This window comes from Rufibacter sp. JT3400010 (genome assembly GCF_054956755.1).
The window spans coordinates 1-55377 of record NZ_JBUDXA010000032.1; the positions used below are offsets into that span (position 1 = coordinate 1).

The following is a 55377-nucleotide window of genomic DNA, read 5'->3' on the forward strand; positions in this document are numbered from 1 at the left end:
AATGCTACACGTGCACGTGGCGTTCAGCATGGTAGGAAGATCTTACTAGAGGGCCAGATTCTACGTACTTCAGGCCTCGACGCAAGCCTTCTTCTCTGTAGTGCGCAAACAAATCTGGATGGATAAACTCGGCTACTTCCAGGTGCATTTTGGTAGGCTGCAGGTACTGGCCCAGGGTAAGAATATCTAACCCGTTCGCGGCTAGATCATCCATAGCTTCATAGACTTGCTCCTGCGTTTCACCTAAACCTAGCATAATGCCGGTTTTGGTACGCTTGCCGTATTCTTTAATGCGTCTGATCTGCTCTAAGCTACGGTCATATTTGGCCTGCGGACGCACCTGACGGTACAGGCTTTTCACGGTTTCCACGTTGTGGGAAACTACTTCCTGTCCGGCAGAGATCATCACTTCCAAGGCTTCCCAGTTGGCTTTCACGTCTGGGATAAGCGTTTCTATGGTCGTTTCCGGAGAAAGCTTCTTAATCTGCACAATGGTTTCATGCCATACACTGGCGCCACGGTCTTTCAGTTCGTCGCGGTTCACCGAGGTGATCACGGCATGCTTCACGCCCATGAGTTGAATGGCTTCCGCTACGCGGCGAGGTTCATCCAAATCATATTCGTTGGGCCGGCCGGTGGCAACGGCGCAGAAAGAGCAAGAGCGGGTACATACGTTGCCCAGAATCATGAACGTGGCCGTGCCAGCACCCCAGCACTCACCCATGTTAGGGCAGTTTCCGCTTTCGCAGATAGTATGTAGTTTATAAGTGTCTACCAGTTGTCTGACTTTGGCGTATTCTTTGCCTACCGGCAGTTTCACGCGCAGCCAGTCTGGCTTACGGGGTTTAGTTTGAGCTTCTGCTGGTTGGATAACCGGCAACGCAATCAATTGATCCATGGGACAAAGGTACTAAGTGAGGAGCGGATAGGCAAAAAACAGCCCAGGGGAAAGGATCGTTCAACGGCGACGCCCGTAATATAACGTTAGGTAAACGGACGTGAACACGTTGCGGGTTGGCGCATCCGGAATCAGGGTGATGTCTCCGGCAAGGGCTTCCACCAATACCCCTACTTCTATTCCCGTCACGCTCTCCATGTAACGGCCGTACTCAAAGGAAACGCCCGCTTTCACGTTGGCACCTACCCTAAAACTAGGTTCGCTCAAGCCTTTGAATACGCCTGGGGCTCCCACTATCAGTCCTTCATTAGTATGGATATTGGGGTCAAATTGTTCTGTGCTGATGAGCACCGGCCCCGACAGATAATATTGCTGTGTTCTGGGGTCTAATACATAGTTGCTACGGTCGTACTCAATAAAATAAGGTGCCATAATGCCCAAAGACGGGCCAGCAGCCAGTATTCCGTTTACCTGCACACCAGACTCAGCAGCCTTCTTGAAGAAAGTGTATTCCCGGCCGTACTGCGGCCTGAGCACAAACAGGTAATTGCTTTTCCCGTTGATAAAGGAGGCTCCGTTCTGCAGGTTTTGCAGACGGGATTCTTTAGGGTGTTTCACCTCTACGCCTTCCAGAGCCCAGAAATGATACCAGTTGCCGCCCAGATGATACACCTGTTTGATCATGGCTCCGCCCAGAAGCCCACCATTGGAATTAAAGTTGAGTCCGTAGGTGAACTCCCTGGAATAGTTTTCCTCTTCTTCTGCGGTCTGGGCAAACGCCATACCAACAGGAAGAAAGCATATGGTCACAAGCACCAATAGAAATCTGCGCACAGAGCAAAAGGCTAAGTTTTGTTTAAAAGTAAGTAACTTTACAAGCACCTGCAAATCTTAAATAGTAAGACAATGAGTTCAATGACACTAACATACTCTGGCCAACTTCGCACCCAGGGAACCCATCTCGCCTCTGGCAACACTCTGGTCACAGATGCTCCCGTTGACAACAACGGCCGCGGCGAGGCGTACTCGCCCACAGACTTGGTTTGCAGCGCTTTGGGCAGCTGCATGATGACCATTATGGGCATAGTGGCCGAACGCAACGCCATTGACTTAACCGGCATGACCATGGCCATCACTAAAAAGATGGCGGCAGACCCACGCCGTATCTCTGAGATTGTGCTGGAGGTACAAATGCCCGCCAGAACGTTTACAGACAAAGAAAAGGCGATGCTCCAAAACGCTGCCCACACCTGCCCGGTCGCCCTTAGCCTGCACCCAGACATTGCCCAATCGGTTTCGTTCCACTATGCTTAGCGCTGATATAGAACGAAATACCTCACCTGTTTAATATAAGAGTCCATTTAAACTTTGCTTTCTGTAAGCGAAAATCCAAACAAGCTCTAAAAAGAATCCCGCAGGAAGTAGTTTATAGATAACTACCTCCTGCGGGATTTGTTCTTCTGGCTAGGAAGCTAATTTCTTTACTTCCTGCAGACTGATGCCCAAATGAGAACCATGGTACTGACACTGCCCGTCTTTGATAAGCAAAAGTTGCGGCGACTCATGCTTTACTGCAAAAGACTGCGCAATCTCCGCTGACACCGGCCGGTAGTTTAACAAATCCAGATAATAGGGTTTCACATTCTCCAGACCGGCATCTGCCCACTGCCGCTCCAGCCTGCTTTTGGCAGTAGCACTGATGGAACAGGTGGTGCTGTGCTTGAAGATGACCACCGGTTGTTCTCTGGACTCCTCTTTTATCTGCTCTATTTGCTCAACACTGTTAATGGAATTCCACTGCATGGTTTTATTCTGTAAATAACTTTAAAATAGAACGCTTACTTTTTCCGGGCTTTTACCTGGGCGCTCTTTTTAGAAAATAATTTAGGCTTGGTGACCGCTGTGCCGTCTTCCTGGATAGGCATCAGGTCTTTCTTTTTGCTCTTCTTCAGTTTACGGCCATTCTCACCTCTTCGGTGGTTGTACGCGTCCACGTTCAGATGTGATTCATTATAATCTGTTTCTATGCGTTTTGCTTCTTTGAGACTGTTGCGGAGCTCCCGCTTTTGCTTGCCAGTAGTGGTGTAGGCGGTCTGCGCGGCGGCTGGCTGTAAAATTCCCAACCCTAGCAACATCATGCCGCAGACAAGTACAGAGAGTAGCGCGTGTTTCATTTCAATCCTACTTTTTGTAAAAGACTTTGCTTGCGTTTAGGAGTAGGTATTCTGGTTTTCTTCTTTTTCAGCAACCCCTCTTTGTCATAGTCCATATCTCGCCCACCGTAATCACGGCCTTCATTGGCCTGGTCTGCCTGGGTAAGTTCTTTCTTCTTGAACAAGGAGAATTTTTTCTTGCCAGAGACATCTGGGCAGGCAATTCTGTTGGAGTTGCAACCTCCCAAAGCCAGACCCATGGATAATACCACCAGACCTACTGCAAAGCGCGTCTTTTTCATACCTTGTTCAATATAAAGTATACGTATACCAGCCTGCGTTGGCTGTATTCCCTTCTGTTTTAAGGCAGTTTCAAAGAAATCTGCCCTAAAACAGAAGGGCTTGTTTTTTAGAAACTTAATAGCGCCTCCACTTTCTCTCTAAGCCGTTTAATAGGCAAGAACTCCTGTTCCAGTGGCGGGGCGAACGGGATAGCGGTATCCAACCCGCCCACGCGCACCACCGGCCCATCTAACTGAGTAAAGCAGTTCTCAGAAATCCAGGCGGCAATCTCGGCACCAATTCCTCCGGTGAGGGTGTCTTCGTGCAGCACAATTACGCGGCCGGTTTTGGTCACGGTTTGCCGAACGGCTTCTTTGTCCCAAGGCAGCAGCGAACGCAGATCCAGAATATCAGCCGATACGCCTGGCATGGTGTTCAGGAGCTGCTTGGCCCAGTGCACGCCCATGCCGTAGGTGATGATGGAAAAGTCGTTTCCTTCTTGGGCAAGTCTAGCTCTGCCGATTTCCACGGTGTAATAATCATCTGGAATGGCTTCTGACAAGGCCCGGTACAGCAGCTTGTGCTCAAAGAACATCACCGGGTTAGGGTCTTCAATGGCGGCGTTCAGCAGACCTTTAGCGTCATAGGGGGTAGATGGGTACACAATCTTGAGACCCGGTGTGTGGAAAAACCAGGACTCATTGCTCTGTGAGTGAAACGGGCCGGCTGCCGCGCCCGCGCCCGTAGGCATGCGCACCACCACATCGGCGTTCTGGCCCCAACGATAGTGGCTTTTGGCCAGATTATTCACAATCTGGTTAAAACCGGCGGTCACGAAATCGGCGAACTGCATTTCTACCACCGACTTTTTCTTTCGGATGGACATGCCCAACCCAATTCCCAGAATGGCTGATTCACACAAAGGCGTGTTGCGGATGCGCTCTTTCCCGAACTTGTCCACGAAGCCTTCGGTCACTTTGAACACGCCGCCGTACTCCGCTATGTCCTGGCCCATAATCACCAGATCTGGGTATCGCTCCAGGCTTTGGCGCAGGGAATCTGAAATGGCATCTACGAAACGGCGCTCTGAGCGGGCGCTGTCTTTGGGCGTAATCACGTTCTGGATGAAAGGCGCGTACATATCCGCTAACTCTTCCTTCACATCGGGCGTAGGCATTGGCGTGTTGTGCGCTACGTCTAAACCACGCTCAATTTCTTCGCGGAATTCTTCTCTGATGGCGGCTAGCAACTTCGGCGTTAGCACCTTTTCATCCAGCAGGTACTTCTCAAAGTTCTCTACCGGGTCTTTCTTGCTCCAGCGCTCAAACAATTCCTGCGGCACGTACTTGGTACCCGAGGCTTCCTCGTGGCCGCGCATTCTGAACGTCATCGCCTCAATCAACATCGGGCGTGGGTTTTTCCGGATACTGTAAGCGGCTTGGCGTACGGTGTCATACACTTCCAGCACGTTGTTGCCGTCTATCTGCAGCGCGTCTATGCCGTAGGCCGGACCTTTGTCAATGAAGTACTGGCATTTGAACTGCTCATTGCTGGGGGTAGACAAGCCGTAGCCATTGTTCTCTATGATAAAGATGACCGGTAGTCCCCACACGGCGGCCACATTCAGGGCCTCGTGGAAATCACCTTCGCTGGCCCCACCGTCACCGCTGTACACCAAGGTCACTTTCTCGCGTTTGTCCAGCATCTCGGCCAGGGCAATACCATCAGCCACAGCCAACTGTGGGCCCAGGTGCGAAATCATGCCTACTATGTGGTGCTCGTTGCTCCCGAAGTGGAAAGACCTGTCACGGCCTTTGGTGAAGCCGGTTTTCTTCCCCTGGAACTGGGCAAACAGGCGGTCCAACGGAATGTCGCGGCAGGTGAAAACGCCCAGGTTGCGGTGCAGGGGTAAAATATATTCGTCCGGGTCTAAGGCCAGGGTAGAACCCACGGAGATAGCCTCTTGCCCAATGCCCGAGAACCATTTGCTTACTTTGCCTTGGCGCAGCAAAATCAGCATTTTCTCCTCAATCATGCGGGGTTTGAGAATGCCCCGGTATAAGTGCAGCAGATCGTCGTCTGTATAGTCTTTTCTGTTGAATTTCATGGTTTTCGCGGTTTCTGCGAGGCGTAAATTTACGGAGTTCAATCAAGGGGCGAAATTCTAGCCTAGTTATTTTTACTTTTGTGGCTTAGGGGCCGTTTTTGAGAAATTGGCCCCTAAACGCAAACACCGGATGGGCGTTGCAACACCGCCAGGCTCTCCGCGTTAGTAGTATATCCTTTCATAAGGAGCATCTTTAGCCCTTTGCATATGATTCAATTCAAAGAATTTACCTTAGATAACGGCCTGCGCTGCATTGTACACGAAGACACCACCACGCCCTTGGCGCTCCTGAACGTGCTCTACAACGTAGGCTCCCGCGATGAAGACGAACAGCACACCGGCTTCGCTCACCTGTTTGAGCACCTCATGTTCAGTGGCTCGGTGAACGTGCCCAGCTACGACGAACCCTTACAACAGGCTGGCGGGGAGAATAACGCCTTCACCTCGGCAGATATTACCAATTATTACCTCACCGTACCGGCCCAGAACATTGAGACGGGTTTCTGGCTGGAATCTGACCGCATGCTGGACCTGGCCTTTAACGAGAATGGCCTGGAAGTGCAGCGCAAAGTAGTGGTGGAGGAATTCAAGCAGAACTACCTGAACAAGCCGTACGGCGATGTCTGGCTCAAGCTTCGGCCGTTGGCCTACCAGAAACACCCGTACCAGTGGGCCACCATTGGCAAGGAGGTAAGCCACATTGAGAATGCCGTGATGGATGACGTGCGGGCTTTTTTCAAAAAGCATTACTCGCCCGCCAACGCTATTCTGGTCATTGCCGGGAACATTACCTTTGAGCGCGCAAAGGAACTGACCAAAAAATGGTTCGGGCCTATCCCAAGTGGCGAAAAGTACGTGCGCAATTTACCCGTGGAGCCCCGCCAGACCGAGGCCCGCTACCTGGAAGTAGAAGCCGACGTGCCGTTAACCGCGCTTTACAAAGCCTACCACATGCCCGCCCGCACCAGCCCAGACTACTACGCCGCCGATTTGCTGGGCGATGTGTTGGGCCGCGGCGACTCCTCCCGGCTGTACAACGAGTTGGTGAAAGAGCAGAAACTGTTCAACTCCATCTCGGCGTCTCCTACCGGCTCCATGGATCCCGGCCTGCTCATCATTCAAGGCAAGTTGAACGTGGGCGTAGACCCGCAGGAAGCCAATGCCGCCGTGGAAGCCATTCTGGAAAAGATCAAGACGGAGCACATCAGTGAGGAAGAACTACAGAAGGTGAAAAATCAGGCCGAGACGTCCATTGTCTTCTCAGAGATTGAACTCCTAAACCGCGCCCTGAACCTGGCCGTGGGCAAACTGATGGACAACCCCAATCTGGTAAACGAAGAGGGCGCTTTAATTCAAGCGGTCACCTCAGAAGACATCTTCCGGCAAGCGCAGGAAATCCTCCGCCCAGAAAATTGCTCCACGCTTCTCTACAAAGCCGCCCCCGGCAGCGAGGCCCAGGAAGAACTGGAGGAAATGTTAGAGGAGGATTAGGTTATTTCGGGGCTGTTTTCTGCAAAACAGCCCCGAAATAACTCCGATTAAGGCTTCTTCATTTCCAGCATAACTTCCCTCTTCTATTTTGTCCTCCTGAAAGGATCTTGGTGGCGAACAGCAACAGCGTTTGTTTATCGCTTTTCTAGTTCACCCACAAGATCTTTCCAAGATGACAAGAGGGGTAGCTGTCAACTACATTATTTTATATTAATCTAACGTCTAGTCTCCAGATTCTAGCATCCTTATAAACTATGAGCTTTAACATAAGAACCGGCTTCGGCTATGATGTGCATCAATTGCAGGAAGGCCTGGATTTCTGGCTGGGAGGCATTCAAATTCCGCATACGCACGGCGCGTTGGGTCATTCCGACGCTGATGTACTGATCCACGTGATCTGCGATGCCCTGCTGGGAGCCGCCAACCTGAGAGACATCGGCTTTCATTTCTCAGACAAAGACCCGCAGTACAAAGGCATTGACAGCAAGATTCTGCTGCGCGAAGTCCTTAAGCTGATCCGAGAGAAAGGCTACGAGGTAGGCAACATTGATTCTACCGTTTGCTTGCAAGAGCCCAAAGTAAACCCGCATATTCCAGCCATGAAAACCTGCTTGGCCCAAGTAATGGAGATTAAGGAGGAAGACATTTCCATCAAGGCCACTACTACTGAACAGTTAGGCTTTGTAGGCAAAAAAGAAGGCGTAGCTGCTTATGCTACTGTGCTCATTCAACGGGCTACCGCGTAAGCAGCCCTGCTCATTCTTGCCTTAAATTTGCGAAAATGGCCATAATACGACTATCGTTTGTTCGTTAGGCAAAAATTGAGTAGCATTAACGTCTTATACCGAACAACAAACAATTTCATGAAAAAGCATTTGTACACGTTGGGCATGGCCGCCGCTTTCCTGTCGGCTTGCTCCACGTCCCAAACTCCTTCCGCTTCTATGGCGGGCGGAACCGCCACCGGCGCCAACGCAACGGCAGCCACCGGGACTTCCGCCGCGGCAAACCCCACCCAATACGCCAACACCATTACGGCCGCAGACATGGAGAAATACCTGCGCGTATTGGCTTCTGACTCTTTGGAAGGCCGTGAGACCGGAAGACGCGGGCAGAAAATGGCTGCTGAATACATTTCCAATCACTTCAAGTCTATTGGCGTTCTAGGCCCGGTAAAAACAGGCTCAAACCCATATTACCAGACGTTTGATCTGGAGGAAAGCACTTGGGGCGAAGGTTACGTGACGGTGGGCAGCAAGCGTTTCACCATGGGCAAAGACTTCTTCGTGTTGGGCGCTTCGCCGTACCAGACCGAAGAGGCTACGCAGGTAGTGTTTGCCGGTTATGGCATTGACGACCCCGCCTATTCAGACTACACCAACCTGGACGTAACCGGCAAAGCCGTGGTAGTGCTGGCCGGTGAGCCTAAGAAAGCCGATGGCAATTACCTCATCAGTGGAACTGATAAAATGAGTACCTGGTCACAGGATGCCCGCACCAAAGCGACCGCTGCTACTGCAAAAGGCGCCAAAAGCGTGCTGGTAGTGATGGGTACAACAGATGCTGAGTTTCAGCAGATGACCGCCCGCTACGCTGGGATGTTAACGCGTTCATCCATCGGGTTTGGAACATCTAACGCGCAACCGCGTGCCGCTAACATCTACGTGTCTCCTTCCATGGCTGCCGCGCTGTTGAACACCAAGCCAGAGCAATTTGCTTCTTACGGAGCCACTGTAGGCAAAGCCGGAAAAGCCGTGGCCTCGCCGTACAAAGCCGCTACTAACGTAAAGATCAAAACGGCCCGTAACAAGCAGCCACTGCCCACTGAGAACGTGTTGGGTTACATTGAGGGTTCTGACCTGAAAGACCAACTGATTGTCATCAGCTCGCACTATGACCACGAAGGCATCAAGAACGGCGTGGTATATAACGGCGCCAATGACGATGGTTCTGGCACCATGGCCGTGATGGAATTGGCCCAAGCATTCGCGCAAGCGAAGAAAAACGGCCACGGCCCGCGCCGCAGCATCCTGTTCCTGACGGTAACCGCCGAGGAGAAAGGCCTGTTGGGTTCTGAGTACTACACCGAAAACCCAGTTTTCCCGCTGGAGAACACCGTAGCCGACCTGAACATTGACATGATTGGCCGTAATGACAAAGAGCACGAAGGCAAGCCAGATTACATCTACGTGATTGGTTCTGACAAGCTTTCCTCTGAACTACACGCCATCTCTGAGAACGCGAACAAAACGTACGCCAACATTGATCTGGACTACCGCTTCAACGACCCCAATGATCCCAACCAGTTCTACTACCGTTCAGACCACTACAACTTCGCGAAGCACAAAATTCCTGTTGCCTTCTACTTCAACGGCGTGCACGAAGACTACCACCAACCCACCGATGACGTGGAGAAAATCAACTTCCAATCAGCTGAGAAAGTAGCCCGCCTGGTGTTCTACACCGCCTGGGACTTGGCTAACCGCACGGAGCGCATCAAGGTGGACAGCAATAAGAAATAAGCAAAGCTTATTTCCAGTTCTGAGTTCTGAGTCTGGAGTGCTGAGTTAAGAAAGTCTCTGGACTCCAGACTCAGAACTTATAAGATGTATGTAAACAGAAAAAGGAGAGGGTAATGCCTCTCCTTTTTCTGTTTACATACATCTTATTGGCGGGTTCAACGTTATTTTTGTAGTTTGACCACTTCTCACAGAAAAGAGGACAGAAAACCGTTCGGGTGCTTTTCGCCTGTTTTCTGAAAAACTGCTTAAAAGAGAGAAGCAAGTGTGTAACGGCTAAAGCCGATGCCTGAAAGATTAACTGAACTAAGAACTTGAGCATAAAATTAAAGCAATTTCTGCTGGACGCGGAGGACAAGTCCTTTGACCTGGAGCACCGCCGGAAAATCCGCTTCAACATTGGCAAGTACAACGCCGCTGTGCAGAACGGCATGGCCGCCTATGAGCACCATGAACTGGCGCGGGAGCGGGCGTCTTTCCTCAAAACCCAGACCATCAACAACCTGGACAAGTACCTGGTGGAGTTTGAGAACAATTTCACCAAAAGAGGCGGGAAAGTAATTTGGGCACAGAACGCTGAAGAAGCCCTGCGGGAGATTGGCACCATCATGAAGCGCAAACGCGCCAAATCGGTGGTGAAGTCCAAGTCCATGAGTACCGAGGAAATCCACCTGAACGACTTTTTGGAGAAAAACGGCGTGGAAACCGTGGAAACCGATCTGGGCGAATACATTGTCCAGTTGGCCGGGCAGCGCCCGTACCACATTGTCACGCCGGCCATGCACATGTCTAAAAAAGACATTTCAGAGCTGTTTACCAAAAAACTAGGCATTCCGCGCACCGATGACGCCCAGCAACTGGTGCTTACCGCCCGCAAACTCCTTCGGGAGAAATACACCCAGGCCGAGGTAGGCATCAGCGGCGCCAACTTCCTCATTGCGGATATTGGCGGCATTGCCGTGACGGAGAACGAAGGGAACGCCCGTTTGTCCACTACTTTCCCTAAAACGCACATCGCCATAGTGGGTATTGAGAAACTGATTCCGTCTATGCTGGATTTGGATCTGTTCTGGCCTTTGCTCAGCACCAGCGGTACCGGCCAGAATGTGACCATTTACAACACCATTCTCACCGGTCCGCGCCAACCCACCGAGAAGGACGGCCCCGAGGAGATGTACGTGGTGCTACTGGACAATGGCCGCACCAACCTGCTGGCCCAGCCCGAACAGCGCGAAGCCTTGAACTGTATTAGGTGTGGCGCTTGCCTTAACGTGTGCCCCGTGTACAAGAACATTGGCGGCCATACCTATGAAACCACTTATAGCGGCCCTATTGGCTCTGTGATTACGCCGCACTTGGCGGGCATGGAAGAACACAAGCATTTGAGCTACGCCAGTTCCCTCTGTGGAGCCTGCACCAGCGTGTGCCCAGTGAAGATAAACCTGCACAACCTGCTCCTGTTAAACCGTAAGCAAAGCGTAGAAGAAGGACTGGTTGATAAAAATGAGAAACTCGCTTTCAAGTTCTGGGCGAAAGGCATGCAACACCGCAGACTGTTAAACTTGGCACCGGCGTCGGTTAAAAACTTCGTGCTGGGGCACGTGCAGAAAGAAACCTGGAGCAAACGCCGCGAACCCCTCAAAGCCGCGCCGCTGTCCTTTAATGAGATGTGGCGAAAACAGCGTAAAAACCGCTAACGCACAAAAAAGCCTTCTGCATACAGAAGGCTTTTTTCATTCTATAAGAAAGGCAAGTAGAGTGGCTCTACTGAGAATAGTCCTTAGTAAACAGATTTTCTTTTTTTGCGGGTAACACTCTTTTTCACATGAGTTTCGTTCCGCTTGTTGTGCTTGTACTTAGCCTTAGAACCTTTTTTCTTTTTAAGCAGGAACGGTGATTCTTTCTTTGCCAGGTTAGTACTAGAAGCAGCCATGCTTACTGGCGAAAAAGAAACCGCAAACGCGCAGAGCAATACAGTGAGTACAAACTTTTTCATAAGAAGCAATATTAGTTAAATTATATATAACTACTACATACTTCTAAGATATACGGTTAAATTTAATTTTACAAATTAATTTTTGCACTAAGCTACTATCCTGCTCTATACTCCTTACAACTGACGCAAGGCTTTCACCAGCATTTCGACCTCTTTTTCAGAAACAGCCGGGAAATTGGCGATTCTGATTTGTTTGTCTTTGAATGCTCCGTAGCCGCTTCCTACCACCAATCCCTGGCTTTTCAATTGGGAAATAACCTCGGCGGCGGGCTTATCCAACACATTTGCTACAATGACCGTGGGCGAACGATGGGCTTTCTCCTGTACAAACGGCGCAAACAAAGCACTCTCTTCCAGAAAGGCATATACCTGTTGGGCCTTCGCGTCAGTTTCCTGCCTGATTGCCTCTACGCCTTTGGCCAGCATGTCTTCCACTACGTGGGTGAGCAGGTAAATGTCCAGCACATTGGGCGTACTAGGCGTCTGAAACTGCTGGTACTGCTCTTGCAAAGACGCAATGCTGTGGTGCCCGCCGGTGTACTGCTGTCCTTCAAGGGTAGCAGCTTTCGCGCGGCAGCGTTCATTCACGAGCCATACGCCCAACCCTGCGGGCAAGCCGAATCCTTTCTGCACCGATAGAAAGGCCGTATCAATTTTAGAGAAGTCCAGTGCGGCATACGGTGCCCCCGAGACAATGTCTACGGAGATAAGCGGTTCTGGAAACCTCTGGCGTAACTCATGAATGTCTGCCACCGGTACCCGTACGCCGGAACTGGTTTCATTCTGGGTAATAGCCAGCAACTCAGTTCCAGCGGGCACCTGCACTTCCTCTAAGCTGAAGCCTTGACCAAACGGCACTTGCAATAGTTGCGCATTTCGGCCCTGCCCCTTGGCGTGTTCATAGTATTTTTTGGAAAAGGAGCCATTTACCAAGTGGTAGCTGCTCTGCGCCGTCAGGCTCTGGAGGCTCCGTTCCCAGATCTCGGTGGCCGAGCCGGTAAAGTAAATGGCATAATCATGGGACAACTGAAACAACGCCCGTAAACCCGCATCTGCCCGCCGGTACAAGTCTTTGAACGCCTGGCTCCGGTGCGACTGCGAAAATACCTGTTTGTCTAAGCCAGTTTGCAGATGCCCTGCCACCGTAGGATACAGTTGCGCCGGACCGGGAGTGAAATATACAGAAGCCATCTTTTGATTGTATGAAGGATTGGTTGATTGATTGAGAGAATAAAAGAAGCTGTTTTTAGCCTATTCTGGAAGAAACAGGCCAAAAACAGCTCTCAAGAACGTGCTCTTGCTACGCGATATTAATACAGCGTGCGGGATTTGATAGTATCTGGAATCTGCTTCAGGTGCTTGATCACAGAGCGGTCATACTTGGTGTCTACGTCTGTAATTACGTACCCAATGGTCTCATTCGTTTTCAGGTACTGGCCCAGAATATTGATCTGGTTATCTGCCAGTGTGTTGTTGATTTTAGCCAGAATACCCGGTACGTTGCGGTGAATGTGAATAAGCCGGTGCGCGTTGCGAAGCGCCGGTAATTGAAGATTCGGGAAGTTCACGCTGTTGTAAGAACCGCCGGTATTGATGTAGTCAATCATCTTGGACGGTACGTACTGCGCAATGTTTTCCTGGGCTTCCTCGGTGCTGCCGCCCACGTGCGGAGAAAGCAGCGTATTGGGCAATCCGCGGAGCGCCGACTCAAAGGTTTCCTGGTTATTTTTGGGCTCATACGGAAACACGTCTACCGCGCACCCTCTTATTTTGCCGCTTTTGATGTTCTGGGCCAAGGCTTCAATGTCCACCACGTGGCCGCGGGCCAGGTTCAAGAATAAAACGCCGGGCTTCATCAGCTCAAATTCTTTCGGGCCGATAATGTTTTTGTTGCTGGCGCGGCCGTCTACGTGCAGGGTCACAATATCTGCTAAGGCGAGCAGCTCAGCCAAGGAATTGCAGACTTTGGCGTTGCCGAGGGCCAGTTTGTCTACCACGTCATAGAAGTAGACTTCCATGCCTAAGCTTTCCGCTAAAACAGAAAGCTGTGACCCGATGTTGCCGTACCCAATGATGCCCAGTTTCTTGCCCCGTATCTCATTGGAACCCTTCGCCGATTTATCCCACTCGCCCTGGTGCAGGCGGTTACTTTTCTCCACTAGTCCACGGGAAAGCATGATGATCTCGCCAATAGCCATTTCCACCACGCTGCGGGTGTTGCTGTACGGAGCATTGAACACCACAATACCACGCTCGGTGCAGGTCTGTAAATCTATCTGGTTGGTGCCTATGCAGAAAGCGCCTACCGCCATCAACCTCGGCGCGTGCGCCAAAGCCTTGGCCGTAACCTGCGTTTTAGACCGAATACAAAGGATAGCCACGTCATGCAGTTGGGCGCACAGTTCCTCTTCTTCCAGGGCCCCGGCAATGACCTCCACCTGGTAACCTTCCTGCCGGAACATGTTAATAGCCCGCTCATGAATCCCCTCCAGCACCAGCACTTTGATGCGATTTTTAGGATAGGAGAGCGCGCTGGGCAATTTGTTCACATACAGGAACTCGTCTAAGGTAGGGGTGACGTGGTCTGCTCTATTCACCACGCTGTCGCGGCTCACGTTCTCGGTGAAGGCGTAGAATTTATCGGCAATGCCTGCCTCCTTTATTTCCCAGTCGGTGTAGCCGTCACCTATGACGAACACCTCCCCGGCTAGTTCCAAACTTTTGATCTGTTTGGCTTTGCCCTGGTTTTGGGTGAGTACGTTGGCGCGGTCAAAACCCGTGATGTTGCCGGCCTCGTCATACGTGAAACTGTTGGCGAATACGTTTTCGGGTTTTACGCCTAGTTCCTGTACAATGGGCACAATGAACTCCTTGAACCCGTTGGAGATGATGTAAATATCGTCTTTGAAGGCCTCAAAGAAGGTTCTGTTATGTTTGAACGACTCAGAGATCTGACCGCGCAGGTGCTCAATAAGGGTGGTGATATGGTCTTTGTTGGCGTGTAGCAAAGCCAACCGCTGCTCCAGGGAATCTACCAGCGGAATTTCGCCCTCCATGCCCAGATCTGTGATGCGCTGAATCTCGGTGAGTACTTTTTGGCGCTTGGCCGGGTCAGGGATGCAGATAGCGCAAAGTTCGTCTAAGGCCTCTACCTTGGTGAAGGTACTGTCAAAATCAATAATAAAGTGCTTGTGCATACGCTTGAGAATGATGTGGCGAGGCCCTGGAAGATGTATCTGCCGCTACCTCTGGTGACTATTGTGCCGCCCCTACCGGAATGGTGCCTTAATATTGGGGAGGATATAGGTAAATGAAAAGCGTTTTCGGGTTGTTTTTCGCAAAACCGCCCGAAAATGCGCTATTTGCCAGTTGCTTTTGCTAAAAAAGAGCCGGTACGCCCGGCCGACGGGAAAACGGCGTGACGTCATTAATGTCTTTGATGCGGCAGATAAACCGCGCCATGCGCTCCACTCCAAAACCTGCCCCTGCGGTATACGGCAACCCTTGCTGTTTGACTACTTCCAAGTAATTTTTGAAAGCTTCTTTGTCGGCGCCGGTTTCTCCCATGCGTTTCAGAATCTGGTGGTACTCGTTCTCGCGTTCCGCGCCAGACAAGCCTTCACCATAGCCCTCGGGCCAGATGAGGTCATAGTTGAGGTACGTACCCGGTTGGGCGGGGTCTTCCTTGTCATAAAACTCGCGGCGGTGATTTAGGAGCCAGAAAGGGGCGGTGGCCTCCATTGATTTGAGGTGTTCATAGTCTGGCCCGTACTGCGCCTCCAGTTCTTCGGTACGGTACACGTCCAGTTTGCCAATTTCCGGCAGAGACTCGGGGCGGTACTTGGCTACTACCTCGGGCACGTCTCTTTTCACGGCAGAAAAGACGTACTTGATCAGGTCTTCCATGAAGGAGCGCACAAAGGCACCATTTTTGTTACGGAACTCAAAGTCTATCTGCGTGAACTCAAACAGGTGCCGTCCCGTAAATGCACGGTCGGCAAACTCTAAACGAACGTTAGGTGACACAATATACAGAGCTTCTAACGCAGGGTTCAGCAAGGCTAGCTGTTTGTGGAAGATCATGGATTTGGTAAGGCTCCAGCGGCTACCGGCATAGGAGATGACCGCATCTACTACGCCATGGTTCAAGGGGTCTGTAATGGGCGATAGCATAAGGGGCATAAGTTGCACCAAACCGCGCTCAAACATGAACTGATGGGCCGCTCTTATAATGGCTTGCTGCACTTTAAGTACATCTATAGTAGCCGAAGCCTGTACTTGCGCCAATGTAGCCTCTAAACTTACTGGCATCTCTTCAACTAAATCAGCTTGCATAGTAAATTTTGTAAATGTGTTAAACTTTACCTCATTTCGTTAATACAAACATAACACTTTAGCCAATAATTTGAGTATTTCGTAATCATATTTTTCGTATCTTAGCACTTCTTTAAAAAGAGAATATATTCCTTGTTGAATTGCTAAAAATAGACCTATAAAATGGCCCAAGTTTCAGAAATTGATAATCTTGACAGAAGAATTCTTTCCATGTTAATGCTGGATGCCACCAGAGCTTATACAGACATAGCCAAAGAATTACAGGTTTCTGGGGGTACCGTACACGTGCGCATGAAGAAGTTGGAGGACCTGGGCGTGATCAAAGGATCACACCTGTTTATCAACCCCAACGCGGTAGGATATGACATTTGCGCTTTCATTGGTATTTACCTGGAGAAAGGCTCTGCGTACCAGACGGCGGTAACCGCCATGCGCCAAGTGCCCGAGATTGTGGAAATGCACTACACTACCGGCCAGTGGAGCATGTTTGCCAAAATCATTTGTCGTGACACCCTGCACCTGCGCGAAGTCCTGAATGAGAAAATACAGGCTATTGAAGGCGTAGAGCGCACCGAAACCTTTATTTCATTAGAAGAAAGCATTACCCGTCAGGTAAATATCCTGTAAATCCTATTAATGCACACATTGGCCGAAAACGAAAACTGTAGTATCTTTCAACGCTAAAGTCTATAGATAGGCCAGCGCGTTTATGAACGAAAGATCTGGTACCCGTACGATTCAAAGATGGACAAGGCAGGCATTCCTGCCTTTCCTGTTTCTTTTTATATGGGCCTGCGGCGATTCTGAAACTCCCGAGAAGGGAATCACCCTCAAGAGAACCGCCCGCAAAGTAAGTGTCATTGCCCACCGGGGCGCTTCTGGCCTGGCACCAGAGAACACCTTGCCCGCGGTAAAGAAAGCGCTGGAAACCTCCGCAGATTTCATTGAGATAGACGTTCACCAGTCTAAAGACGGCGAGGTGGTGGTGATCCATGACCCTACCGTTGACCGCACCACCAACGGCACCGGCCGCGTAGCCGATCTCACCCTGGCCCAACTGAAGGAACTAGATGCAGGTATTAAACATGACTCTTCCTTTGCCGGTACCCGCATTCCTACCTTAGCGCAGGTCTTACGCGCCGTGAAAGGCAAAAAGAAACTGCTCATTGAACTGAAAAAAGGCGAAGAAGACTATTATGAGGATTTTGAGGAAAACACTCTCCGGATCATACGGGAGCACCGCGCCGAGGAATGGTGTGTGCTTCAGTCTTTCCATGATCCCATTTTGGAACGCATCTGGAAAGCCGACTTTGTGATTCAGACCCATAAACTGATGGTGGGCAAGATTCCTTTTCTGCCCATTTTCATTGACCATGAACTGAAATTCGGCAATTTTGACCGTTACTCAGAAGCCACTGCCATTAACATCCATCGGTATTTCGCCTCCAAGGCGTTTATCAAACTTCTGCACAGCCAAGGCTTCAAAACCTTTATTTGGACGGAGGATGAACCTAGGAATATTCAACGGCTTTATGAGCTTGGCGCTGATGGGGTGATGACCAATCATCCGGAGTTGGTGAATTGGCAGTAAGCTTTTTTTGGAGTTGTTTAAGGAAAATAAGCGAAAATAGTGGGTAGCTACTGATAGGTGCATGCAGCTTGCTATTCCCTTGGCTTGGCCGGTTATCTCGTGGGTGCAAGTGCGGCTCTTTGCATGGTTTCTGATAAGCGCTCGGGGAAGACTGGAACTGGGGAAAGTAGAAATAATGGTGATGATTGTACCCGTAGAGACCAGGCACTGCCTTGTCTCTGTTACGCATTGCTTTCTCCGGCAAAGACGTATTCGCATTCCCATCTCGGATTCCTACGCTCTGCCGTACCTTCTAAGGATATTCGTTCTAGTGCCGTCTTTGGCAAATTACCCCTAAAACGCTGGGGCCACTTCCATAGAAGAAGCTTCTCCCACTAATGACTTTCTCCCAGTTGGTTGTATAGAAGCAGGGAGCCGCAGGCGCTGGCTAGTACCATCTGGAGGTCTGGGCTTACTGTATTCTTCAGCCAGACTTTTCCGGTGTTAATGGTCTGCACACTGGCTAGTACGTGGCCGTCGCGGGAGAACTCATACCCGATGGCCGTAGAGGACGGAATGGATTTCCCTACCCATTTATATAGTGGAAAAACCTCAATTTCATAGGTGCCGTTGCTGAGTTTACCGGCAAAATTCACCCGCTCTAGGTAGGTGCCTGGGTCGGCTAAGGTCATCCGCCACTCGCCGCTTTCCGGTGAACGGAACGCTACTTGCAGGAACTCCCGCTGTTTGTTCAGGTTCGCAGACAGACCGCCTACCTCGGCGGTGGTCGCGTTGAGCATGGCGGCAGCCTGCACCGGCCAGGTTTTCTGTTGCACCGTGTCTCTTACCCCGAAGCTGTATTTCTGGTATGCTTCTGACACCTGAATCAGGTTTCCGTACTCTGTGCTTTGTGTCCAACCCCGCCTAATTCCTTCCAATTGGTAAGCTCCAAACCCGAAGCCTTTTTCTTTGCCCAGTGACAACCTGAACGCCGAACGGCCTACCACCGGCAGCACCGTGGCTTCTTGCTGCAGTCCTTCGCTTACTTTCATGTCTGGCACAGCGCAACCAGAAACACTTAGAAAAACAACGGCAGAAAAGAAAAGAATTTTGAACCGGGTCATACAGGGAAAGTCAGGTAACAGGAAAGTCTACAGACGCACTCATGCGTGCTTTAAAAGGGAGACAAGCAGAAAAGCAGACACCCCTATGTGATTACTTTCTTATATTTAGGGAGAACAGCCCGATACCTTGCTTTCCAATCATTACCCCCACACTTACGTATGTCTATACATCTTACCCTTACCGCATGATTTTAGATGCCTATACTTTCCTGATCATCCTTAGCAGCCTTGTAGTTCTCTCCTACATGTTTGACATTGTGGCCAGGAAATCGAAAATACCTTCTGTCATCCTACTGCTCTGTACCGGAATTCTTCTGCAGATAGGAGCTAACTACTTTGATGTGCGATTGCCGGGTTTGCGCAGTATTCTGGAACTGTTCGGGATTATTGGGTTGATTTTAATAGTACTGGAGGGTGCGTTAGACCTGAAACTAAGCCGCGACAAACTCCCACTCATCAGAAAAACGTTGCTCACGGCTACGCTCACCTTGCTTATCACAGCGGCACTTATTGCCTGGTTTGTGCATTTCTGGCTGCAGGTGCCGTACCAGGTAGCTATTGTGAATGCGATTCCGCTGGCGGTGATCAGTAGTGCCATTGCCATTCCCAGCGTGAGCAACCTTACTCCGCAGAAGCGGGAGTTCATTGTCTACGAGGCTACCTTTTCAGATATTATAGGAATAGTGGCTTTCAATTTCGCGGTGCAAAATGAACAGATTAGCGTTGGCTCTTTTGTCACCCTGGTTGTTGACCTCACTAGCATTCTTCTTATTTCTGTTGTGTGCTGCCTTATTCTGCTGTTTTTTGTAGACAAGATCAAAAGCCATATCAAGTTCTTCCTGATTATTGCGCTGCTGATTCTATTGTATTCGGTGGGCAAAAAGCTGCATCTGTCTTCGCTGCTGATGGTGCTGTGCTTTGGCCTCATGCTCAATAATGCCGCATTGTTTATCAAAGACCGGCTGGGCAAATACATCAACCTGAAATCTCTGCAGTCTGAGATAGTACAGCTGAAGCAAATAAACGGGGAAAGTGCCTTCGTGATCAGAACCTTCTTTTTCCTGCTGTTCGGGTTTTCCATCAATCTGCAGGACTTGTTTCAGCTAGACGTATGGGTGCTGGGTTTCACCATCTTCAGCATTATCCTGCTGGTGCGGTTTGCGTACCTGCAATACATTGCGCGCGTGCCGCTTATTCCAGAACTTTTCATCGCCCCCAGAGGGCTTATCACCATTCTACTGTTCTACAGCATTCCGGCCCAGTATGACATTGTAGGCATGAATGAAAGTGTGCTTTTCTTTGTGGTCTTGCTTTCCAGCCTGCTCATGATGCTGGGGCTCCTGCTCACCAGAAACAGCGTGAACGACATTCCTAATTATTAAGGACGAAGAAAATTTGCGTTCTCCAGATGAAACAGGTGCCGGGTAGCGTTATTTCCTAAAATTCTCTAGCTTAGCCTTATGAGAAAAGCACTGACGGTCATGGCAATATGTATTCTCTGCTCGGTACCGGGCTGGGGCCAATTACTGTCAGATCCGTTACTGCCCTCCTCGGGAGAAGGCCCCAAGCCGATGCCCAGGTTAGCCATTATACGTATTAATGGCCCTATATTGCTTCTGGGCTCCCAAGTAACAGATTACGCTTCTTTAGTGGTAGATCCTAAAGAAATCACCGTGGTGAAAACCTATCAGGACTCAACCATGCTGGCCACCATGGGCAACGAAGCCAAACATGGAGTTTCGGTTATTGAGCTCAAAAACCCGAAAACGCTCCTGAACCTGGAGCATGTGCTGGATTACTTTGAAGTCCCGCCTGCCCAACGGCAACTACGCATTCTGCTGAACAAACAGCCCATCAATGAAAGCCGCTTTCTAGCCGATCTCAGAAGGATTGAAAAAATAGAAGTGATTACGCTGGATAAATTAAGCCCTTACCGAATCAGTTGGGATGAAAACGAGCAGTTCCTGAACATTGTCACTGTAAAGGCATCTTCACCCAAGCTCTAAAATCCCTTTGCACGATAACAAAATACGTACAAAGGGCAACCACAAGGGATTGCCCCTACATTTTAAAATACAAATCCCCTGTTTAGAGGCTGTTTTCAGAAAACAGCCTCTAAACAGGGGATTTGTCACTCACTCACTCACTCACTCACTCACTCACTCACTGTCTTCGTCCGGGAGAATCTCTACATCCTGCACCAGCACCAGGTTCTCTATTTCGCGGCCTCTGGGTGTGTTGGCGAGACCACCTAAGGCAGTTTCTTTGTACTTGGTTTCCATGCTTTGTCCTACCTCGCCCAAGGCCATGACGCATTGGTCCACCGGAATGACCGGGTTCACGCCTGCAATGGCGATCTGAGCGCTGGAAAAGGCAATGGCGGCGGCGCTGGCGTTGCGCACAATGCAGGGCACCTCTACCAAACCCGCCACGGGATCACAGATCAAACCCAACATGCACTGGATGGTAATGGCCACCGCGGCAAACGCCTGCTCTACCGTGCCGCCCAGGCAGTACACAATGGCACCAGACCCCATGGCGGCGGCGCTTCCGGTTTCGGCTTGGCAACCACCCACGGCTCCGGCCAGCGACGCGTTGGTTTCAATGATAAGCGCAATACCGGCGGCTACCAGCAAGCCTTCCAGAATTTTTCGGTCTTCTAACTGGTGCAGGTCTTGGATGGTAGTTAAGATACCAGGCAGAATTCCCGAGGCTCCGGCGGTGGGGGCGGCTACTACCCGGCCCATACACGAGTTAACCTCCTTGGCGCCCAAAGCTCTGCTGATGAGCTGCTGGAATTCGGGTGACAGCACCGTTACCGGCGCAGCCGCTACTTTCTTAGCCCCGTTGTTCACCATGCCAGAGCGGGAAGTCATGTCTTGGGTAAGGCCGGTTTTCACGGCATCGCGCATGACGTCATACGCCCGCTGCAGGCCGTCCCAGATTTCTTCTTCTGAGCGGCCTTTCTGTTCTATCTCATAGGCCAGCACTGCTTTGTACAACGGTTCTCCCGTAGCCCGGCAATGCTGCTCCCAACTCGCGAAATCATTAAAAAGTAGTGCCATTTTTCGTTTATATCTACACGTTCAGAAACCATTTCCCTTGCCTGTCAAACTTCTCGCTCTCCTCTGCCTTACGACTTTTTGAAAAGGGTTCAGTCTTTAAAATTACGAGAAAGAAAAGAGAAAGCAGCATCTCTTTCTATACGGCAGGCGAAAAAAACCTAACGGTAGTTCTCCTTCTCTTTTTTGCCTATTTTTAAGGAAACAGCCCCAAAACAAACTGCTTATGCTGGCCGCCTTACTGCAGCAAGTTCCGCTTTTCACGCCAGAGGACGTAGAGGTTTTTCTGCCTCTATGGAAGAAACGCTTTACGGTGAACCGAGGTGATTTTCTCATACGCGAAGGCCAGGTGGAACAGCACCTGTACTTTGTGGAAAGCGGCGCCCTGCGCCTGTATTTACCTACCGCGGAGGAAGATATTTGCGTGGGTTTCGCCTACCCTAATACGCTAATCACTTCCTTTCCTTCGCTGGTCACGCAAACACCCTCACAGTACTGCATTCAGGCCCTGCGGAGAACCGAATTGGTAGCCATCAGTAAAACTGATTTTGACCTGATCCAAGAAAAACGGCCGGTATTCGGGAAGTTCTGGCGACTGGAGTTGGAGAAGGCTTTAGTAGGGAAGATTGAACGCGAAGTAGACCTCCAACTCCCCGACCCAGCCCAGCGCCTGGAACGACTACTGCGCCGAAGTCCGCACATTTTCCAGTTGGTGCCCAAGAAGTACATTGCCTCTTATCTGCGCATGACCCCTGAAACCCTGAGCCGCATCATGTAATTCTTGATTTAAATCAAGGATTCAGGCGAAAAGGGCTTCTACCTTTGGCAAAAAGATAACCGTCATGGATACAGCCACTTTCCTTTCCCAACTTCGGCAACAAGCCCAAAATCAGCAGGAGATCATCTGCTCTGAGTTTTTGCCGCAATCGCCTGCCACGCTCAATGTGAAACCGCACGCCACCGGCTGGAGTATTCTGGAATGTGTGGAGCACTTAAACCGCTACAGCCGCTTCTATCTGCCCCACTTTGAACGCGCCCTAGCCGCTGCCTCCGCTCCCGTTTCTCCGCAGCCGGTGCGCTATTCCTGGATAGGCAAAAAGTCATTGGACCTGGTAAACCCCAGCAACTCTAAGAAACACAAAACGCTGAAGCACATGAACCCGCACAACAGCCAGCTCACCCCAGCCGTGTTGGACGAGTTCCTGCAGCACCAGGAAGTGCTGCTTCGGCTTTTGCATACCGCCAGCAACGCAGACCTCAACCAGAAAACTATTCCGGTGGAGTTCTTTCAGTTGCTCAAGATGCGGTTGGGTGAAGCCTTGGAGTTTATAGTCTTGCACCAACAGCGTCACCTGCAGCAAGCCCTACGGGTGAAGGAGCAGGTTCATCAGCCCATAAGTTTGGTTATTTGAGGGATAGCCTGCTAACTGGCACGAGTCTGGAGACTCGTGCCTTGAGATAAGAGGGAGTCTCCAGACTACCTCGCTGCGCAGCAGTGACATTGCGCATTGCTGGTTATCCATGTACGTAATACCCTGCTCAAATGACCTCGCAGTGGCTGAAAGACCTGCGAGCGTCTGTGCCGACTGCTTTCTCATTTTGCCAATCAGGAGATTGGCTGTCCCAAAGTGCGTAGAGCGCTGACGCTAACTCTACGCACAGCATTAGACACTGCGATATTTCCTTTTAGGTTTTAGTAAAGCAAGTACAATGAATCGACATTAACCAGAAGCATACCGGCGCATTATTCACCCGCAGCAATCTCCTTAATGACCACTATTCCCCGCTCACCGGTTTGCAGGTTCACTTTCCAGAGTTCGTGCGCATTGGTGTTGGTGATCCAGAGGAAATCTTGGTGGAAGAGAACATCGTTTGGTTCCTCTAGCCCTGCTACTACGGTACGGATGCGTTCTTTCTGGAGGTTCATTTCTTTGACTTTCCCGTTGTAGGTATCGGCTAGGTAAAGGACGTTGCCGTGTGCGGTGATGCCCATGCAGTGTTGCAGGTAGGCTTCGTCAAAATCGCCGTCTTCATCGCCAAACTCAAAGAGGCCCCGGCCAATGAGGGTGGTCACGGTGCCTTTGTCCAGGTGCAGGGCCCGTACAGCGCTGGCTTCGGGGTCTGCGATGAAGAGCGTGCGATCTAATAGGGTGAGGCCGCTGGGTTGGTTGAAAGCTGCTTCAGGCAAGGTGTCATCAGCCAACGCCTCGCGCCCGGTACCCGCAAATCGGTACACTTTCTCTGTCTCAAGATTCATGCGCAGGATCTGGTGGTTTCCGGCACTGGCTAGGTAGAGTTGGTTTCCGTCTATGGCAAGGTCCCAAGGGCTGTTGGGGTTCACGGGAACGCCCACTTCCTCATGGAAAAAGTAGTAACTCAACTCTCCCGTTCCGGCAATGGTTGTCACGCGCTGCTTCTGGAGGTCCACTTTCCGGAGGGCATTGTTCTTCGCATCTGCTACGTACAGGTACGTTCCATGCAGGGCCAGGCCGTGCGGCTCGTGGAAACTGGCAGTTTCAAAGGAACCATCTAAAAAACCTTCCTGGCCGTTGCCTATGCTTTCCAGTATCTGCCCTGTGGTAGTAAGCTTTAAGATTCTGTTGTGCCCGCTGTCTGAAAGGTAGAGATGGCCTTCGGGGTCTGAGATCAGTTTGGAAGGAAACTTCAAGGCCGAGGTAGGCGCTGGTTCAGGTGTAAAGCGGAATGGCTCCCGGTTTAACTTCTCCCCGAAGGCTTCTATGAGGTTATCCAGATGAGGTTTGATAATATCATAGATGCCTTCGCCGGGCTTCTGGCCTACTACTTTGCCGTCGGGGTCAATGAGGGTAACGGTGGGCCAGGCATTGATGGCGTATTGTTTCCAGACCTCAAAATCAGCATCATTCACTACCGGGTGTTCAATCCCGAACTTGAGAATGGCCTGTCTGATGGCGTTCTGCCGTTTTTCGGCATCAAATTTTGCTGAATGCACGCCAATAACGACCAGTTCACGGGCGTATTCTTTTTCCAGACGCTTTAAATCTGGCAGTATGTGCTGGCAGTTGATGCACCCAAAAGTCCAAAAGTCCAGCAAGACAATTTTCCCCCTGAAATCCTTCAGGGAATAGGAACGGTCTGTGTTAAGCCAACCGTGGCGGGTATTTATTTCGGGGGCATTGACACGTCCGGTAAGCATAAGCAGTGTTTCGGGTTGTAAAGGGACTTCTGAAAAGTACCGCACGGTTCAGCATCTATTTCCAAGCTGAAATCTAGATTCTAAGCCGAAAACAGAAGTAGAGGAACCAAACAAAGCTCAGGTCTCCTTTTTCTCTGTGCTAACTCAAGAAACCTTCTACGCTTTCTGATGGGAGTGGTTAGCCCTTGGTACTTTCTATGCAGGCCTGAGGCTAGGAACGCGAAAACTTCTCTTTATAAGTTGCGTTTTTATGTTTGTTTCTAAAAAGTAGGTTCATAGCACCTTCAGGCTTGGTTTGCGTGGCTGGGTGGTGTATCTACGCATGTGTCACCTTTACTTGGTTTCTTATAACATAACTCTACCCACCTTGAACATCAAACTTTTCCTGACCACCAACCTGCTGTGGTTTTTCCTGTCTACGGGAGTTGTCGCCCAGGTTCCTGTCGCTAAAGCGGTCTTAGATTCTGTACAGACAGCTCCTCCTGCGGAAGAAAAACCTAGAACGAGCAAGTACCTGAAACGGGCAGTGCTGCCTTCGGCTCTCTTAATTGCGGCAGGCATCTCCACCATCAAAGACAACGGGTTTTACAGCAGCTATGACGCCAGCCGAGACGCCCGCAAGGCTTTCCCTAATTTCAGCAACAACCTGGATGATTACCTTTTCTTCGTGCCCATTGTGGGGCTTTACGGCTTCGACCTGTTCTCCTCTCAGAACAAGCATGACATAAGAAGACAAACCGGCTTGCTGCTAGCTTCTGGAGCGCTTACCACTCTGGTCATTTACCCTACCAAAATCTGGACGGCCCAGGAACGGCCCAATGGCAAGCCACGGTCCTTCCCTTCAGGCCATACCGCCTACGCGTTTACCATTGCCACCTTGGTAGACAAGGAATTTAGGGGCAAAAGCAAATGGATCAGCGTGGGCAGTTACACCATTGCCACTGCCACGGGTATAAGCCGAATCCTGAACAATGAACACTGGATGGCCGATGTGCTGGCTGGGGCCGGAATCGGGATTTTGTCAGTGAACTCGGTTTATTTTGTGCATGACCGCCTTTTACGTAACAAAGGCCTAAATGCCTCGCTTGTCCCAACGGTTCTGCCTAACGGCGAACTGGGATTGGGCTTCGGACTGCAGTTCTGAGTTTAGTTGTTAGATTTCAGTTGTTAGCAGAATAGTGCTCGTTTTTAGAAAACCGAACCCTAAACAGCGTACAAGCCAAGACAAGCACTTTGCGACCAAATGAGTCTTCTACCATAACCCTGAAAACTAACAACTAAACACAGCCAATGAAAATCCTGACTGCCGCCCAGACCCGCGCTGGCGATGTCTATACCATTGCGCATGAGCCCATTTCCTCGCTGGACTTAATGGAGCGCGCCGCCGGGGCGATGGTGCAGTGGTTAGAGCAAAAGTATTCTCCAGAAACCCCTTTCTACATCTTCTGTGGCCCCGGTAACAACGGCGGAGATGGATTGGCGGCAGCCCGTTTACTGCACCATGACGGGTATGACGTACAGGTATTTCTGGCTGAAGCGGGACAAAACCGCTCCGCAGATTTCAGCCAAAATCTGGAACGTTTACCACAGGCCATTCAAGTTACCAGAGTACAGAACCAGGCAGACCTTGCTTTTCAGGTACCAGAGCAGGCAGTAGTTTTGGATGGCTTATTGGGTTCGGGGCTTTCAAGACCGCTGGAGGGGCTATATGCTCAACTCGTCACATATCTGAACCAACAACCAGCTACCATCATCTCCATTGACATTCCCTCAGGCTTGTTCGCAGATGCGCCTACTCCGTCAGAAAGCTCCGTTATACAGGCAGACGTCACCCTTACGTTTGAACGACCTAAACTTGCGTTTCTGCTGCCTGCTTCGGGAACTTACGCCGGAGAATGGCACGTGCTTCCCATTGGCTTGCACCAAGACTTTTTAGCGCAGGCAGCCTCTCCGTATCAACTTTTAACGCCAGACATCCTCAAAGGTATTCTGCGCCCCAGAACCAAGTTCTCCCACAAAGGCACCTTCGGGCATGCCTTGCTGGTAGGCGGAAGCTACGGAAAGATAGGCGCCATTACCATGAGTGCCCACGCAACGCTACGGTCGGGAGTGGGGTTATTGACGGTGCAGGTGCCCAAGATTGGCTACAGCATTCTCCAGACGGCCGTGCCCGAAGCAATGGTACTCACCGACGAACATGAACTGCACCTGACGCAATTCCCCGATGATCTCTCCAAGTACCAGTGCATTGGGATTGGTCCGGGGTTAGGGCAAGCCGAAGACTCCCGCTTAGCTCTGGAAACCCTGTTCCGGCAGAAACTTCCGCCGTTGGTGTTGGATGCCGATGCGCTTAACCTACTAGCGGCAGACCGACTGCTACGCCAGCAATTACCGCCAGACAGCATCCTTACGCCGCACCCCAAAGAATTTGAACGCCTCACGGGTCCTGCTACAGATGATTTTCACCGCCTGCACCTGCTGCAAAGTTTCTGTGCCGAGCATACCTGTTACGTGATTCTGAAAGGTGCCCACACCTGCATTGGAACCCCTACCGGCGAGTTTTACTTTAATACCACCGGCAACGCGGGAATGGCTACCGGCGGCTCCGGCGATGTGCTTACCGGCATCCTGACCGGCTTGCGGGCCCAGGGCTATTCTGCTTTGGAGACGTGCCAATTGGGCGTTTACCTGCATGGCTTGGCCGGAGATCTGGCCGCAGAAGTAGAAGGCGAAACCTCGCTCATTGCCTCTGACCTGTACAAATACTTAGGTGCCGCTTTCCAGAAAATAAGGCTGTAACCAAACATTCCTCCTCTAAGAGACCCAAGCTGTTTTTGACCTACGTTCAGGAAATCAGCCTTAAAACGGTTAATTATGGGTTAGTACTTTTGGCTTCCTTTCAGAAAACAGATCTAAAGCTGGCAATTCGGCTTTGCCGAAGGTTTAGATCAGGAGCCATACCAAGAGGAACTGCACCAGCATCATTCCATCGGCTAGCACCATGAAGTAGTACTGCGAGCGGTATTCATGGGCGTACCAAACCACCAGGGCCGCGCCTATGCCAGCGGTTCCCAAAGCAATGCGCATGTGGGTGGCAGTATCGGCAGGGACTAGGATCGCATATAGCAGTAAAATGACCAAGGCGAGTTTCTTGGTGTTGGGCACGCCCCACTTGGTAGGGAAAGTGACAGTCTGGGTGAGTTTGTCTTTGTGCACATCGCGTATGTCAAAGACCAGCGTGAGCGAGAAAAGGAATAGAAAGCGCCTAAAGAACAGAATGAGGCTGTCAGAGGAGAACAGGTCATGGTCTACTTCCATGAGGGGCAACTGCACGGTAATCGCTGACCAAACGTAGGCAATCAGGAAGACTTTGAGCAAAGGAATATCGCGCAACGGAATATAATGCTCACCTTCGGGCACCACAGGCACGGAGTACAGGCCGGCCACTACCATGAGGTGCAGCAAAAACCAGAAATTCAATTCAAAAATAGCGCCCCAGTAAAGGTAAACGGTGCATAAGGCACTGGCCACCGCAATGAAAGTCAGTTCTAATTTGTTTGCCTTCACCCATTTCATGCGAGGACTTAACGGCACGTCCTGGTTGAATTTGTAGGGCACCAAGCTGTCTGCGTTATAAACAAAGAGGGTGGCGAAGAAAACAATTCCGCTCAGGCGCACCGAAATCGGGATTCCGCTCAGCATATAGGTCTCCAGCACCAGCACTGCGGCACACAGTGAGATGAACATATTGCTGTACAGAATAAAGTCCAGAATTTTCCGGGGGACGTTCATGCTTCTTTAAGGTCAATGGCTTTCCGCTTCCTCTTTGGCAAAGTACGTCTGCGGGAAACATAGGTGCAACTCTATTCTTCTGTTTCTGACCCTATGTTTGTCAAAAGAGTCTAAACTGAAAAGCGCCGCTTTCCTATACGGGAAGCGGCGCTTTTCAATAGTCTCTTTTTACTTCTTACTCTTTATCTCTGAAGGTAGTGTTATACAGCTCAATGCTCTGTTCAATGATTTTGTAAGCATCTTCGCGGCCAAGGAAGTTCTCTACCACCACTTCTTTGTTTTCCAGCTTCTTATAGTCTTCAAAAAAGCGTTGGATTTCCAGCAACGTGTGCGGCGGCAACTCAGAAATATCATTGATGTGCTTCACAGACATGTCATTGGCAGCTACGGCTATGATCTTGTCATCTTCCTCGTTGTTGTCAATCATCTGCATTACACCAATCACTTTGGCGTCAATGAGGCACATAGGCGCTACGTCAATAGAGCAAAGCACCAGAATATCTAACGGGTCTTTGTCATCACAGTACGTCTGCGGAATGAAGCCGTAGTTGGCCGGGTAATGCACTGCTGAAAACAACACACGGTCCAGCTTCAGTAAGCCACTGTCTTTGTCTAATTCGTATTTCGCTTTTGATCCTTTCGGAATCTCAATAATACCGGTTACAATTTTAGGAGCCTCTTCACCGAAGCTTACGTCATGCCAAGGGTTGCTGGCGTTTTTGGTAGTTTCTAACATGTTAATTCTGTATCTAATTTATCTTTTGGCAGATTGTCTACCGCACATATTCCAATAAAGCCCGCCCTGTGGTTCCGTTTGGTTCCTGAATGCGCAGCCATGCCGCTAAACTTGGCGCAATATCTGTAATTTCTGTATGAACGGTAGACTCTCCGGCGGGTATTTGCCACCCGTACCACAACAACGGAATGTGGGTGTCATACGCCCAGGGGCTGCCGTGGGTAGTACCTTTGGGCAATTCCCGTCCATAATTCTCATACCAGCCTGGCTGTAACATGACCACCACATCTCCTGACCGGTAAGGCATATATCCTTTCTCTACCAGCATACCTAGTCCACTTTCCCAATGTGATTTCATTAACGCATCGGCACTGAAAGAGCGCAACACGCCCGGGAAACGCTGCATGAACCGGGCCGTCTCTTCCTGCAAATCGGCTAGGTTGGCTTTCTTGCTTTCCACCACCGCATGATTAAAATAAACCTGCTGATTCATGAAAGTACTCACCCAATCTGCATTCCCAAACTTAGTGTTCAGGTGCTTTTTGAGCGAATCAGTCATCATACGGCTGTTGGTGTTCCCGGCCGGAATACGCAACTGTGTCAGATAAGTTGGGTTGTGGGCAGCGCCATGGTCGGCGGTAAGGAAGATAAGTACGTTTTCTTTCCCTAATTGTTTATCAACAAATTTTAAAAAATCAGCTAAATCCTGGTCCAGGCGCAAATAGGTATCTTCTACCTCAATGGAATTTGGCCCGAACTGGTGCCCCACATAATCTGTAGCCGAAAAGCTCATGGCCAGAAAATCTGTGACGGTGTTTTTGCCCAGGTTTTCTGCTCTGATGGCTTCTATCGCAAAATCTTTGGTGTACGTATTGCCAGCGGGAATGGAGCGCAACAGGTCAAAAGTCTTGCCTCTGTATGCCGGAATGTTGTGTGGAAACACTGGTTTTGCCTCTCCCGTAAAAGCCCCTTCAAAGGACTGATCATCTGAAGTACTTTCTGTGTATTGCTCTATGGGTAACAACGTAGTCCAGGGTTGGCTCAGGTACTGGTCTGCCAGTTTTCGGTTATTGAAAGCCTGCACCCACGTCGGCAACTCCTTCATATAGTACGTACTGGAAATCATGTTTCCGTTACTGCCGTCATACCAATAAGCCGCATCTGCGGCGTGGCCCGCCGGAAGAATGGAACCTCTGTCTTTCAGGCTCAAGCCAATTACTTTGCTTTTCTGATTAGTGGCCAGTTTCAGTTCATCGGTAATGGTAGAAGCAAGCATGTTCACCGGCGACATCTGCCCGGCGGTAGAGGTACTGCCCACTGAAGTGACCGTTTTGTCCTCAGCACAATAGATATTACGGCCGGTAGTGCGGTTATACCAGTCATTGCCTACAATGCCGTGCATAGCGGGTGTGGTACCCGTATAGATGGAAGCGTGCCCCGGGCCAGTATAAGTGGGAACGTAATTGTAATGGTTGTTCCGGAAGTTGAAGCCTTCGCCCATCAAGCGTTTAAAGCCATCACTGGAATACTTGTCCCAAAACCGGTACAAGTAATCGTAGCGCATCTGGTCTACCACTATCCCTATGACCAGTTTCGGTTTATTTAATTCTTTTGCCTTGGACTTCTTCCGCTGTGCCATTCCAGGCATAAGCCCCACCAGTAAAATCAACAGCAATGCCCAACCCAGAATTACTCCTTTTCTCATTCTTATCAGTTTTCAGTTTCGTTTTAGGGCTTGTTTCTGGCAAATACCCTAAAACGCAAATATAGAGGTTATCTGGTTTTTGATGGGTTTTTCTAAAAAAAGCTCAGAAACTTAACTTCTGGTTAATGTAGTCTCCACAAAAACAAAGCGCCCATCTTTCAATGGGCGCTTGCACAATGGTGTAGTTAAACTCTATCTGCTGGCGGCAAGTGCTTCGGCACCACCCACAATCTCCAGGATCTCGGTAGTGATAGCCGCTTGACGCGTTCTGTTATAGGTCAGTTTTAACTGCTTCAACAGTTCACCAGCGTTCTCGGTAGCTTTATCCATCGCCGTCATACGGGCACCGTGCTCAGAGGCATTGGATTCCAATACTGCTTTGTACACCTGAATCTTCAGAGACTTAGGAATCAATTGCTCCAGAATCTCTTCTTTAGAAGGTTCAAAGATGTAATCGGACTCTGTTGGCGTTACGTTCTGCTCACCGGGTGTCTCTTGGATGGGCAGGAATTGCTCTGTCCGGATGATCTGGGTAGCCACGTTTTTGAATTCGTTGTACACAATATCAATCTGGTCGTACAGTCCAGTCCGGAAACCTTCCATCGCTTGTTCAGCGGCTACGCGTACCCTTTCAAACGTCAGGTTCCCGAAGATGGTAGTGTAATCACCGGCCGTAGGCATGTTGCGCTTGGTGAAATACTCGTGGCCTTTCTTCCCGATGGCCATGATCTCAATGTTTCCCGCCGCTGCCTGGGTGCTGTAACGCTCATTGATCAGGTTGTTTACCGCTTTCATCACGTTAGAGTTGAAAGCGCCACACAAACCACGGTCTGAGGTAACGGCAATAATCAATACCCGCTGTACATCACGTTTCTGAGCGTACACATTCTCTCCGCCTTCACCACTTACGTTGGAAAGGTTAGATAAAATGCTGTTCAGGCGCTGCGCATACGGGCGCATACGCATGATATTGTCCTGTGAACGGCGCAATTTAGCCGCCGCCACCATTTTCATGGCTTTGGTGATCTGTTGCGTAGAACCTACAGAGACAATGCGGTTACGTACTTCTTTTAAACTAGCCATTAATAGTTAGTTATAGATGAACAGAAAAAGAAGAGCACACGAATACCGCAATGCTCTTCTCCTGTTGGTTTAATTAGTTACGATATCTGGCTGTGATGTCACGCGCTACTTGCTTCAGCGTGTCCGTCACATTATCATCAATCTTACCAGCTCTCAAAGAGTCCAGAACCGGACGGTGCTGGGCATTCAAGGTCATGGTGAAGTCTCTCTCAAACTGACGTACCTGGTTAACCGGAACATCGTCAATAAGACCGTTGGTACAGCAGTAAATCATAGCTACCTGGTCTTCTACCGCTACCGGGGAGAACTGGGCTTGCTTTAACACTTCCAGGTTTCTGCGGCCACGCTCAATAGTCAGTTTAGTAGCAGCATCCAGGTCAGAACCGAATTTAGCGAAGGCTTCCAATTCACGGAACTGCGCTTGATCCAACTTCAAGGTACCAGCCACTTTCTTCATTGACTTGATCTGCGCAGAACCACCCACACGTGATACCGAGATACCTACGTTGATAGCCGGACGGATACCAGAGTTGAACAAGTTGGTTTCCAAGAAGATCTGACCGTCTGTGATAGAAATCACGTTGGTTGGGATATAGGCAGAAACGTCACCAGCCTGCGTCTCAATGATAGGAAGAGCAGTCAAAGAACCGCCACCTTTCACCAAGTGCTTGATAGACTCTGGCAAATCGTTCATGTCACGAGCGATAGAGTCAGAAGCGTTGATTTTAGCCGCACGCTCCAATAAACGGGAGTGCAGATAGAAAACGTCTCCTGGATACGCCTCACGTCCTGGCGGACGACGAAGCAACAGAGACACCTCGCGGTACGCCACCGCTTGCTTAGACAAGTCATCATACACTACCAATGCCGGACGGCCGGTATCCCGGAAGAACTCGCCAATGGCGGCACCGGTAAACGGTGCGTAGAATTGCAATGGAGCTGGGTCAGCAGCCGGAGCCGCTACTACCACGGTATAACGCATGGCACCCGCGTTCTCTAACGCACTTACAATCTGCGCAACGGTAGAAGCTTTCTGCCCGATGGCTACGTAAATACAGAATACAGGCTCGCCACGGTCAAAGAACTCACCCTGGTTGATGATGGTATCAATCGCTACCGCTGATTTACCGGTCTGGCGGTCACCAATGATCAACTCACGCTGGCCACGGCCAATCGGAATCATAGAGTCAATGGCTTTGATACCGGTTTGCATAGGCTCGTTTACCGGCTGACGGTAGATTACGCCTGGTGCCTTTCTTTCAATTGGCATTTCGTACAACTCGCCTACTAAGGGGCCTTTGCCGTCTATGGGGTGACCAAGGGTGTTTACCACACGGCCAACCATGCCTTCACCTACACGAACGGAGGCAATTTTATTTGTTTTTTTAACGGTGTCGCCTTCTTTAACGTCACTCCAGTCACCCAACAATACCGCACCCACGTTGTCCTCTTCCAAGTTAAGAACAAGGGCTTGCAGACCATTTTCGAACTCTAACAACTCACCAGACTGTGCCTTGGATAAGCCGTAGATACGAGCAACACCGTCACCCACTTGCAGCACCGTACCAACTTCTTCCAGTTCAGCTTCGGTTCTGAAGTTTGACAGCTGTTCTCTTAAAATCGCTGATACTTCATCAGGTCTTACTTCTGCCATGATTATAGTTTAGTAATGTATGGATTCTCTTTAAAATTATTTTTCAACCGCTGCACCTTGGTTTTCACGGTATTATCTACCTGCTGATCACCAATGCGCAGTAAATACCCGCCAATAACGGCTGGGTCTACCACTTCTTTCAACTCTACCTTCATACCGCCGGTACGTTCTACAACCATTTGCTGAAAAGTAGCCCGAAGCTCTGGGGTGAGGGGAACGGCAGTAGTTACCGTTGCTTTCTGGATGCCACTAATCAGGTTGTACTGGTTCACGAATTCACGTGCCACCGACTCCAGAATAGCCTCACGGTTTTTCTGGGTCACAATCCGGAAGAAGGCCATGGTTAGCTCGGTCATGTTCGCGCCGAAAACGGCGGTAATAATAGCCAGCTTTTTATCGTGCTTTATAATCGGGTTGCGCAGCACTAAGCTCAGGTCACGGTTCTCATTCAACGTCTTGGTGAAGGAAAGCATATCGGCGTATACTTTCTCCAGCGAGCCTTGTTCCTGAGACAGTTCCAGCAGTGACTTGGCGTACCGGGAGGCAACTCTTTCGTCTGACATTTTTTTCTCTTGCGTGTTTAAAACGATTCGCTTCCTTTTCCGGGGCGGGAAGCAGCTCGCCGGTCTCTTCTAGCTCAGGTGCGTCTCTTGCAGATAGCTTTGCACCAACGCGCGTTGCGCCTGCTCATCCTGCAACTCACGTCTGATCAGTTTCTCAGCTATGTCAATAGACAAGGTAGCGGCCAGGTTTTTCACCTCCGTTAAAGCTGCCTTTTTCTCGTTCTGGATAGACTCACGGGCTTGCTCAATCATGCGCTGGCCTTCTTCCGCAGCTTTGGTGCGGGCACTTTCCACTAAGTTGGTAGCCACATCGGTCGCATCTTTCAAGATACGGTCACGCTCAACACGGGCTTCGGTTAAAAGGCGCTCGTTGTCTGCTTTCAACGCTTGCATTTCAAGTTTGGCTTTCTCGGCCATTCTCAAAGCAGAATCAATGTTGTCTTCGCGCTCGCGCAAAGCTTTCATGATCGGCTTCCAGGCAAACTTTGATAAAAGGAAAAGTACCACCAAAAAGGTGACCACTTGCCAGAAAAGTAATCCGAGACTAGGGGTTACTAATGGATTCATGTTGTAAGATTAGTTAACGAAAATACTTTTTTTCAACTTCTATATACTTGCTCTTTTACCGCCTCGGCCCGTCCAGACCAATCGTCAGGACGGGCGAGGCGATAGTTCATCTACTCGATGAAAGAAATCAGAAGGCAAACTACCACCCCGAAAAGGGCAACACCTTCAATAAGAGCAGAAGCGATAATCATCGCAGTCTGGATCTGTCCACCAGCCTCTGGTTGTCTGGCAATAGATTCCATGGCAGAGCCACCGATTCTACCAATACCCAAACCAGCACCAAGAGCCACTAAACCAGCGCCGATACCGGCACCCATGATCGCGTAGCCTGAGCCAAGAGACAATGCAAGCAATAATCCTAACATAGTAGTATATATATAGTTAAAAAAAAGGAATTCAGATTAATGAGATGCTTGCACAGTATGGGGCGCATCACCAAAGCCCATATCATCATGATGATCGTGTTCTTCTACCGCGCCGCCAAAGTACATGGCAGACAACAAGGTAAAGATGTACGCCTGCAATAAAGCCACAAACAGCTCCAAAAAGTTCATGAAAGTAGCAAATGCTACGCTCAACGGCCCAATGGCTATGCTTTCAAAGATAAAGATCAAGCTAAACAAACTCAGGATGATGATGTGACCCGCCGTAATGTTGGCGAATAACCGGACCATCAAAGAGAAAGGCTTGGTGAAAATACCAATCACCTCTACCAACGGCATGATAGGAATACCCCACTTCAACCACCATGGAACACCCGGTGTATTAAAGATGTGCCCCCAGTAAGATTTGTTACCACTAAACACGGTGATTAACAAGGTGATCACCGCCAATACTAACGTAACTGTAATGTTACCAGTAAGGTTGGCGCCACCCGGAATCAAACCTAGCAGGTTGTTGAACCAGATAAAGAAGAACACGGTCAGCAAATACGGCATGAAGCGCTCATATTTAGGCCCGATGTTGGTTTTGGCAATGTCATCTCTTACGAAAACGATGATTGGCTCAAAGAAAGACTGAATGCCTCTTGGCGCCTTACCACGGTTCTTTTTGTACGCACCGGCAATGGACAAAAACACCAGAAACAACAGGAGCACACTCACAAACATGGACGCCACGTTTTTAGTTATAGAGAAATCCATAGGACCTACGTGCTCTTCTTCGCCTTTGGCATTGACACGCGTACGCGGATGCCCTTCCTCATTAGCGTAGTAGATATGCCCGTGCTCATTCACGTAGCCGTTATAAGGCTGCAGTTCATGATGTTCGTTGTAGAAATTAGAGGAAGAAAAAATATCCAGGCCTTTTTCCCCATATAATATAACCGGCAAAGGCAAGGTTATCCCGTGCGCAAATTCCCAAACATAGTCATCGCCTATGTGGTGCATGATCATGTCTCCGGGACTGAATTTACCTTCCTGGGGAGATTCTGCCGCTTGGGCTGAAAAAGTAAGTACAGTAAGCAGGAAAACGAGTATCTTCTTCATTAAGAGCTAATTAAAAGCAATGTTTTTCACGTAACCACATTGCCCTATGCATGCTTTTTTGAATTTTGGCGCAAGTTACTCAACAAAGCGTAGATTTCAAATCCGGCATAAATAAAATAAAGGACGAAAAAGTTTAGCACGAATTGTACTAGCTCTTCGGCATGGAAATATCTATATACAAAAACTGCTATTATGGAGAAGACCATGCGCACCCCCATAGAAGCAAAAAAGTACGCGTGCAGGTTCTCTGAATCATGCGTAAGTCCCAGGTAAGACACATAATGCGCAAAACCGGTCAGAAACACAAAGAAGCCCAGCATGTACCAGATATAGGAATGTATCAACTGGTCTCCGGCCACCATGTTGAGAACGGTGATCAACAGCACCAGCACCCCGGTGAGCAAAAGCATGCCTCTGGTAAACTTCACTTCTTCTTAGTTCTTACGCGTAAGGGTCACAATTACAGAATACATACTGGCAAACACCGCCACCATCAACAAGCCTAACGTCCACCAGGAGGTCTTGTTTCCAAAATAGGCATCCAGCTTGCGTCCGCCAATGGCGGCCACCGTCATGATGGCAATCATCTGGAACGCTAAGCCCGAGTATTTCAGGTATGGTTTTACCGCAGGCTTCTTCTCTGGCTCAGTTGGCTGTTGGGTAGGTTCCATACGCGTTTGGTCCTGTTTGTACAAAGGTAGTCATACTAGACTCACCGTAGGCAGAAAGATTTCACCTGTTTTTGCCTCCTTTTAGGGAAACGAGGCAAAAACCAGGAGGTTTTAGACAAAATTGGATTCTGTTCGTGTAGCAGATAGCCAGCAATTTGCGTACGAGAACCTAAAAAAATGTAAATTTGCTTCTTCGTCTTCTATAAGGACTGAACCAAGATTACCTACGCGTACGTTTCTGGCTTGTTTTGGGCAGAATAGATATAAAATAAAAAAAGACCCTGCGCAGTTCTACTAGTATCCCAACATTTGACATTCCGTTGAAGCTGACACGTTTTCTTCTTTTCTTTCTTTTTCTGGGCACCCTGGCAGGCTGCTCCTCTGATAAGCCTTTGGGTAGATTTTACCGCAACGTGAACGCCCGGTTTAACGGGTATTTTCTGGCGCGCACCAAAATGGAGGAAGTAGAGAGCCGCCTGGCCGCCGCCAACGTGAATGACTATAACCGCATCCTGGACATTCTGCCGCCGGAAGACACCACCGTGTTGAGAACCCTGGCTCCTAATCTGGATGAGGTCATCAAGCGAGCTTCTTTTCCTATTGCGCGGCACCCCAAATCACGGTGGATTGATGATTGTTATGTTTTGATTGGCAAAGCCCGTTACTACCAGCGCGAAGATGCCGAGGCCATGAAAACCTTCCGGTTTGTACTGACCACCAGCCCAGACCGCCACGCCCGCCATGAAGCCATGGTCTGGATGATGCGGCTCTATCTTAGGCAAAAAGACTATGACAGCTTCATCTCGCTTTCTGACCAGTTTAGGAAGGAGCGAATGAACGAGGATAACGGCCGGGAATTACTCTTGACCAGAGCGCAATTTGCTAGCATTCAGAACAACCTGCCGCTCATGATCGAGAACCTGGAGTTGGCTATTCCCTTCGCCCGGAAGAAAGACCAGGAATCACGACTTCGGTTTATTCTGGGGCAGTTGTACCAGGCCACCAACCAAGATGCCAAGGCGTATGAGCAGTTTGCGACGGTCCTGAAGAAAAGGCCACCGTATGAACTCGGCTTTTATGCCAATCTCAGTTTGGCGCAGGTAACCGAACTGAAAGACGCCACCGACCAAACCAAAGTAAAAAGCTTCCTTCAGAAACTAGCCCACGACGAAAAGAACAAAGAGTATACCGACAAGATTTACTATGACCTGGCCAAACTGGAGCTTCGGCAGAAAGCATATCCAGAGGCATTGAAGTTGTTGCGTCAGTCTACGGCCACTTCTACTACCAACACGGTGCAGAAAGCGTATTCTTACCTCCTGGCAGGGCAAATCTACTATGACCACCTCCAGCAGTATGGTTTGGCGCAGGCGTACTATGACAGCACGTTGCAGTTTCTTCCGCCTACCACGTTAGGGTACGAAGAATTAGCCGACAGACGCACCGTACTCACGGCGTTCACCCAGCAGTTGGAGATCATTAGGTCAGAAGACAGCTTGCAGGCCTTGGGGCAACTCAATCCAACTGAACGCGCTCAACGCGTAGCCGAGCAGATAAACCGGGAACGGGAGCAACAAGCCGCCGCTGCTTTAGCCGCTACCAATGCCGCTACCGCCGGACCAACCCAACAAACGGCCACGTTGCCCATTGGCGGAGCCGGAACCCAGGGCAGCACCTGGTATTTTGACAACCCGGTGGCCCGCGGAAGTGCCCGCAATGACTTCCTGCGTACCTGGGGAGATCGTCCGTTGCAGGATAACTGGCGCCGCATTACCGCTGTCTCAGGGGCTACGCCGCTCACCGCGGGAGTAGTGACTGGCATGGGGGTGGATAGTACCGCCCTAGCCGCCGCCATAGCGCAGAAACAGCAAGAGTATCTGGCCGCAATTCCGGTGACACCTGAGCAACGCCAAGCGTCAGACAAACGTGTGGAGGAAGCCCTGTTTACCTTAGGCAATATTTACCAGCAGCGCTTGCGCGAACCCCAGAGAGCTGCTCAAACGTTTCAGAAATTACTGGAGCGTTTTCCGGCCTCGGCGCACGCCTCTGAAGCCTACTACAGCTTATATGTGCTTTCACAAGGTTTGCAGCAGCCCGACAAAGCCGCGGAGTATGCCCAGGCTCTGAAACAGCGTTTCCCTACATCTAAGTATAGCAAACTCATTGACCAACCAGACTTCCTGCGGACCTATTCAGCGGAGAACCTGGCGGCGCACGCCATCTATGATTCGGCGTATGTGCTGTATGAAAAAGAAAAGTACCCTGAGACCTTAAGCGTTTTGGCCTCGCTTTCCCAAAAATACCCTCAAAACGACATTCAGGACCAAATCGCTTTCCTACAAGCCTTGGTGGTAGGCCGCACGCAGCCGGCGGTCACGTTCAGGGCAGCCATGGAGCAATTCATCATTCAGTATCCAGAAAGTCCGCTTTTACCCAAGGCCCGTGACTTCATGAACCTGTACTTGCGGTATGAAACCGGTGAGTTGGCCAAAGCTCCCGTGGCAAGTGCCCCTGTGGTGCCCAAGGAAGAAATCCCTACCTACAAAGCGGAGAGAAGCTTGCCACATTCCTTCGTGATTGTGCACACCGGAGACAGCGTGGCTTTGCGGCAACTGATCACGACGTTTGGCACCTATAATGCTCGTTTTCACCCTAAAAAGCAGTTGAAACTGGAACCGGTGCCGTTTGGCAAGGACACTACGCTCCTTCTTATTCAGGCCCTGCCTGACTTTAAAGCGGCCCAGCAGTACGCCAAACTACAAACCACCCGCAATTCTCCCTTAGCCAATTTAAAAGGCTCGAATTTTGCTACCTTTGTCATTACTGATGCAAACCTGGCTTTACTTAGAAAGCTGGGAGATATAGCAGAGTACGTAGCTTTCTTTGAAAAAAATTACCAATAGCATGTCGTCTACGCCTGATAAGAAGTACCGGAAAACCATTTCGGTACTTTGGCTACTTTTTGCCGGAGGATTTGTGTTCTTCGTGTTGTACGTTTTTGCCGTTAGCATCAATTTCCTGAACCTCTTCGGTGATTTGCCAGACCTTAAAACGCTGGAAAACCCTAAAAGCGAACTAGCCTCTGAGGTGTACTCAGAAGACGGTCAGCTTTTAGGCAAGTACTTCCGGGAAAACCGCACTCCTGTGACGTATGAGCAGTTGCCCAAGACCTTGGTAGATGCCCTTATCGCTACCGAAGACATTCGGTTTGAGGAACACTCCGGCATTGACTTCAAAGGCACACTGGCGGTTCCCTACTATAAACTGACCGGCAAACAAGACCGTGGTTCCAGTACGCTTACCCAGCAGTTGGCCCGTAACCTCTTCCGGACCCGTGATGATTTGAACAATGGCCTGCTCAGTGATGTGCCAGGCTTGCGCATGCTCATCATCAAGACCAAAGAATGGATTATGTCTGTGAAACTAGAGCGCTCTTACACCAAGAAAGAGATTATGCTCATGTACCTGAACACCGTAGACTTTGGCAGTAATGCGTACGGGATCAAAGTAGCCGCCAAAACTTTCTTTAACAAAGAACCAGAGCAACTCACCTTGGAAGAAGCCGCCACGCTGGTAGGTGTTTTGAAAGGTCCTTCTTTCTATAGTCCTGTACTTCGGCCGGAGCGTTCCCTGAGCAGACGTAATACCGTGCTGGACCAGATGCTTAAATACCAATATATTGATGAGCCTGCCCACCAAGTTGCCAGTGCTAAGCCTATTAAGCTGGACTTCAACGTAGAGAACCAGAACAAAGGCTTGGCTCCTTATTTCCGGACTGAGATTGGCAAATCTATTGCCCAGTGGTGCCGCGACAACGGCTATGACCTTTATTCTGATGGCTTGAAAATCTACACCACCATTGATTCACGCATGCAGAAACACGCCGAAGCAGCGCTGGAGCAGCACATGAAAGTGATGCAGAAAGAGTTCTTCCAGCAATGGAAAGGCCGCAACCCTTGGATTGATGACAATGGAAAGGAAATTAAAGGCTTCCTGATGAACCGCATGAAAACCACGGCCCGGTACAAGAGCCTGGTGGAGCAGTACGGCGATGATGAAGACTCCATTAAGTATCACCTCAACCACAAGGTGCCTATGAAGGTTTTCTCCTGGAAAGGCGAAAGAGACACCCTCATGAGCCCTATGGACTCTCTGCGGTACTACAAGCATTACCTGCAAGCCGGTTTCATGGCCATGGACCCGCTCACCGGCAAGGTGAAAGCCTGGGTTGGAGGAACCAACTTCAAGTATTTCAAATATGACCACGTGAAGCAAGGAGCCCGTCAGCCTGGTTCCACGTTCAAGCCATTTGTGTATACCACCGCCATTGAAAAAGGCTTCTCTCCCTGCTATACCGTGACAGATGCGCCCGTGACCATCATCAACCCAGACGGAAAACCCTGGACGCCTAAAAACAGTGACGGCGGGTATTCCGGTAGAAGAATGAGTTTACGAGAGGCATTGGCGCTTTCGGTGAACAGCATTACCACGTACCTCATGAAGAAACTAGGGCCTGAGGAAGTAGTTGCCACGGCCAAACGCTTAGGTATTACTACTCCGCTAGACCCGGTTCCGTCTCTGGCATTAGGCTCCAGTGATGTGACCTTGTATGACATGGTGGGTGCTTACGGCACCTTCGTGAACAAAGGCACTTGGACCCAACCTCAGTACCTGGTTAGAATTGAAGACAAAAACGGGAACGTGCTGCATGAATATGCGCCTAAAACAGTAGAAGCGCTTAGCGAAGAAACTGCTTATCTCATGGTGAACATGCTGCAAGGCTCCGCTGATATTAGAGGAGGTACTTCGTACTATGGCCTGCGTTACCGTTTTGGCCTGAAAAATGAAATAGGCGCTAAAACCGGTACTACCTCTAACTACTCAGATGCGTGGTTTATGGGTATCACGCCAGACCTGGCCGCCGGGGTTTGGGTAGGCGGTGAAGACCGCAGCATTCACTTCAGAAGTGCAGCTTACGGACAAGGGAACAAGTTGGCTCTGCCTATTTATGCGCTGTTCATGAAGAAAGTCTATGCCGATAAATCATTGAATGTCTCCAAAGCTGCTTTCCCTAAACCTTCGCAGCCACTTTCTACTAACATTGATTGTGGACGTACAAGTTTTGTCCCTACTGTGGTTGATTCCGTAAAACAAGAGCAAACGCTTACTTTACCGCAGAAGGTGGAGGAAGACCGGTTTTAAGGCTTAAAACTTGTATATGGCTTTTGAGGAATCATTGAAAGAGCAGCTGAAGCACTTGCCCCACCGCCCGGGCATCTATAAATACTATGATGACAAGGGCATTATTTACGTGGGCAAAGCCATAGACATCCGGAAACGGGTAAGCTCTTATTTCAATTCTTCCAAGCAGCACAACAAGAAAACCCTGAAGCTAATCTCCCAGATCAAGCGCATTGAATTCACGATTGTAGACAGTGAAGCAGATGCCTTTTTACTGGAGAACAACCTCATTAAGCAACATCAACCCAAATACAACATCCTGCTGAAGGATGGCAAGTCGTACCCGTTTCTCTGCATTACCAATGAGCGGTTCCCCAGAGTTCTGAGCACCAGAAACAAGCTGAATGATGGTTCCCGGTACTTTGGCCCTTACCCCAGCGTGACGGGCATGTATGTGGTGCTGGAACTTATCAGGACGTTGTATCCACTGCGTACTTGTAGCTATAACCTGAGCCCGGCTAACATTGAAGCGGGCAAATTCAAGGTTTGTTTGGAGTACCACATTGGAAACTGCAAAGGGCCCTGTGAAGGTCTTTATGACGAGACCCAATACAACGAGCACATCCAGCAGATCAGAAATATCCTTTCGGGTAACCTGACCATCGCCAAAAACTACTTCAAAGAAGCCATGTCTGCGGCGGCCGCCGATTTCCAGTATGAGTTAGCCCACCAGTACAAACAGAAACTAGATCTGCTAGACGATTTCCAGGCGAAGTCTACCGTGGTAAGCCACACCTTGACCAACATAGATGTTTTCACCATTACGTCTAATGAGAAATGCGCCTTCATCAACTACCTGCGGGTAATGAACGGTTCTATCATCGGAACGCAATCATTGGAATTGCAGAAGAAACTGGAAGAGACTGACCAGGATATTCTGGCGTCTATGATCATGCAGTTGCGGCAAGACTTTGAAAGCACTTCCAGAGAGATTCTGGTGAATATTGATGACCTGGTGCTGCCTTTAGAAGGCGTTACTGTAACGGTTCCCCAGATTGGGGACAAGCGGAAGCTCCTGAACCTATCTCTGAAGAATGCCTTGTACCTGCGCAAGGAAAAAGAAAGCATGCAGGACAAGTCGAAAGACAGCAATGAGGTGCGCATCATGGAAACCATGAAACGAGACCTTCGTCTGACGGAGTTGCCCAAGCACATTGAATGTTTTGACAACTCCAACTTCCAGGGCGATAATCCGGTGGCCTCAATGGTGTGTTTCCGGAATGCGAAGCCTTCTAAAAAGGATTACCGGCATTTCCACATCAAAACCGTAGTGGGTCCAGATGACTTTGCGTCTATGTACGAGGTAGTCACCCGCCGCTACCGCCGGCTGATGGAAGAAGGCGCCTCTCTGCCTCAACTCATCATCATAGACGGCGGGAAAGGGCAGTTAGGCATGGCCGTGAAGGCCTTGAAAGATCTGGGTATTTACGGACAGGTAGCCATTGTGAGTATAGCCAAACGCCTGGAAGAAATCTTCTACCCCGGCGACAACCTCCCGCTCTACATTGATAAGAAATCAGAGACGCTAAAGCTGATTCAACGCCTCCGCAACGAGGCCCACCGCTTTGGGATTACGTTTCACCGCTCTCTGCGCGATGCTGGTACCCTGCAAACCGAACTAACCAAAGTGAAAGGCCTAGGACCCGCCACCGCTGAAAAGCTGCTGACTAAGTTTAAATCTGTGAAGAAAATAGCTGAGTTATCTCAGCAAGAATTGGAAAGTGAAATCGGCAAAAGCAAAGCCAAGGTTTTGATGGAGTACTTCGCCCAAACCCAGAAGAAGTAAGCTGTTTCAGGAATAGTTTCATCAAAACACCTCTAAAACATAATTTGTCTATTTTCTCTGATTGTCAACGTTTGTTTCAGGCCTACTTTCGCCAAAATAGCCTGAAATCGCCCACCTTGTGATTGCCCCTACAATTCCCCATACTCCTTTTCAGAGAATGTACGGACAGGTCGCGACCTGTCCTACGATCTCGTGAAGGGCAACCACAAGGGATTGCCCCTACCATCATCTGCAACATTAGATCTTCTAGTTAACCCGTTTCAATTATAAGAGCATAAAAAAAGGAGACCGTTTCTGGTCTCCTTTTTTTATAATATGCTTAAAACAACTAGTAGCTCCACAAGCTGTACTCAAACTCAATGAGTTCTTCCATGGCTTGCTGGGCCGCTAATAAGCCTTTTCTACCAGCGCCGTACTGCTCATCTAAACGGGCATCTGTTACGTTAGAAACCTTGGTGATGTAAGAACTGAACAACCACAAGTCAAACGCATCTGCTAGGTTCTTGTGCTGGGCATCGTTCTGAACATTGAACCAAAGCGCCTCTTCTGGGTGTGCTCTGAACACTCTTGCCAAATCACTGTACTTGAAAGAGGCAATTGGTTTCTCGAAACCAAGACTGTTATACTTAGCAGGCATGATCATGGTGATTGCCTGAATGTCATGATAAAGTCTTGAACGCTTTTTATCAAACACCACATCTTCCTTGAGCTCTAATTTGTAAAGTTCACTAGGGAGAAGCTCGTTACCCGTGGTAACTGCTGCTACGGGAGCAGCAGTGCTCTTGGTAGTAGTTTTCTTTGGTTTTGGGGCAGGTGTTCCCCATCCGTCATCTTCCGCAGCAGCAGGAGCATCAAAACCAGCCGCTTTCTCAGCCTCAGTTAAGCCGCCACCCACTTCAGAAGGTGTCATGTTACCGAAGAATTCCTGTGCAGAGATAGGTGTATTCAAGGTATCTGACCGATAAGCCTGTAACTCACCGCGTTTTACCGCTTCCGTGATCAACTTGGAGATTTGCTTTCCGCTGGAGAACATGGGTAAGTTCTGCTTTTCGCGCAAATCAATCGCTCTCCAAACCGTCTTTTTGAACATCACATCAGACGGCAAAATTGGCCTAACAGATGGGTTTGCAGCCGCAGAAGTAGTCATTAGTTGCTGGGCCTGCTCAGATTGTTTCTGAAGCGCCTGCTGCTGCTCTAACTCTGCCTGACGTGCTTTCTCTGCCGCAGCCTGCGCAGCCGCATTCTGCTTTGCTTTCTGCGCAGAGGTAGTAGAAGACTTAGTGGTACGCTTTTGCGCCGTACTTACTACAGGTATGCTAAGCAAACCAGCTAAACCCAACACAATTAACTTCTTCATGATACTATAAATAACGTACTAGTTAAGCTGAAAAGTGATATCTGTTCCATCAGAAGGAACAACTTCCTGCTGATCACGATAGTTCATTCTACGGATTTCTTTCACGTCAATGGCAATTCTATCTCCCGGACGAGCCTGACCAGCTAAGTTCCCTAAGCTAACAGTTGGGCCGCTTCCTTGTACCTGACCTACCGGACGGTTACCACGTACCAGGTAAACAGTATATTCTGTCACTCTGTAACGAGCATCTTTAGGTAGTTGGTTCTTGAAGCTTTCATCAGCTACAGCTTGTACAGATAAAGTACGAGGACCTGGAGCAGGCATACCTCTTACTGGGTCAACTGGTCTACCATTCGCGGTAGCAACTACGCGTGGTCTAGGAACCAACTTTACCGTGAATTCCTGTGATCCAATAGCGTTTCCGCCGCTGCTCACATTCAGTTTCACTTGCTTTGACGTAGGAATGATAGTCAGGAATCCTTTTTTGGCTCCTTTTACCACTGTTGCACCAGAAGCAGAGAAAGAAGGATCATATACCGCACCCAAAGCAGGCACCTGTACACTCAGTTCGTTTCCGCAGTTAAAGTACAGAGAGTTGATAGAGGCAGACTGAATTTGCATCACTGGTTTCGCCACTACGTAATCCTGAGTTACCGTAAAGGTAGTATCACGTCCGCTTGACTGACGGAAACGCACTTGGCCTCTCCAGGTCTTCTTGGCATTACCTTCAGCGTCATAGTTACCAGCCGTAGCCGTAAATTCAATTCTTCCTTTACCGCCTTGTACTGGGATGGATCTTCCATCAACAGACATGGTAGGAGTTACCGCATCAGAAGAAGCTGCCAAAAACATTTCAGCTTTGTATTTAGTACCAGCCGCTACTGTTTTAGACTCAGCGCTAGCCATCGCGAAGATGTTCTCGAACTTGATGATGTCTGCACCAACTTTTTGAGCTAACTGAGACAAGGTTTCCGCTTCATACTTCAGTACTTCAGATTCTTTCTGAGCCAGCGTAGCCAAAGCAGCCACCATTGGAGTTTCTTCAAAGTTCAATTGCGCAAAGTTTTTTTTGCGTTGATCTTTGTTTTTAGCTACCCGTGGGTCTTCTGCACCACTCACCGCAATCTTTTCGGGAACTCTAGGATTGTATTGGCGCAGAAAACCGGCGTACTGGTTTAACTTGGCCTCTAACTCGTATCCTTTTCCTTTCTTGGTTCCACCAAGCATTAACTCGTTTACAATCTCATTGGCTTCCGGATTTTTATAGTTTCCTGCTTCGTCCGTACCACCTGTTCTTGCTTGGAGTTCTTCGCGCAACCCATGGATATATTGCACCAGTTGGGCAGTTTGCGCACGAACCTCGTTCGCTTGCTCCACAACTCTTGCGTCCTGTGATCTGTTACCGTTTTCGGCAACAGCCGCAGCAATTCCTTTAACTGTCCCGTTGTTGTCGTTCACCGTGTTGCGGTTAACGCCCATAAGGCTCTCATCAATGAATTGGAATTTTAAAAGTATTGCAGAGCTTACATTCAATGCCAACAGCGCGGTCAGAACGAGATACATCATCCCGATCATCTTCTGCCGTGGCGTCTCTCTTCCTCCAGCCATAGTATTTTTAGATGTTTACCTTTTTATGTGATCTTATAATTTAAAGAGGAATGGCAGAGATTATCCTCTCATGGCATTTAGCATGTTGCCATACACGTTGTTCAAAGAATGCAGGTTTTTAGTTAGGTTAGTTACCTCATCTTTGAATTGTTCTGTTTCACGGCTAGCCTGCGTCAGGTTCTCCATAGCGTTGGTGATGCTACCGTAGAACTTGTTAATAGATTTCAGATGGTTGTTAGCGTCCTGAAGTTCCATTTCATACACGGCATTAAGCGCGCCCAGATTTTTGGTTACTTGCTGCACTTGCGCATTGTACGCCTGGGTATCTGCGGTGGCATTGGCCATTTGAGACACTACTTGCAACGTGGTACCGTACGCTTCATTGATTTTGTCTAATGATCCGGTAGCAGTTCTTACGCGAGCGGCATACTCTTTAGTAGCTACAGTAGCGTCTGTCAAATCAGAGATTTGCGCAGTTGTCTCGCTTAATCTGTTCAGGCCTTGGCCCAAAGAACTGATAGTAGCAGGAGTTACGTTGGCATCACGCAGCATTTTGTCTAAATCACCGGTGATAGATGGACCAGCGGCAGCAGCGGCTACTGGAACAGTAGGAAGTGGGCCATCATAATCATCGCGTAACTGAGGGTAAACGCGTTCCCATTCTGGCTCATGTGGTGGGTTCGGCTGGAACGCACTCAGGAAGAAGATAATGGCTTCGGTACCCAGACCAACGATTAGCATTTCATTAGCACCAGCTAAGTGGAGGATTTTGAACAACGCTCCCACAATTACTACCGCAGCACCAATACCATAGATTTTTGGCATCACCTTATCGAAGAAGAAGTTGCCTCTTGCTTTACTCATTTTTTTGAAGGATTTAGATTGTAAGTATTCGGGTTAAGAAATAAATTTAGGAAAGGGGGTAGGACTATCTTGCTAAATCAAAGTCAGAAGAACGTCCTATGTAAATCATGGCACTACGGAACCCGATGAAAGAACGGGCAGAATCCTGGTACTCAAAGTTACGCACACCAGTTTCTAGGAAATGGGCAATGTCTTTCCAAGAACCGCCACGTACTATTTTACGAGGTTCGTTGTCATCATAATAGGTTGGGTTCAAGTCCCAAACCACTGGCACAGTAGCCTCAGCGTAAGCATCTTCGCACCACTCAGCCACGTTACCAGACATATCATATAAACCGAAATCGTTCGGATAATATTGTCCTACCGGAGCGGTATATGTAAAGCCATCGCTGTAATAGTCACCACGGCCTGGTTTGAAGTTAGCCAGCATACACCCTTTGGCGTTACGCAGGTAAGGACCGCCCCAAGGATACGTTGCCAGGTCGCGGCCACCACGGGCAGCATACTCCCACTCCGCCTCAGACGGCAAACGGAAGCTTGGCATGGGCGCTAATCCGCTTTCTACGTTGTAATTGTTTTTGTGCTTGGTTCTCCAGTTATTGAAGTACTTGGCGGCATGCCAATCTACCCCTACTACCGGAAAGTCATCAAACGCCGGATGAGAAAAGTAATACTCCATTAATGGATCACCCATGTGGTAAGTAAAGTCTCTCACCCAAACGGTAGTATCTGGATACAGCTGAGTCATGACAAACTCTTCCCCCAGAATATCCAATGAGTCCTGACGAATAGCATCTACGAACTGGCGGTATTCATTATTGGTGATCTCGGTTTCATCCATATAGAAGCCACCAATGGTTACCTGCTTGTTCATGTTAGACATGCTGGCCGCAATGTCCTGGTCTGTTTGGCCCATATGAAAAGTACCACCCGGGCAGGCGACCATTCCGTAAGGAACTTCCTGAGGATTGAATTCAGGACGATCTTCTGCCCCGATCACATCCCCCTGTGAATCTCTACCCATACCACAACCTGCCATTAAGACTACGCTTAGAGCAATGGCAGAAAACTGTAAAAACTTAATCATATTCTTGGACTTAAAAAAAGCAGCGTTTTCGCTCAGCAGTTATAATTTTTAAGATAGCAACTAAATGTCCTAATTGAAAAACAAAATTAGTGTTTTTTCTTGAAGTTCAATATCCTAACGAGACAAACAAAATAATATTTTATTTTGTTCACAATTCCCTCCTCGTTGTAGATATGCGTGTTACTTAAAACCAGTATTTAAAAGAAGTAACGTGGGGTCCTAATAGGCGGCTTTGTACTATTCTTAGGTTTAGGTAGTCTATACCCTAGCATTACCTCGTGAGAGGTGGCGCTTTTAGCGTTTGTGCCTACGGCGGTATAGTCAAAAGAATATCCAAAACTCAGTGCATTGTCTTTTAACAGATAGACACCCAACATGCCCGTGATGGCTTCTCCAAATCTGTAACCGGCGCCACCCCAAAATTTATCATTGAAAGTTGCCCTGGCTCCAGCCTCAAAAGAGGTCTCACTGGCATTAAGATCCTGCTTAAGCAAGACCGTTGGTGTTACGTCTATAACATCAGAAAGTTCTACTTCATACCCCCCAGTAACCATCAAATGCTTCTCGCTAGTTACTGTCCCTGAGACATCCTGCGCCCGATTCTCAAACTGGTATTCAGCACCCAGCATATTCACCAACCCGGCTCCGGCGTACCAACGGTCATGCTGATACCACAGCCCGGCTCCCATGTCAAACTTACGGTCAGAACTGTTAAAAGGTATACGGGTATCATCCTCCTGGTTTGCCCGGTAGCCTCCCTTGCTCATATTGGTCAGTCCTCCCTGCACGCCTATACCCAGCGTTCCGCCTGCAAGGGAGAGGTGATAAGAATAAGACAACTGCGCATTGAAAACATCAACTGCGCCAATCTCATCTTTCATCACCACCAACCCTATTCCGCCTTTTAAGGCAGTTACGGGAGCAGAGATGGTAAACAAAGCGGTTCTAGGAGAGCCCCCGGCATCAAAAGTACCGTCATAGCCAAGCCACTGGTACCTATAGAGCACATTCAGCTCTGTCTGGCCTCTCACGCCCGCATACCCTGGGCTGATGAACTGGCCATTAAAGCTATAGTGACTAAACTGTGGTAACTGTTGCGCCTGTACAAAAAAGGGACACAGGAGCCCTAAAAAAAGTATTAGAAAACCAGATTTGTGCATCATGTACAGCAATGAAATACTCCTGCATGCGCAGGAGTCGTTTGGCAAAAGCTAGTAAATTATCTATTAACTACCAAAAGCTAATTCTGATCTTCAAGCTCTAGCCATGCTACGCACAAACCAATCAAAAAGTAACGTTTCGTTTACTTTTTCTTAGAATGTTGTTGGATATAAACCTCAATTGCCCCAGTCATGGAAGGCGCGTTGGGCATAGGAGCCTCAATATCTAGTTCAAGACCAGCATCACGCACCGCTTGGGCTGTAGTTGGGCCAAAGGCGGCAATGCGGGTGCCATCCTGTACAAAGTCGGGGAAATTGGTGAACAAAGAATGTACGCCTGAAGGACTGAAGAAAGCGATACAGTCATATTTCACTTCTGCCAGATCAGACAGGTCTGAAGCTACCGTTCTGTACATGGTTGCTTCCGTGAAAGTAAAGTTGTTCGCCCGCATGAACTCCGGGATATCTTCTTTTCTGATATTGGAGCAAGGATACAAGAACTTTTCAGTCTTATGTTTCTTCAGCACATCAAAAAGGTCTGCCGAGGTCTTGCCTCCAATAAACAATTTCCGTTTACGGAGAACGATGTATTTCTGCAGATAGTACGCGGTCTGGTCAGAGATACAGAAATATTTCATCTCGGCGGGAACCTCTATCTTGCCTTCAGCACAGATTCTAAAGAAATGGTCTACCGCGTTACGACTGGTAAAAATAACGGCAGTATGATCCAGGATAGAAACCTTGTCTTTTCTAAAATCCTTGTAGGAAACAGGCTCAATATCAATAAAGGCTCTGAAATCCACTTTGATCCCGTATTTCTCAGCAATGCTCAAATACGGAGAATTATCGTTTGCCGGCTTTGGCTGTGTGACTAGAATACTAGAAATTTTCTTTGAATGTCTATCAGCACCCAGCTCTTCTTTACCGTCAGCCATATTTAGAAGGTAGTTTAACAACTTAAAATCTAAAATCTGTAATAATTCCTGTTTACCAGAGTCTTACACAAAAACGATCAGTTTTAGCAAAATCATCAGTGGAATCACTTCTGTGGCGCAAAGGTAGGAAAATAAATGTAGATTTTTGAGGGAATATTTTTTACTGACTGTATGGAAAGTCCTGATTACGGTAAAGACCAAAAGTGCCGTAATGCTTACGTTGGCTATCCAATAAACCACCTGGGGCGTAGACGACCACAGCCCCAAATACAGAAGCAGCACAAAAGGCAAAAACAGCCCCATGCCCAACAGGGTACGCAGGAATTCACGGTACTGGGAAAGCACCATTTCGCCTACTCCAAAGATAAACCCCATGAGCCGCAGGAAGAGATACTTAAACAGCACGAACAGGAAGATCATAAGAGCGTACAGCAATATCTTAGAAATAAGATCTGCCTGCGTGGCGGTAAACAACTGGTTCAGCAAGGCTAAGTCTTCCAGGTTAGTGTGAATGGCGACAATCAGCAACGCAAAAGATAACGCAAACGCCAGTACAAACAGAATGCTGGACCAGTTTCCGATAGGTTTGGCTAGCAGGCCTTCCTCCAAGGTAGAAAGCTTGGTGAAACTGCTCCACCGGAAGATACTGGTGAAATCTGAATAGAAGGTCATCCGGAGGGCGCCATAAATTAATCCCACTATGACCATAAAGAAGATCAGGGCGCTCCGGTGCGCGTCTGACTGCTTGGGTATGGGCCGATAAGCAGTAATAGGCCTGGAACTCAGAGAGGGCATCTGCTCCTGCGGCACTTTGAAAGAAGGATAGTTTGGCTGCTGATCTGGGTGCCAGACCGAAAGCAGGTACTTCTTGCCGGGCTTCAGGAAGGAGGATAAATCAATGGTATAACGCGCCGTTGAATCTGCCACAAAAACCAGGCGGTTGTCTATGAACAGGCAAAGCTCCTTGCGGGCGGCAAACTCAATCTTGGGGTTCGTGAATTTATCCAAGCTCACCCATTGGTACAGGGCCTGGCGCTCTTCATGAAACTCAGGTAAGTAAGGCACTAACTTATTTTGACCGGCTTTATAGATCAACCAGTCAGAAGAGAGCAATGGCTTTAAGGTTGCCGGTTGCCCTACCGCCAGTCCCCACCACAGACAAAGACTTACTACTACCCCCCAGAATCGCATGCGTTTAGGTACTAGGGGTAGTTTTAGTGGAATATTGCCCCAGCACCAAACTTAGCACCAGAGAGAAGCCCAGCAAGCACAGCAACAGCATCAGGTTACCCCAGTGCGAAAAGTTAAACACAAACAAAATGACCAACACATTGAGGAGCGCTAATATAAGCACCGTGGCTACCTGACTGAAGCCCATTGCCAGAATGCGGTGATGGATGTGGTTTTTATCTGGGGCGAAAGGAGACACCCCCCTCAAAATTCTGATAAGGGAAACCCTCACGGTATCAAACAAAGGAACAAAGAGTACACCTAGCGCCACCACCGGAGCAGATTGCACAGCCCGCATTTCTATAAACTGGATAGCCATGATGGAAACTACAAAACCGCAGAGCAGAGAACCGGTATCACCCATGAAGATTCTGGCTTTGTAGAAATTATACCGCAGGAAGCCGAGCAAACCACCAATCAGGCAAACCGCCACACCGGCGTAGTTGGAATAAGACTCAATGTGTGCGTACCAAAAAAAGAAACCAAACGTGGAGACCACTATGGTTACAATGGTACCGGCCAGGCCATCTAAGCCATCAATCAGGTTAATGGCATTGGTGATGCCTACTATGGTAAAGAAGGTGAAGCCGTAACTTAAGCCATTGGGCAGCTCATGAATCCCAAAAATGCCCTGAAAACTGGTGACTCTTATATCGGCAATGAACATGACCACGCCCGTGGCCAGCACCTGCATGAAAAACTTCTTAAAGGCCGAAATAGAAACCAAGTCGTCTTTCAGTCCTCCAAAGAAGAGGATAATACAGCCTGCCAAGACTTGCTGCACGCCGTTGTTCAGATTTCCGAAAATAGTAAGTGCCGACATAAAGCCCGCGAATACTCCCAAGCCTCCTAATCTGGGCGTAAGCGACACGTGCACCGTGCGCTTATTAGGCTGATCCAGGATGTTCTTTAAATGCGCCACATACACAATGGAGGGAATCGCGAATAAAGCAATAAAGAAAGACCAGCTAAATGAAAGGAGGTATGTAAAAAATTTCATGCCATCTCTAAAGTAAAAAATGATTCTGGGCCAATTCTCTTTCCCAGCCTTCGCAGCTATGCCGCAAAGGGGCTCTTTAAGAATGGAGAATGCCTTCTTTTTCCAGAATGGAAATATGAATCAGGTTTTCTTCCACCACGCTGCCCGGCACAAACACAAACCGTTTATCATGGATGTTGCGGCCAATGTAATAACTCACCCAGTATTCATTGGTAATCTGAAACAAGGCCGGGTCAATGGGTTCTACCTGCAAAGCCGTTTTTGGCCCCATTTGGTCAAACATGTGCCTAAGCACCGAAGTCTTTACTTCCTGTCCGTCCTGCTCTCCGTAGCCTTTAGAGGAGATAAGCACGTTCTCCAGGTAAAAATCATTGTTATTGATAAAGTAGACATTCCACTCCTCCAGACCCAACTCGTTTACTTCACGGGCAATGGCTACAGAAACGCCTTCTACCTGATGAAAATCAATGTCTTTCTTCATACTGATGCGCCACTAAACTGGCTTCAAATATTTGTTCAAAATGACGAAGCAGTTTCTCCTCTACTTCTTCCATAGGCACTACATGTCCTACTTCTTTTTCCAGAGAGGTCACCGCTTTGTCTGAAATACCGCAGGGCACAATGTTACCGAAGTAGTCCAGGTCTGTGTTCACGTTAAGCGCCAAACCATGCATGGTCACCCACCGGCTGCACTTCACGCCCATGGCACAAATTTTCCTGGGGTTCCGCTGCTCTTCAAAATCCAGCCATACGCCGGTGAGCCCCACAATCCGGCCAGCGGGCAAACCGTATTCGGCCAAAGTGTGGATTACCGCTTCTTCCAACAAGCGAAGGTACTGGTGAATATCTGTAAAGAAATTCTCTAAGTCAAGAATGGGGTATGCCACTAACTGCCCAGGACCATGGTATGTGATATCCCCACCCCGGTTGATTTTATAGAAAGTCGCCTGCTTTTCGGCCAGCCCTTGTTCGTCTAAAAGCAAATGTTCTTCGTGCCCACTTTTGCCCAACGTGTACACATGCGGATGCTGGCAAAGCAACAGATAATTAGGAGTCGTCAATTTCTCCGTTTCGGGCAAAGCCCGATTTTGGGTTTTGACGGCTACTATCTCTTTCAAAAGCTGCTCCTGGTAGTCCCACGCTTGTTGGTAATCTACCAGTCCCATTCTCTCATACACAATGCTTCGGTTCTGCTTCATGGTTCTGCGCGCCCTACCTTACTCTATTATATATATAATGTTACTATGCCTGGCAGCACTGCCTCTCTGTTGTCCTATACAGAATCCTACTCTTCTCGTATAGAAGGCTTTGTTATCAGAAAACTGTGCAAATTACTCATTAAACCAGCACCTACCAAAAATGGCGCATAATACTACTTTAGGTCAGTTGGGCGAGCAGGCCGCCGAAGCCCATTTAGTCGCGCAGGGATATTTGGTTTTGGAGCGAAATTTCCGCTACAAGCGGGCCGAAGTGGATTTGATAGTGGCTAAAGAGAAGACGCTGGTGCTGGTAGAAGTGAAGACCAGAAGTAGTCATCAATACGGGTTCCCCGAAGAAGCCGTTTCAGCCCGAAAAGAGGCTATGCTGCAACTAGCCGCCGATTATTACATAGAACAGCACCAATGGCCACATGACGTTCGGTTTGATGTGATTTCTGTTTTATGGCAGCAGGGCAAGCCTGAGATTCTGCACATAGAGGATGCCTTTCATTGATTTACTTCGGTTATCGCTTTTATGGATAAGTGATTCTTTGATTATGCCTTACACACTGTTCCCTTGGCTTGGCTGCTGATTGCATGGGATTTCTTTCTGTGCCCGCCTTTTGCCAGTTGCTGGCGTGGCGGCGGGTTGATGCGGAGCCCTTATGCTTTGTTGTTTCATAGTTTCCCTCCGTGCGCTCACGGCCGCGGGGCCCCGTCTTCCCCTCGCGCACTGCCCTTTCGGCCTGAAGAGTCCTTTGCGCTTAGCTAGAGCCTTTCCAGGGCCAAAAGCGAGGCGCGCTCGGGAAAGACTGGAACAGGGGAAAGTAGCAATATTGGTAAATGATGGCGGGGAACTTGGTTCAAGTCTGTGACTTGGACCTACCATGGTCTGCAGTTTGCAACAGCAGCGAGGCGCAGCATCATTGACGCTTCTACA

50 protein-coding genes are annotated in these 55377 nt (G+C 49.2%); 17 read left to right on the top strand and 33 right to left on the bottom strand.

The genetic code is table 11. The features are described from left to right. Positions 1–4: 4 nt before the first annotated feature. Together lipA and ACY0JR_RS20035 are read right to left on the bottom strand one after the other, a co-directional pair. Entirely contained in the window at positions 5–889 is an 885-nt protein-coding gene (gene lipA / locus ACY0JR_RS20030) for a lipoyl synthase (protein WP_462635993.1), read from the bottom strand. A 69-nt stretch (positions 890–958) separates the two neighbouring features. After that, positions 959–1681, bottom strand: a complete 723-nt coding sequence (locus tag ACY0JR_RS20035; RefSeq protein ID WP_462635946.1) for a hypothetical protein — start codon at positions 1679–1681, stop codon at positions 959–961. Between the two features lie 123 nt (positions 1682–1804). Here ACY0JR_RS20035 and ACY0JR_RS20040 point away from each other — a divergent pair, with 123 nt between their 5' ends. Then, positions 1805–2212 (top strand): OsmC family protein, encoded by a 408-nt coding sequence (locus tag ACY0JR_RS20040; protein WP_462635947.1) that lies wholly within the window; start codon positions 1805–1807, stop codon positions 2210–2212. 150 nt (positions 2213–2362) lie between these two features. On the opposite strand, the gene ytxJ is transcribed toward ACY0JR_RS20040, so the two are convergent. The 4 genes from ytxJ to ACY0JR_RS20060 form a co-directional block, all read right to left on the bottom strand. Continuing rightward, entirely contained in the window at positions 2363–2701 is a 339-nt protein-coding gene (ytxJ, locus tag ACY0JR_RS20045; protein WP_462635948.1) for a bacillithiol system redox-active protein YtxJ, read from the bottom strand. 35 nt (positions 2702–2736) lie between these two features. After that, positions 2737–3072: a hypothetical protein gene (locus ACY0JR_RS20050; RefSeq protein WP_462635949.1), complete on the bottom strand. Its 336-nt coding sequence runs from the start codon at positions 3070–3072 to the stop codon at positions 2737–2739. Then, on the bottom strand, positions 3069–3353 hold the full coding sequence (locus tag ACY0JR_RS20055; RefSeq protein WP_462635950.1) for a hypothetical protein: 285 nt from the start codon (positions 3351–3353) through the stop codon (positions 3069–3071). The genes ACY0JR_RS20050 and ACY0JR_RS20055 overlap by 4 nt, the downstream gene beginning before the upstream one ends. Before the next feature lie 107 nt (positions 3354–3460). Continuing rightward, positions 3461–5440, bottom strand: coding sequence for an alpha-ketoacid dehydrogenase subunit alpha/beta (locus ACY0JR_RS20060; RefSeq protein WP_462635951.1), 1980 nt, complete (start codon positions 5438–5440; stop codon positions 3461–3463). A gap of 207 nt (positions 5441–5647) precedes the next feature. On the opposite strand from ACY0JR_RS20060, the gene ACY0JR_RS20065 reads away from it, so the two are divergent. The 4 genes from ACY0JR_RS20065 (at position 5648) to ACY0JR_RS20080 (ending at position 11147) form a co-directional block, all read left to right on the top strand. Then, entirely contained in the window at positions 5648–6931 is a 1284-nt protein-coding gene (locus tag ACY0JR_RS20065; RefSeq protein ID WP_462635952.1) for a M16 family metallopeptidase, read from the top strand. A 254-nt stretch (positions 6932–7185) separates the two neighbouring features. Next, positions 7186–7677 (top strand): 2-C-methyl-D-erythritol 2,4-cyclodiphosphate synthase, encoded by a 492-nt coding sequence (gene ispF, locus ACY0JR_RS20070; protein ID WP_462635953.1) that lies wholly within the window; start codon positions 7186–7188, stop codon positions 7675–7677. A gap of 117 nt (positions 7678–7794) precedes the next feature. Further along, positions 7795–9453: a M28 family peptidase gene (locus tag ACY0JR_RS20075; RefSeq protein WP_462635954.1), complete on the top strand. Its 1659-nt coding sequence runs from the start codon at positions 7795–7797 to the stop codon at positions 9451–9453. Between the two features lie 311 nt (positions 9454–9764). Continuing rightward, the gene (locus ACY0JR_RS20080; RefSeq protein ID WP_462635955.1) at positions 9765–11147 is read left to right on the top strand and encodes a LutB/LldF family L-lactate oxidation iron-sulfur protein; all 1383 of its coding nucleotides are present in this window, start codon (positions 9765–9767) and stop codon (positions 11145–11147) included. 413 nt (positions 11148–11560) lie between these two features. On the opposite strand, the gene ACY0JR_RS20085 is transcribed toward ACY0JR_RS20080, so the two are convergent. The 3 genes from ACY0JR_RS20085 to ACY0JR_RS20095 all read right to left on the bottom strand — a co-directional run bounded on the left by ACY0JR_RS20085 (position 11561) and on the right by ACY0JR_RS20095 (position 15757). Further along, on the bottom strand, positions 11561–12637 hold the full coding sequence (locus ACY0JR_RS20085; RefSeq protein ID WP_462635956.1) for an aminotransferase class V-fold PLP-dependent enzyme: 1077 nt from the start codon (positions 12635–12637) through the stop codon (positions 11561–11563). A 119-nt stretch (positions 12638–12756) separates the two neighbouring features. Then, positions 12757–14643, bottom strand: coding sequence for a phosphoglycerate dehydrogenase (serA, locus tag ACY0JR_RS20090; protein WP_462635957.1), 1887 nt, complete (start codon positions 14641–14643; stop codon positions 12757–12759). 181 nt (positions 14644–14824) lie between these two features. Beyond that, the gene (locus ACY0JR_RS20095; RefSeq protein WP_462635958.1) at positions 14825–15757 is read right to left on the bottom strand and encodes an asparagine synthetase A; all 933 of its coding nucleotides are present in this window, start codon (positions 15755–15757) and stop codon (positions 14825–14827) included. A gap of 186 nt (positions 15758–15943) precedes the next feature. On the opposite strand from ACY0JR_RS20095, the gene ACY0JR_RS20100 reads away from it, so the two are divergent. Both ACY0JR_RS20100 and ACY0JR_RS20105 read left to right on the top strand, forming a co-directional pair. Beyond that, positions 15944–16408 carry an Lrp/AsnC ligand binding domain-containing protein gene (locus ACY0JR_RS20100; RefSeq protein ID WP_181306680.1) on the top strand — a complete coding sequence of 155 codons (465 nt, stop codon included), beginning with the start codon at positions 15944–15946 and terminating at the stop codon, positions 16406–16408. An 82-nt stretch (positions 16409–16490) separates the two neighbouring features. Further along, positions 16491–17372, top strand: coding sequence for a glycerophosphodiester phosphodiesterase (locus ACY0JR_RS20105; RefSeq protein ID WP_462635959.1), 882 nt, complete (start codon positions 16491–16493; stop codon positions 17370–17372). Positions 17373–17746: 374 nt separating this feature from the next. Here the strand turns inward: ACY0JR_RS20105 and ACY0JR_RS20110 are convergent, their stop codons facing one another. Then, positions 17747–18403: a hypothetical protein gene (locus ACY0JR_RS20110; protein WP_462635960.1), complete on the bottom strand. Its 657-nt coding sequence runs from the start codon at positions 18401–18403 to the stop codon at positions 17747–17749. A gap of 257 nt (positions 18404–18660) precedes the next feature. Between ACY0JR_RS20110 and ACY0JR_RS20115 the strand changes: the two genes are divergently transcribed. Further along, positions 18661–19857 carry a cation:proton antiporter domain-containing protein gene (locus ACY0JR_RS20115; protein ID WP_462635961.1) on the top strand — a complete coding sequence of 399 codons (1197 nt, stop codon included), beginning with the start codon at positions 18661–18663 and terminating at the stop codon, positions 19855–19857. A gap of 78 nt (positions 19858–19935) precedes the next feature. Beyond that, positions 19936–20481: a hypothetical protein gene (locus tag ACY0JR_RS20120; RefSeq protein WP_462635962.1), complete on the top strand. Its 546-nt coding sequence runs from the start codon at positions 19936–19938 to the stop codon at positions 20479–20481. 153 nt (positions 20482–20634) lie between these two features. Here ACY0JR_RS20120 and sdaAA read toward each other — a convergent pair whose 3' ends face one another. After that, positions 20635–21540 (bottom strand): L-serine ammonia-lyase, iron-sulfur-dependent, subunit alpha, encoded by a 906-nt coding sequence (gene sdaAA / locus ACY0JR_RS20125; RefSeq protein WP_462635963.1) that lies wholly within the window; start codon positions 21538–21540, stop codon positions 20635–20637. 223 nt (positions 21541–21763) lie between these two features. On the opposite strand from sdaAA, the gene ACY0JR_RS20130 reads away from it, so the two are divergent. Together ACY0JR_RS20130 and ACY0JR_RS20135 are read left to right on the top strand one after the other, a co-directional pair. Beyond that, positions 21764–22315 (top strand): Crp/Fnr family transcriptional regulator, encoded by a 552-nt coding sequence (locus ACY0JR_RS20130; protein WP_462635964.1) that lies wholly within the window; start codon positions 21764–21766, stop codon positions 22313–22315. 64 nt (positions 22316–22379) lie between these two features. Beyond that, positions 22380–22949, top strand: a complete 570-nt coding sequence (locus ACY0JR_RS20135) for a DinB family protein (RefSeq protein WP_462635965.1) — start codon at positions 22380–22382, stop codon at positions 22947–22949. A 332-nt stretch (positions 22950–23281) separates the two neighbouring features. Here the strand turns inward: ACY0JR_RS20135 and ACY0JR_RS20140 are convergent, their stop codons facing one another. Continuing rightward, positions 23282–24712, bottom strand: a complete 1431-nt coding sequence (locus ACY0JR_RS20140) for a thioredoxin-like domain-containing protein (protein ID WP_462635966.1) — start codon at positions 24710–24712, stop codon at positions 23282–23284. A 367-nt stretch (positions 24713–25079) separates the two neighbouring features. On the opposite strand from ACY0JR_RS20140, the gene ACY0JR_RS20145 reads away from it, so the two are divergent. Then, positions 25080–25856, top strand: a complete 777-nt coding sequence (locus ACY0JR_RS20145) for a phosphatase PAP2 family protein (RefSeq protein WP_462635967.1) — start codon at positions 25080–25082, stop codon at positions 25854–25856. Between the two features lie 146 nt (positions 25857–26002). Beyond that, a complete protein-coding gene (locus tag ACY0JR_RS20150) occupies positions 26003–27511 on the top strand; it encodes an NAD(P)H-hydrate dehydratase (RefSeq protein ID WP_462635968.1) in 1509 nt (502 codons plus the stop codon). 144 nt (positions 27512–27655) lie between these two features. On the opposite strand, the gene ACY0JR_RS20155 is transcribed toward ACY0JR_RS20150, so the two are convergent. The 11 genes from ACY0JR_RS20155 to ACY0JR_RS20205 all read right to left on the bottom strand — a co-directional run bounded on the left by ACY0JR_RS20155 (position 27656) and on the right by ACY0JR_RS20205 (position 36970). Continuing rightward, positions 27656–28504 carry a UbiA prenyltransferase family protein gene (locus ACY0JR_RS20155; RefSeq protein ID WP_462635969.1) on the bottom strand — a complete coding sequence of 283 codons (849 nt, stop codon included), beginning with the start codon at positions 28502–28504 and terminating at the stop codon, positions 27656–27658. 175 nt (positions 28505–28679) lie between these two features. After that, positions 28680–29240: an inorganic diphosphatase gene (locus ACY0JR_RS20160; protein WP_462635970.1), complete on the bottom strand. Its 561-nt coding sequence runs from the start codon at positions 29238–29240 to the stop codon at positions 28680–28682. A 37-nt stretch (positions 29241–29277) separates the two neighbouring features. After that, the gene (gene pafA / locus ACY0JR_RS20165) at positions 29278–30945 is read right to left on the bottom strand and encodes an alkaline phosphatase PafA (protein WP_462635971.1); all 1668 of its coding nucleotides are present in this window, start codon (positions 30943–30945) and stop codon (positions 29278–29280) included. 192 nt (positions 30946–31137) lie between these two features. After that, positions 31138–32028 carry an ATP synthase F1 subunit gamma gene (gene atpG, locus ACY0JR_RS20170; RefSeq protein WP_462635972.1) on the bottom strand — a complete coding sequence of 297 codons (891 nt, stop codon included), beginning with the start codon at positions 32026–32028 and terminating at the stop codon, positions 31138–31140. Positions 32029–32101: 73 nt separating this feature from the next. Then, positions 32102–33682 carry a F0F1 ATP synthase subunit alpha gene (atpA, locus tag ACY0JR_RS20175; RefSeq protein ID WP_462635973.1) on the bottom strand — a complete coding sequence of 527 codons (1581 nt, stop codon included), beginning with the start codon at positions 33680–33682 and terminating at the stop codon, positions 32102–32104. 2 nt (positions 33683–33684) lie between these two features. After that, the gene (gene atpH / locus ACY0JR_RS20180) at positions 33685–34245 is read right to left on the bottom strand and encodes an ATP synthase F1 subunit delta (RefSeq protein ID WP_462635974.1); all 561 of its coding nucleotides are present in this window, start codon (positions 34243–34245) and stop codon (positions 33685–33687) included. A 69-nt stretch (positions 34246–34314) separates the two neighbouring features. Continuing rightward, entirely contained in the window at positions 34315–34812 is a 498-nt protein-coding gene (locus tag ACY0JR_RS20185; protein WP_462635975.1) for a F0F1 ATP synthase subunit B, read from the bottom strand. A 110-nt stretch (positions 34813–34922) separates the two neighbouring features. Next, a complete protein-coding gene (gene atpE, locus ACY0JR_RS20190; protein WP_123128431.1) occupies positions 34923–35177 on the bottom strand; it encodes an ATP synthase F0 subunit C in 255 nt (84 codons plus the stop codon). A 36-nt stretch (positions 35178–35213) separates the two neighbouring features. Next, on the bottom strand, positions 35214–36299 hold the full coding sequence (atpB, locus tag ACY0JR_RS20195; protein ID WP_462635976.1) for a F0F1 ATP synthase subunit A: 1086 nt from the start codon (positions 36297–36299) through the stop codon (positions 35214–35216). Between the two features lie 44 nt (positions 36300–36343). After that, positions 36344–36727, bottom strand: coding sequence for a hypothetical protein (locus ACY0JR_RS20200; RefSeq protein WP_462635977.1), 384 nt, complete (start codon positions 36725–36727; stop codon positions 36344–36346). 6 nt (positions 36728–36733) lie between these two features. Beyond that, positions 36734–36970, bottom strand: coding sequence for an AtpZ/AtpI family protein (locus tag ACY0JR_RS20205; protein ID WP_462635978.1), 237 nt, complete (start codon positions 36968–36970; stop codon positions 36734–36736). Positions 36971–37290: 320 nt separating this feature from the next. Here ACY0JR_RS20205 and porW point away from each other — a divergent pair, with 320 nt between their 5' ends. The 3 genes from porW to uvrC are packed head-to-tail and all read left to right on the top strand — an operon-like array spanning position 37291 to position 43997. Continuing rightward, a complete protein-coding gene (gene porW, locus ACY0JR_RS20210) occupies positions 37291–39873 on the top strand; it encodes a type IX secretion system periplasmic lipoprotein PorW/SprE (protein ID WP_462635979.1) in 2583 nt (860 codons plus the stop codon). 1 nt (position 39874) lies between these two features. Continuing rightward, on the top strand, positions 39875–42172 hold the full coding sequence (locus ACY0JR_RS20215) for a penicillin-binding protein 1A (RefSeq protein ID WP_462635980.1): 2298 nt from the start codon (positions 39875–39877) through the stop codon (positions 42170–42172). A 16-nt stretch (positions 42173–42188) separates the two neighbouring features. After that, positions 42189–43997 carry an excinuclease ABC subunit UvrC gene (uvrC, locus tag ACY0JR_RS20220; protein WP_462635981.1) on the top strand — a complete coding sequence of 603 codons (1809 nt, stop codon included), beginning with the start codon at positions 42189–42191 and terminating at the stop codon, positions 43995–43997. Positions 43998–44325: 328 nt separating this feature from the next. Here uvrC and porN read toward each other — a convergent pair whose 3' ends face one another. The 10 genes from porN to lipB all read right to left on the bottom strand — a co-directional run bounded on the left by porN (position 44326) and on the right by lipB (position 54437). Continuing rightward, a complete protein-coding gene (gene porN, locus ACY0JR_RS20225) occupies positions 44326–45354 on the bottom strand; it encodes a type IX secretion system ring subunit PorN/GldN (protein ID WP_462635982.1) in 1029 nt (342 codons plus the stop codon). 18 nt (positions 45355–45372) lie between these two features. Further along, on the bottom strand, positions 45373–46962 hold the full coding sequence (porM, locus tag ACY0JR_RS20230) for a type IX secretion system motor protein PorM/GldM (protein ID WP_462635983.1): 1590 nt from the start codon (positions 46960–46962) through the stop codon (positions 45373–45375). A gap of 60 nt (positions 46963–47022) precedes the next feature. Then, positions 47023–47826 (bottom strand): type IX secretion system motor protein PorL/GldL, encoded by an 804-nt coding sequence (gene porL, locus ACY0JR_RS20235; protein ID WP_462635984.1) that lies wholly within the window; start codon positions 47824–47826, stop codon positions 47023–47025. A 64-nt stretch (positions 47827–47890) separates the two neighbouring features. Further along, positions 47891–48913, bottom strand: coding sequence for a T9SS ring complex lipoprotein PorK/GldK (porK, locus tag ACY0JR_RS20240; protein ID WP_462635985.1), 1023 nt, complete (start codon positions 48911–48913; stop codon positions 47891–47893). A 197-nt stretch (positions 48914–49110) separates the two neighbouring features. After that, entirely contained in the window at positions 49111–50076 is a 966-nt protein-coding gene (locus ACY0JR_RS20245; RefSeq protein WP_462635986.1) for a PorP/SprF family type IX secretion system membrane protein, read from the bottom strand. 140 nt (positions 50077–50216) lie between these two features. Continuing rightward, positions 50217–51008: a uroporphyrinogen-III synthase gene (locus ACY0JR_RS20250; protein ID WP_462635987.1), complete on the bottom strand. Its 792-nt coding sequence runs from the start codon at positions 51006–51008 to the stop codon at positions 50217–50219. 63 nt (positions 51009–51071) lie between these two features. Continuing rightward, complete coding sequence (locus ACY0JR_RS20255) at positions 51072–52199, bottom strand: DUF4271 domain-containing protein (protein ID WP_462635988.1); 1128 nt, start codon at positions 52197–52199, stop codon at positions 51072–51074. Between the two features lie 4 nt (positions 52200–52203). Next, on the bottom strand, positions 52204–53238 hold the full coding sequence (locus ACY0JR_RS20260; RefSeq protein WP_462635989.1) for an MraY family glycosyltransferase: 1035 nt from the start codon (positions 53236–53238) through the stop codon (positions 52204–52206). 76 nt (positions 53239–53314) lie between these two features. Beyond that, positions 53315–53719, bottom strand: a complete 405-nt coding sequence (locus ACY0JR_RS20265) for a hypothetical protein (protein WP_462635990.1) — start codon at positions 53717–53719, stop codon at positions 53315–53317. Beyond that, the gene (gene lipB, locus ACY0JR_RS20270; protein WP_462635991.1) at positions 53703–54437 is read right to left on the bottom strand and encodes a lipoyl(octanoyl) transferase LipB; all 735 of its coding nucleotides are present in this window, start codon (positions 54435–54437) and stop codon (positions 53703–53705) included. The genes ACY0JR_RS20265 and lipB overlap by 17 nt, the downstream gene beginning before the upstream one ends. A gap of 160 nt (positions 54438–54597) precedes the next feature. Here lipB and ACY0JR_RS20275 point away from each other — a divergent pair, with 160 nt between their 5' ends. After that, positions 54598–54951, top strand: coding sequence for a YraN family protein (locus ACY0JR_RS20275; protein ID WP_462635992.1), 354 nt, complete (start codon positions 54598–54600; stop codon positions 54949–54951). The last annotated feature ends 426 nt before the right edge of the window (positions 54952–55377 follow it).

Coding starts and splice junctions, on each gene's coding strand:
- ACY0JR_RS20110 (WP_462635960.1), bottom strand. CDS start 18,403: ATGAAAGTAAGCGAAGGACTGCAGCAAGAAGCCACGGTGCTGCCGGTG.
- porM (WP_462635983.1), bottom strand. CDS start 46,962: ATGGCTGGAGGAAGAGAGACGCCACGGCAGAAGATGATCGGGATGATG.
- porL (WP_462635984.1), bottom strand. CDS start 47,826: ATGAGTAAAGCAAGAGGCAACTTCTTCTTCGATAAGGTGATGCCAAAA.
- sdaAA (WP_462635963.1), bottom strand. CDS start 21,540: ATGGCACTACTTTTTAATGATTTCGCGAGTTGGGAGCAGCATTGCCGG.
- ACY0JR_RS20140 (WP_462635966.1), bottom strand. CDS start 24,712: ATGCTTACCGGACGTGTCAATGCCCCCGAAATAAATACCCGCCACGGT.
- atpB (WP_462635976.1), bottom strand. CDS start 36,299: ATGAAGAAGATACTCGTTTTCCTGCTTACTGTACTTACTTTTTCAGCC.
- ACY0JR_RS20250 (WP_462635987.1), bottom strand. CDS start 51,008: ATGGCTGACGGTAAAGAAGAGCTGGGTGCTGATAGACATTCAAAGAAA.
- ytxJ (WP_462635948.1), bottom strand. CDS start 2,701: ATGCAGTGGAATTCCATTAACAGTGTTGAGCAAATAGAGCAGATAAAA.
- ACY0JR_RS20155 (WP_462635969.1), bottom strand. CDS start 28,504: ATGAACGTCCCCCGGAAAATTCTGGACTTTATTCTGTACAGCAATATG.
- ACY0JR_RS20060 (WP_462635951.1), bottom strand. CDS start 5,440: ATGAAATTCAACAGAAAAGACTATACAGACGACGATCTGCTGCACTTA.
- atpE (WP_123128431.1), bottom strand. CDS start 35,177: ATGTTAGGATTATTGCTTGCATTGTCTCTTGGCTCAGGCTACGCGATC.
- ACY0JR_RS20265 (WP_462635990.1), bottom strand. CDS start 53,719: ATGAAGAAAGACATTGATTTTCATCAGGTAGAAGGCGTTTCTGTAGCC.
- ACY0JR_RS20130 (WP_462635964.1), top strand. CDS start 21,764: ATGCTGGCCGCCTTACTGCAGCAAGTTCCGCTTTTCACGCCAGAGGAC.
- ACY0JR_RS20055 (WP_462635950.1), bottom strand. CDS start 3,353: ATGAAAAAGACGCGCTTTGCAGTAGGTCTGGTGGTATTATCCATGGGT.
- lipB (WP_462635991.1), bottom strand. CDS start 54,437: ATGAAGCAGAACCGAAGCATTGTGTATGAGAGAATGGGACTGGTAGAT.
- ACY0JR_RS20245 (WP_462635986.1), bottom strand. CDS start 50,076: ATGATGCACAAATCTGGTTTTCTAATACTTTTTTTAGGGCTCCTGTGT.
- ACY0JR_RS20050 (WP_462635949.1), bottom strand. CDS start 3,072: ATGAAACACGCGCTACTCTCTGTACTTGTCTGCGGCATGATGTTGCTA.
- pafA (WP_462635971.1), bottom strand. CDS start 30,945: ATGAGAAAAGGAGTAATTCTGGGTTGGGCATTGCTGTTGATTTTACTG.
- porK (WP_462635985.1), bottom strand. CDS start 48,913: ATGATTAAGTTTTTACAGTTTTCTGCCATTGCTCTAAGCGTAGTCTTA.
- serA (WP_462635957.1), bottom strand. CDS start 14,643: ATGCACAAGCACTTTATTATTGATTTTGACAGTACCTTCACCAAGGTA.
- atpH (WP_462635974.1), bottom strand. CDS start 34,245: ATGTCAGACGAAAGAGTTGCCTCCCGGTACGCCAAGTCACTGCTGGAA.
- ACY0JR_RS20260 (WP_462635989.1), bottom strand. CDS start 53,238: ATGAAATTTTTTACATACCTCCTTTCATTTAGCTGGTCTTTCTTTATT.
- ACY0JR_RS20135 (WP_462635965.1), top strand. CDS start 22,380: ATGGATACAGCCACTTTCCTTTCCCAACTTCGGCAACAAGCCCAAAAT.
- ACY0JR_RS20035 (WP_462635946.1), bottom strand. CDS start 1,681: ATGGCGTTTGCCCAGACCGCAGAAGAAGAGGAAAACTATTCCAGGGAG.
- ACY0JR_RS20255 (WP_462635988.1), bottom strand. CDS start 52,199: ATGCGATTCTGGGGGGTAGTAGTAAGTCTTTGTCTGTGGTGGGGACTG.
- ACY0JR_RS20065 (WP_462635952.1), top strand. CDS start 5,648: ATGATTCAATTCAAAGAATTTACCTTAGATAACGGCCTGCGCTGCATT.
- ACY0JR_RS20085 (WP_462635956.1), bottom strand. CDS start 12,637: ATGGCTTCTGTATATTTCACTCCCGGTCCGGCGCAACTGTATCCTACG.
- ispF (WP_462635953.1), top strand. CDS start 7,186: ATGAGCTTTAACATAAGAACCGGCTTCGGCTATGATGTGCATCAATTG.
- ACY0JR_RS20160 (WP_462635970.1), bottom strand. CDS start 29,240: ATGTTAGAAACTACCAAAAACGCCAGCAACCCTTGGCATGACGTAAGC.
- porN (WP_462635982.1), bottom strand. CDS start 45,354: ATGAAGAAGTTAATTGTGTTGGGTTTAGCTGGTTTGCTTAGCATACCT.
- ACY0JR_RS20185 (WP_462635975.1), bottom strand. CDS start 34,812: ATGAATCCATTAGTAACCCCTAGTCTCGGATTACTTTTCTGGCAAGTG.
- ACY0JR_RS20205 (WP_462635978.1), bottom strand. CDS start 36,970: ATGGAACCTACCCAACAGCCAACTGAGCCAGAGAAGAAGCCTGCGGTA.
- ACY0JR_RS20075 (WP_462635954.1), top strand. CDS start 7,795: ATGAAAAAGCATTTGTACACGTTGGGCATGGCCGCCGCTTTCCTGTCG.
- ACY0JR_RS20120 (WP_462635962.1), top strand. CDS start 19,936: ATGAGAAAAGCACTGACGGTCATGGCAATATGTATTCTCTGCTCGGTA.
- ACY0JR_RS20275 (WP_462635992.1), top strand. CDS start 54,598: ATGGCGCATAATACTACTTTAGGTCAGTTGGGCGAGCAGGCCGCCGAA.
- ACY0JR_RS20215 (WP_462635980.1), top strand. CDS start 39,875: ATGTCGTCTACGCCTGATAAGAAGTACCGGAAAACCATTTCGGTACTT.
- uvrC (WP_462635981.1), top strand. CDS start 42,189: ATGGCTTTTGAGGAATCATTGAAAGAGCAGCTGAAGCACTTGCCCCAC.
- ACY0JR_RS20100 (WP_181306680.1), top strand. CDS start 15,944: ATGGCCCAAGTTTCAGAAATTGATAATCTTGACAGAAGAATTCTTTCC.
- ACY0JR_RS20095 (WP_462635958.1), bottom strand. CDS start 15,757: ATGCCAGTAAGTTTAGAGGCTACATTGGCGCAAGTACAGGCTTCGGCT.
- ACY0JR_RS20115 (WP_462635961.1), top strand. CDS start 18,661: ATGATTTTAGATGCCTATACTTTCCTGATCATCCTTAGCAGCCTTGTA.
- ACY0JR_RS20150 (WP_462635968.1), top strand. CDS start 26,003: ATGAAAATCCTGACTGCCGCCCAGACCCGCGCTGGCGATGTCTATACC.
- ACY0JR_RS20040 (WP_462635947.1), top strand. CDS start 1,805: ATGAGTTCAATGACACTAACATACTCTGGCCAACTTCGCACCCAGGGA.
- atpG (WP_462635972.1), bottom strand. CDS start 32,028: ATGGCTAGTTTAAAAGAAGTACGTAACCGCATTGTCTCTGTAGGTTCT.
- atpA (WP_462635973.1), bottom strand. CDS start 33,682: ATGGCAGAAGTAAGACCTGATGAAGTATCAGCGATTTTAAGAGAACAG.
- ACY0JR_RS20105 (WP_462635959.1), top strand. CDS start 16,491: ATGAACGAAAGATCTGGTACCCGTACGATTCAAAGATGGACAAGGCAG.